Here is a 57,671-nt window from a genome sequence, read left to right as displayed (position 1 = left end):
GATAGTCCAGATACATACTATGATCCCCAGTATGCAGCGCATAATTACGGATAATCAATCTTTGCGGGTCGAATGAAAAATCATAAACTTCCGGATTGGCTACAAATTGATAATATTGATTATAGATGTGAAGCCGTTGGTTCAGTCTTAAATAATGATCATCCTCAATAAATACCTCCCCATCAAGCTGCTCATCTTCCGCATTTAACAAAGCATCTTCAATAACAAGGACAGCCGGTTCCTGAAAACTCAATACATTTGTTTTACTATCTAGCTGTAGCAGATAATCCCATACATTGGGCACACTGATCGGATACCAGGTAGGGTTCTCATCATCAATCCTATTCTTAGAGGTTAATATATTATATCCTTTTGACTGCAGGTCTAACAGGATGGATCTGGTCAGAGTAGCAAACTGCATAACGTGATCTTTAGGTTGTTCAACTTAATTTATTAAAAAAAACAAAACACGAACCATTGCAGATCAGATGTTTAAGATTAAACACATAACTGATAAAGTTGTTTTAGTAAAGTAGGTTGGTTAGATAATGAGATCAGAATAAATCTAGAAACCAGATATTTCAGGCATCAATTTTTTTAATAGTTTTTAAGAGATTAAAAAACAATACAAATATCAACTTATAATTTTCTGTTTTTAATATTGTTCAATGTAAAATTTCCATGGCTGAAGAAGCTAGCAGTAATTATATGTAAACATTTAAAATGATACCATAGCTATTACAGAAAATAAAAATTACCATCATATCGCTAAATAATACAATTAATTTATAAATTTGTAATATTGAAGAATTTGAAGACTCATATTGGTATTATCTTGTTAATCTGTCTTGGCTTTTTATTGTTGCCAAGTACGGGCTATTCCTGTGAAAAGGATAGTACTAAAAAGCAACATACTTCAACTGCGCACGAACAGCACACTACCCATTCAAAAACAAATAATACCTGTTCAGATAATACTTCTAAAAAAGCTGATCACGGAGACTGCAACCATAGCAAGTGCGATCATGTAACATGTAGATGCCTCTCTTCTTCTTGTTCCGTTTTCTTAACCATTCCATTTGATATAAATCTGAAAGAATTTTCTTTTGTTGCCAAACAAAAATTCGGATTTCAGCAAAATAATTATTATTCGGAATTTTCAAACATCTGGTTACCTCCCAAAATAGGTTAAAAAGGGCCCTTAATGCCCAAAGTACGTCTTATCAAAAGCTATAATCAGCTTTTGAAAATCCTTAATTTATATTATTTTAATTATTAAAATCATGAAATCTATATCAAAAATATTGGTAGTAATCACTGTATTATTATCATCTATAAATACATATGCCCAAATTAATAATACAAAAACTGAAACCGTCAATATCTATGGAGAATGTGACATGTGTAAAAAAACCATTGAAAAAGCAGGAAATAGCAAAAATGTCGCTCAGGTAGAATGGAATGTTGATACAAAAAAAGCTATAATCAGTTATGATACTCAAAAAACGAGTAGAGAAGAAATCTTAAAGCGTATTGCCTTAGCAGGTTATGACAGCGAAGATTTTCTAGCTCCTGCGGATGTATATATAAAGCTTCCTGAATGTTGCCAATATACAAGAGAATTAAAGACTGGCACCAAAACTGATGCCATGCTGCTGAAAGATCATAATGAGATGTCCAATCATGCAACGCATGATGCTACCACAAAAAGCAAAAATCCATTGCAGGCAGTTGTTGATAGCTATTTTTCGGTCAAAGATGCTTTAATAAAGACTGACGCGGCAGCTACCTCCACCCAAGCAACTGTCTTACTTTCGACTGTTAAAGCAGTAGATATGAATACACTATCTTCTAAAGAACATGATGTATGGATGAAAGGAATCAGTGACTTAACTGCTCATGTAGAAAGTATTTCCAAATCTAAATCCGTTCCAAAACAACGTGAATTATTTGCAAATGTTTCCAAAACAATTTATGATCTAGCAAAAGTATCTAAATTGGAGAGTCCTATTTACTACCAGCACTGTCCGATGTTTAACGCAGGAAAAGGTGCACATTGGTTGAGTAAAGATAGTGACATCAAAAACCCATACTTTGGTTCTAAAATGTTGACTTGTGGTAGCACAGTGGAAACGTTGAATTAATAAATACAGTTCTAAAATAAGATAGACAACGTATATCCTATTCCTATACGCTATATGTAACTATTAAATACAGAAAAAACAAAAATACTTATTCACTGGTTAAAACATCAGGAATAACTTCCACTAAAAAATAAATAAACAATGTATATAGCTAAGCATGTATCTATAAAAGCGTTACAGACATTGATTATGCTCATTTGTGCAACAACTGCGTTTGCACAAAAAGTTGTCAAATATGACCTGTATGTTCGAGATACCATTGTCAATTTTACAGGGAAAGAAAAACGGGCAATTTCGGTTAACGGACAAATTCCTATGCCCACTCTTACATTTACAGAAGGTGATACTGCCGAAATTGTGGTGCATAACCAACTAAAAGAAAATACATCTTTACACTGGCACGGCATATTTTTGCCTAATAAAGAGGATGGAGTACCCCATCTTACCCAAGAACCGATAAAACCCAATACAACATATACCTATCGCTTTCCTATTATCCAACATGGTACACATTGGTATCACTCCCATTCGGGTTTACAGGAACAGATCGGTATGTACGGCAGTCTCATCCTGAAAAAAAGAAGTGATGATAAAACTTTCAGAAAAGGAATTGACGATTTACCTACTATACCAATTATATTATGTGAATGGACAGACCTAAATCCGGATAACATACATAGAATGCTGCATAATGCGAATGATTGGGCCGCCATCAAAAAAGGTGCTACCCAATCTTATGCCGAGGCTATTAAAGAAGGTCACTTTAAAACTAAAGTCAAAAATGAATGGAAACGTATGATGGCTATGGATGTAAGTGATGTGTACTACGATAAGGTTTTAATGAACGGGAACGAGTTCTCCAATCTAGAAAAAATAGATAATAAGACTTTGAAAGCAGGAGACAAAGTTCGTCTTCGCATATCAAATGGTGGTGCATCATCCTATTTTTGGCTTCGTTATGCAGGAGGTAAAATAACCGTTGTCGCAAATGATGGTAACGATGTAGAACCTGTAGAAGTAGATCGATTAATGATTGCAGTATCTGAAACTTATGATATTGTACTCACAATCCCTAATGAAGGCACTTCGTATGAATTCATGGCCACTACAGAAGATAGAACAAAATCAACAAGTTACTTTGTAGGAAACGGGAAAAAACAGCTTATATCTCCATTACCTCGCCTTAAATATTTTGAAGGCATGAAGATGATGAATGACATGATGAAAATGAACGGGGATCTGGATGATATGGGCATGAAGATGAGCCTGAACCAAATGGATATGAACGTAGTTATGTATCCTGAAATATCTGGTGATAAGACAAAAAAAGAATCTGGTGACAAAACAAAGAAAGAGGATCATAGTCAACATGGCTCCCATAAAATGACCGATGATAAAGATCGGTATAATGCCAATGCTTTAGCAGATATTGTAACGCTAAATTATGCCATGCTCAAATCTCCTTATAATACCACCCTGCCAAAAGAGGCGCCGGTAAGAGATATTAAATTTACCTTAACCGGAAATATGAACAGATATGTCTGGAGTATGGACAATAAAGTGTTGGCTGAAAGTGATAAAATTCCGGTAAAGAAAGGTGAAATATTACGCATCACCCTCTACAATAACTCCATGATGAGACACCCAATACATCTGCATGGGTTTGATTTTAGAGTAATCAACGGTAAAAAAGAAAATGCACCGCTGAAAAATGTTATTGATGTCATGCCCATGGAAGTCGATACTATTGAGTTTTTAGCTAACGAAGAGGGGGACTGGTTTTTCCATTGCCATATTTTATACCACATGATGGCGGGCATGAATAGAGTGTTTGAAGTTGGCGATTATAAAAATCCGTTACTCCCAGACAAAGAAAAGGCCTATAAAGCGTTACAGAAAGAAAGTAATATGGCCCACTTCATGGTGCAAAATGATTTCGCGACTAACGGTAATGACGGTGGTGCAATGATACAAAATGCCAGATGGTCATTAGGAACAGAATGGCGATTGGGCTATAATGATATGCATGGATATGAAGTAGAGACCCATTTAGGCCGATACATCGGAAAAATGCAATGGTTTATGCCATTTGTAGGTTTTGATTGGAGATATAGAAGAATGGGTGAAGACGAGCATGAAAAAAACATCTTTGGACAGGTTAATAAGAAAGATGTCAGAAGGGCTGTCAGTGCCGGATTTATGTATACGCTCCCTATGCTCGTAAATTTTCAAGCTGAAGTATATCATGACGGAATAGTACGCTTACAATTAATGCGCGAAGACATTCCTATTTCACCCAGATTAAGAGGTGGTTTTATGGTCAACACAGATCTAGAATATATGGGTGACCTGACATATGTAATCAATAAAAATATGGGTATACGTACGCATTACGATAGTGATATGGGCTGGGGATTCGGTTTATCATTAAACTATTAAAACTGATTTATTTCACATAATATGCTGTATCGTTAATGAGGAAACAAAAAATACGGTACAGCTGAACGTATAGATAAAGGGTCTAATTTTCATTAGACCCTTTTCGTTAAAGATTTATAGTTACTTTATCAGTAATCCCCCGGCTTAACGCATCTTGACAAATACTCTGTATCTTTTATTTTTGTTTTAGAAAAATATCAGCAAATAAGAGCATTAAACTCAACGAAAAACTTTTTAAGGGATCAGTTTGTTCCTCTAATAGTTGTATTTCTAAAAAGTAAATTATGTATACAGATACTGTAACCGCAGGAATTTTAATAGATTTGATTCAGATTAACAACGACAGAATCGAAGGCTATACCTTAGCATTAGAAAACCTAAAAACAAATCGTGATAATGACTTACGTTCACTATTCGAAGATTATATCCAAGAAACCATCCTGTTCAACTCCGAGCTTGCTCCATTTACCGTTGTCGATGGCGAAGCTCCAACAATTCCCCCGCGCATCTCCGGTAAATTGCATCGCTTCTGGTTAGATCTGAAAGCAACATTAAGTGGTCATGATCGTAAACAGATTCTCGAAGAATGTGAACGTGGTGAAGACGCAAGTAAAAAAGAGTATGAAAAGGCTTTAAAAGAAGCCCCAGATCTTCCTATAGCTATTGTCACTATGATTCGAAATCATGCAGAAAAGCAAAAAAAGGCACACGATCAGATTCGCACCCTCAGAGATGAAGCAGATTAAGCGTTGCATTAGATAAAACGAACAAAGCTTCTTTAAGTCTATTAATGACCTACGGTATCTGTAGGATTCTCCCGATCAAGATTATTGAGGGGAAGACCTGATTTACCATCCTTAACATCAACAGTTGAGTCCCCCACTCTACTGCGATGCAGATTATCAAGAGGAAGCCCTTTTAATTGCTGATGAACTGTATCTAGCGTATTATTTAGATCGGAATTATTTTTCATATTCTCGCCACAAGACGAAAAGAAAACGGCATTCATAATCAGTATTAAAGCAATATTTAAATTTCTCATTTTCATTTATATATTTAATGTACATCAGCATTTAAATAAATAGCGCGATTGATAATAATATTACCTATTTTTCTCCAAGCCTTTTCAAAAGCGTTGCTTCATCCGTCAAATCTAATCGCAATGGCGTAATAGATACCATATCATGCTCCACAGCCCATCTGTCTGTACCTTCATCAGCTGGCTCTAGTGGAGATACCGTAAACCAATAGTGCTTTCGTCCCAATGGGTCCGTTCCGGGTATAATTGTACCATCATATAATCGCACAGACTGTCTCGTCCAGATGATTTCTGTTGGCTTTTCAGGAAAATTAACGTTATAAAGAGCCAATTCCTTATCCGCCAACAGAAGCGCCAATGTTTTCTCTACAAAGGGTTCTAGCGCTTCAAAGTCAGGTTCTGTTTTTCCCACGGGTGTACTCAGTGCGATACCTTTAATACCAAACAAGACGGCCTGTTTGGCGGCCGCCAAAGTTCCCGAATGCCACATCGAATTACCTAGATTAGGTCCCATATTAATTCCTGATAAAACCACATCAACATCATTCCATAAATGTATGCCCATGGCAACGCAGTCTGCTGGAGTTCCGTTTACGCGATAAGCCTCCACATCTTCAAATACAATCGGAGATTTTTTATAACTCAATGGTCTAGAATGTGTGACTGCATGTCCCATCGAAGACTGCTCAACATCTGGTGCCACTAATTTTACCTGTCCAAATTTCCGAGCCACTTTTGCTAGAGATGCAATACCTGGACTATAAATACCGTCGTCATTTGTTATTAAAATTCTCATAGTTTCTATCGTTTCTGCAAATAAATATTTTATATAAATAACAACAAATGGATAAGCTAAATGTTGTTATATAAATTAAATCTATGGAACAAGCAATCTTATTACACAATCCGGGCGCAGGCGATGAGGATCATTTAAAATCTGATTTAATAACATTAATTGAACAGGAAGGTTATGCTTGTGTATACTTTTCGGTAAAAAATGGAGATCAATGGATTCATCAAATAGATCAAGCAGATTTTGCTGTAATAGCCGGTGGCGATGGAACCGTAAGAGGAGTCGTTAAGGAATTGGTGAAAAGAAATTCACTTGAAAAGAAAATCCCTATCACCATATTACCGATGGGGACTGCTAATAATCTGTCCATAGCATTGGGGATTGACAGTACCAAAAAAAATCTAGATCATATCAAAAACTGGAAAAACAGTAAGCGACAGCGTTTTGATGTAGGGGTGATTAAAAATGCTGATACGACAGATTTCTTCTTAGAGGGCGCTGGATATGGTGTTTTTCCACACCTAATCCAGAAAATGGAATCCGTTGATAAAAGTAAAGTTGACACCGCAAAAGATGAACTAAAATTAGCTTTAGAAGTCCTTCATGAAATTATTATGACTGCTAAAGCTGAAAAATTTTGGATAAAAGCCGATGATAAAATCTACGAAGGCAAATGCTTGTTACTTGAAATTATGAACATTCAATCCGTGGGTCCTAATCTAATATTATCACCAGAAGCGGTGACAGATGATGGTCTTTTCAATGTCGTATATGTAGATGAGGCACAAAGATCAGATTTCGCTGCTTTTATTAAGAAAAGATTAAACGGAGAAGAAGTTACATTTGACTATAAAAAATTTGAAGCTAAACAGCTTACCATTGATTGTGAGAGTACCTACATGCATATAGATGACGAACTGGTACTGCCGCTCAAGAATGTTGCAATATTGGAAGTAAGAGAAAACGTCCTTGAGTTTCTTGTTCCGCAATCATAGATAAACATTTATTTTAGAATCCTTTACAACTCGCAGGAGATAAAAATTAATGAATGATAAATAAATGTTTTAAAAAATATAGAGTTGAACTAAAAAAGGATCCTGAACAAGCAGGATCCTTTTTTAATTCATATTGAATAAGCCATTCATTTAAACATTTAAATCTGATTTCGCTAAGTTCAACATAGATTTAACGGCATTTTCAAGATCGTCCAAATTAAACGGTTTCTCGAGATAACTGTCAGCACCCGCTTCTTCTGCTAATAGCTGAATATCATTATTCGCAGAAACATATATAACAGGAATATGATTAAAATCCGGATGCTGTTTTACAAGTTGAGTAGCCTTGATTCCGCCAATTTCAGGAATCCAGTTATCCATTAAAATAACATCAGGTTTAACAGCCGTTACTTTTTCAATAATATCATGTGATGTCTCAGATGTAGCCACCTGATATCCATAATTTTCCAAAATAATGGTGCAAACCTCCAGTATATTCACATCATCATCAAAGAGCAATATAGTCTTATCTTTCATCGTAAATCAAAGTATAGGAAAACGTTAATAAGGTGCTAATATAATAAAAAACTAACGCAAGGCTAGTTGCGTTAAATACGCAATTGATTGATATAAGACGCAATTTCGGATGGTTTTAATACCAGATCTACCGCCATAGACAATAGGGCTTGCTTAGGCATATAATCTATTTCTGCTGTCTCTGGATCCTGCACTAAGATAGTTCCTCCATATTTCTTTATCTCTTTCAATCCATTCGTCCCATCAGCGTTTGCTCCTGATAACAGCAACGCAACAACATTCTCCTTAAAGGTCTCTGCGGCTGATCGAAATGTAATATCAATTGATGGACGTGAAAAATTTAATTTTTCTGAAAAGTCTAAGGATACCAGGGTTTGATTTTCAAAAAGCATATGATAGTCAGGCGGAACGATATAAATGCTCCCGGGAAAAATAGTCATCTTATCCTCTACTTCCATAACCGGCAATTTACTGCTATTAGCTAATAATCTATTGAGTACAGATCCCGGATAGGATTTACGATGCACAATAATAACAATAGGAAACAATATATCCGTATCAAGTTGAGGTAATACCTCCAACAGCACCTTGAGACTTCCTGCTGAACCTCCAATTACGAATATTGAATCACTCATTTGAAAAGAGAATTATGATGAACGGGTTTTTCTCCATATTCGTTCATCATTAATTTGTTTATATTTTTTCTCCAAATTAGAAAAACGAATAGTTTCCTTAGACCCCAATGCTAGATATCCCAGCGTATCTAAGCTTTCATCAAATAAATCAAAAACATTATTCTGCAAATCCTTGTCAAAATAAATCAGCACATTCCGACAAAGAATTAGCTGAAATGCATTGAAAGAGGTATCCGATACTAAATTGTGTGTTGAAAAGATCATTTTATCTTTTAAATCACCGTTAAACTTTACAGAATCGTAATTAGCGGTATAATATTTAGAAAAATCCTCTATCCCTCCAGACTGAATATAATTCTCTGAATACTGTTGCATTTGACTGATGGGAAACATCCCACTACTTGCCCGCTCTAAGACTCCAGGATTTATATCAGTGGCATAAATCAATGATTTATGATATAAATTGGCCTCCTTAAGCAAAATTGCAATCGAATAGGCCTCCTCTCCAGTAGAACAGCCCGCTATCCAGATCCTTATAAAGGGATAAGTACCTAACCGTGGAAAAACATCCTCGCGTAAAGCCTTATAAAAATTTGGATCCCGAAACATTTCCGTGACGTTGACGGTAATTTCCTCAACAAAACGTTGCAGATATTCGGGATCACTTATTACCCGATATCGCAGTTCTGCAAAGCTTGTAAATTTATCGATCAGACACAGTCGATTCAATCGCCTTTTCAATGAAGCTTTACTATATTGCGTAAAATCATAACCATACCGTTCTGCCACATCTGTCAAAAGCAGCTCGATATCCTCATTTTTTATAATACTCGGTTCCCACATCTAACTATTCTGTTCAATTATACCTATTAATAGATCTAAATCTATTGGTTTTGGCACATAAGCACGAGCACCAGCATCCAAACACTTCTCACGATCTCCCTGCATAGCTTGAGCTGTTACTGCAATCACGGGAACATGACCATAAGTTTCAGATGCCCCAATCACCTGAATAGCTTCATAACCATCCATATCGGGCATCATCATATCCATTAAAACAATCTCAATATCGCTATTATTAGCCAATAATTCAAAGCCTTCTTGGGCACTATTACAGGAAAGTGACTGATATCCTCGCGACTTTAAAGCCAATCGCAATGCGAAGATATTGCGATTATCATCATCAATAATCAATACTAACTTAGCTTTCTTCATCACCTATTTTATGCTCTTAATTATCATATAACCATACGCGGAGTAAAGATAACAGTTGGTCAGTATCAACCGGCTTAGATATATAATCAGAAGCACCTGCTACAATACACTTTTCCCGATCACCAGTCATTGCTTTTGCAGTAACAGCCATGATTGGTAATTTTGAATATTTCGGATTTTTTCGCATTAGCCTGATCGTCTCATAACCATCCATTTCTGGCATCATCATGTCCATCAGAACGATAGATACATCCGGATTATTTTCTAGCTGTACCAAAGCTTCCTTCCCATTTGTAGCTGATATAACATTCATCTGGTACTTTTCTAATGCTTTTGACAATGAAAATATGTTCCTTACATCATCATCTGCGATCAAAACCTTCTTTCCTGTTAACACTTCACTCAGAGAACCTAGCTTATTCACTTTTCTTTTCTGTGCGTCAGCAGAATTTTCTTCAACTAAGTGAAGAAAAAGTCCTACCTCATCTAAAATTCGCTGGTAAGAATGGGCCGTTTTAATAACAATAGAATCTGCGTATTGTTTAATTTTGACCTCCTCTGCATGTGACAGATTTTTTCCTGTAAAAATAATAATAGGAAGATTTTCCAAACCCTTATTATTTTTGATTGCTTCTAAAGTTTCATAACCAATCTTATCAGGCACCCCCATATCCAAAATCACACAATTGGCGCCATCCGAACTTAATGCTTGAACACTTTCATCAACATTTGTCTTAATTTCGGCAGTAATATTAAAATTGCTCAAAAAATAAGAAAGTGCTGAAGCATGTTTAGGATTCTCTTCAACAATCAGAACCTTTCTTGGGTAACGCGTTAGCGCATCCTCTATTTTTTTAAACATGATCCCGATCTGCTCAACGGCAACAGGTTTATTAATAAAATCTATAGCACCTTTGAGTAGACTTTCTTTTTTGACCTGAAGTGAAGACATGATATGAACAGGTATGTGTCTAGTAAGTGGATTGCTTTTTATTTCATCCATAACCTGCCAGCCATCTTTTATAGGCAACTGAATATCCAACAAAATAGCTAAGGGCAAATAGCGAGCAGCAAATTCTGCAGCAATATCTCCTCTTACCACAACTACCCCTTTATAATTCTGTTTACGTGTATATTTGAGCAAAGCCTTCGCAAATGCAGTATCATCCTCCACAATAAGAATAACTTTATCTCCTTTTACAATATGATCGCGATCATCTTCGACTTCTTCAGGAATAGTATAAACTATATTAGGAGAAACTGCTTCACCAACGATACTCTTCATTTCATCTATATCAGAAGCAATGATATCGATCAATCGCTCAGACGATGGTTTTATTACGTCAGAAGTTTTGCTTTTCGGAATAAATAGTTTGAAGACACTACCCTCTCCTTCTTTACTAGTCAATAAAATCTTACCACCAAGGAGGCGCGCTATTTCCCGGCTGATAGAAAGTCCTAGTCCAGTACCGCCAAATTTTCTCCGTGTTGACCCATCTGCTTGCTGAAAGGCTTCAAAGATAATTTTCTGCTTGTCTTCAGCGATACCAATTCCAGTATCCCTAACCTCAAAAATTAAATTCTCGGGATGATCTTTATCTTCAGAAATTGATAAACTTATCTTACCCTCCGACGTAAATTTAACAGCATTTGATAACAGATTTCTTAAAACCTGATCTAATCTTAAACGATCGGTCTCTATCGTATCAGAAATATTCGAATCAATAGACACATCAAAAGAAAGTGATTTTTCCTTGATTAATGGTAAAAACAGATTCTGCAAATCATGCGTTATATCTTGTAATTTCACATCTTGATAGTCAAGTTCCATTTTACCAGATTCGATCTTAGAAAGATCTAAGATTTCATCTATTAAACTTAATAAACTTGTTCCTGAACTCTGAATAACTTTTGCTGATTCAATTTGATCTTCATTCAAATTACCGTCCGTATCCTCTGACATCAATCGTGATAAGAGAAGGATAGAATTAAGCGGAGTTCTAAGTTCATGTGACATATTCGCCAAAAATTCCGATTTATATTTTGTGCTCAGCGCTAGCTCTTCAGCTTTCCGCTGTATCTCTAGATTACGCTCGGCGATAAGATGGTTTTTTTCTTCAAGAGATTTGGAACGTTCCTCCAATTCGTGATTGGACTGTACAAGTTCTTCCTGCTGGACTCTCAATTCTTCTTCAGATGATTGTAATTTTTGAGTCTGCGCCTCGAGCTCCGTGTTTAAATTTTCCAATTCAGCATGTTGTGCCTGCAGTTCTTCCGTTTGCGTTTGCGTTTCTTCCAGAAGTTGCTGTACCTGATCACGGCTTTTCGCTGCAGCTATCGCAATCCCTATATTTCGGGTTGCTTCAATGAAATAAGGTAGTTTTACATTTTCTACAGCATTGATCGATCCCAATTCAATAACACCTATACAATGATAATCCGCAAAAACAGGCAATAAAAGCACATTATCGATACGAAATTGACCGCTGGCAAAACTCACGACATAATCACTGTTCGATAGATTTTCAAATCGTTTAACTTTTCCTTCCTTAAAAACCTGACCAATCATACCTTCTCCTGGCGATAGGGACTTTACCATACGGTCTTCTAAACCATATGCATTTTTAAGCACAATACGATCTTGATCCCAAAGGTAAAAAGCACCATTGGTACAATTTCCATAGCTAATTAGCTGGTTTAAAGCATCGGCTATTAAGATTTGTTCTGTTTTATTTCCAACAAGAGTTTCATTTAGCTGAGCCAGACCTGTTTGTCTCCATTCATTATTATTTAAGTCATCAAATGATCGTTTTAAAGCATCAGCCATTTGATTCAAAGAGCCTCCCAAACTTCCTAAATCATCTTGTTCCGTATCATTCACATTGACCGTATAATCACCGCTAGCTATTTGATTTGCTATACGTTGCGTAACTTTTAATCTCCTGCTGATTTCTTCATCTTTATTTGTCAAAGACTTTTGTAACTCTTCTCGCTTAATAAAATCTTCTCGAATACGTAAATAAAAAACTATAGTGATCAACAACGAAACAATAGCCGCAATAACGACAAAAATAGAGGTATAAAAAGAGGATTTATTGAGCTCATCAGACCTTTTATTCAGGAGAACCTCTTCAACATCAATAAACCGGGCAATGATAGCACGGCAACTATCCATATATTGTTTACCCTCTTCCAATTGTGATAAAGAGACCTCTCCCCCTTGTCGTTTTATTGTAATGAGATTAGCTAAAATCCCAAGTCTTGAAGTCACTAATGAAGATAGACTGTCCGCTACTTGACTTTGTTCGGGATTATCAGTCACAAGTTCTTTTGTCAAGATTAGCGCTTGAGGTAAAGATTTTTGACTATTAATATACGGCTCTAAAAAAGCTTCCTTACCGGTGAGATGAAACCCCCGTTGACCAGTTTCTGCATTTTGCAGATCATTTAATATTTTATTTGCTGATGCGATGACGCGCCGACTATGATCAACTTTTGTACGGTTATTGATCTGCTCTTTAATACTTATATAAGATGCAGTAGAACTTGCCAATAACAGAACCAAGGAAAAACCAAAGCCAATCTGTAAATTTCTTAAAAATGGTTTAGACATTTTCTTACTAATTTAAAGGTAGAGTAAAATAAAAAGTAGATCCCTGGCCCAATTCACTTTGGATACCTACCGTACCATTATGTTGTTTTATGATCTCCGAACAGATATAAAGGCCTATACCAAGTCCCTGAAATCGCACCGAAGATTCTTCTACCCGATAAAATTTACCAAATATATTCTTTTGCTTATGTTCAGGAATACCGATACCATAGTCCTTTACACTAACGATTAATTGATCATCCTCCTTTTCTGTACGTACAATGATTCGATCTGTATTAGGCGCATATTTAATGGCATTTGTCAAGTAATTGATCAAGACCTGTTCAATCCGAACTTCATCACCTAAAAAGAGCTCTTCTATTCGATCACCTTCCCTCTCAATAGTAACGGAATTATTTTCATGGGTTTGATAAATAATATCAATAGCATTGGTTAGTAAGTTTTCAAAATCAAAATTCTTTTTTGTAATCTTCAATTTCCCGTTTTCAATTTTTGAGATGTCCAACAAGTCTGTAATAAGTCCGCTAAGTTTGGTTACTTGGCTTTGTACCCTATTGATGTACTTGACTGCGGTGACGTCTTTAGCAGTATTAATTGTTCGTTCCAATAACTGGGCATATGCCTTAATGCTGGTTAATGGGGTCTTTAATTCATGACTGGCTATACTCAAAAACTCATCCTTTTTCTTTTCCATCTGTTTTTGATCGTCAATATCTGTAAAGGTACCGACCCACTTAACCTGATTATTCTTTTCTTTAATCGGAATAATCCGCAACAAATGAAATCTGAAAAGCTCGTCTTTTAATTCTTTTATACGAACCTCGAGTTCGATTGGTGTTTCAGCAATTAATGCTTCTGCCCAAGATACATGTATATCCGGATCATCAGCATGCGTTGTAGGAAATTTATTTGATGTTGCATAGGATAGCCATTTACTGTTCACAAATTCTATTTCACCATCTCCATTTGCCGTAAATGCCAACTGTGGTAGCGACTCTAATGTCGAATGCAAATTTTCTACTTGTTCCTTTAACTCCTGCTGCGCTTTTTTCCGTTCTTCAATTTCCAATCGAAGCACCTGTTGCATATCATTTAAAGCTACCGTCTGTTCATATAAACGAGAGAAAGTCTTCACTTTCAGCATTAAAATATCTGGATCAATAGGCTTCGTAACATAATCTATTCCACCTGATGCATAACCTTTAGTAATAAACTTTTTATCTTTATTGACTGCCGACAAAAAAATAATCGGAACATCTTTAGTTTTATTAAAACCGGATAACGTTTCTGCAACTTCAAAACCATCAATTCCAGGCATCTGAACATCCAAGATAATCAATGCATAATTATTCTTTAAAACCTTTTTTAGTGCCTCTTCTCCAGATAGCGCAGTATCAACTGAAAAATTTTGAGATTCGAGTAATTTCTTAAGTGAATAAATATTCGCTTCTTGATCGTCAACAATTAAAATCATAGCAGTTTAGTTCAATTCGTCTGTAAACAACAATCGTGTAAACACAGGTATTCGAATGATAAAGTCTAAAAATAGGATTTTATTTTTTAATAATGACACCTAGACACAAAGCAAACTATATTGGTCCAAAAATATTACTTTGCAAAAAGCGATATTTTCCAATTATGAACAATAAAAAGGAATTATTTAAACGATAATTCTATGAGTTACTGACAAATAAAGAGACAACCTTGGTGATAACAGTAATTTATACCTGTTTATAAGAATAAATGCCTGTTTACATCATCGGATTCGATTCGAATTGAACTTAACAGCGTTTACCCTGTTCTTAATACAAGAAGAATGTACAGAAATATTCCATATCATTCAATAATTCTTGTGGATTTAATTTATACTAAAAAATGAAAATAGCTATTATTGGAACTTACCCACCTAGGCAGTGCGGAATTGCAACGTTTTCACATGATCTATATCACTCCCTGCCACGATCTTTAGCGAATGATCATCACATATTTGCGGTATCTGATGGTTCGGAATATGTGTTTCCTGAAGAAGTAACTTATATCGTAGAGAAAGAAAATTTAGATAGTTATATTCAGGCTGCCGATGTCATCAACAATGCATTTGATGCCTGTATCATCCAACACGAGTACGGAATATTTGGCGGAGAAACAGGGAGCTACATTATTGACTTACTTCAACACTTAAATGTACCCATTCTTACCAACTTACATACCGTGCTGGAACATCCGCATCATAATGAATACCGTATTCTCCGTGAACTAGCGCAGTATAGCAGTAAAATCACGGTTATGACGAGTCGTGCCATCAATATGCTAGAGACAATATATCAAATTGATCGTAGTCAGGTAAGTCTAATACCACACGGTGTTCCAAACTTCGATTGCGACCAAGAGATGGCGAAGAGAAAATTAGGATTTCAAAATAAAAAAGTCATGCTCAGTTTCGGCTTTTTAGGTAAAAGCAAAGGTTTTGAAACAGCGATTCAGGCAGTTTCTGAAATTGAGAATGACGACTTCGTTTATATTATATTAGGTTCAACACATCCAAATGTTTTAAAGCATGAAGGTGACGCGTACAGACATGATTTGATGGATATGGTGATGGCCCGTAATATTGGTCATAAAGTGCAATTTGTCAATCAATTTGCATCCGAAAAACTATTAAAGGAATATTTGAGCGCTTGCGATATTTATGTCACTCCTTACCCAAATGAAAACCAAATCAGCAGTGGAACACTGTCATTTGCACTGGGCGCTGGAGCGGCCTGTATTTCAACTCCATATTGGTATGCTAAAGACCTCTTAGCAGATGACCGTGGGTTATTCTTTCCTTTTAATGACGCACATGCACTTTCGTCAGTTGTCAATGATCTTTTAGATCAACCTGAGAAAATGCACTATTACAGAAACAATGCTTTAGAATATGGAAAACAAATGTCTTGGGCAAATGTAGGAAAGAAACAATTTCAGTTACTGAATGAGCTATGCACAGCATCGAAAACTTCAACAATTTGTTTCAATGACACTGTTCAGCAAAACAACATTACGAACATATTTCACAGCAATAAAAGACTATCTTCATAATGAAACTACCACAATGATTTGTTTATATGAAAAATAAAGCTCTAAAAACAATAGCAAAAATTCCCAAAGAGAAATCTAATGATTTATCTCAGAACAAAGTGAAAAGCAATACCGGTACACCACCAAAAAAAGACACGAATCCGCTTCCGCCAAATCCAAATGAAGTGGACAATCACGACACGTAGTGCCATGACTATCATGGCACTACATTCCAATTATTGAGCTCAAAAATTTATTCTTTACCTTCAAACTTTTTGTACAGATCATAATCAAATGGAATACGCATCGTCAGATCTTTAGCTTCCCAAATATCGCCTTTTGACGGCTGATAAAAATCATACGCGGGCTTAAGAAAATTATCTCCATCAGGTGCTTCCTGCCAATCTTTCTTATCTCTATTATATAACAAAATCATACAGCTTACACAATTGTAATTGCCATCTGTATTTGGGTTATCGTAACACTTACCAACTTTTATATTGATCTTTTGATTAATAATGACGTCCGTTAATCGGCCATCAGTATGGCGGATCAACGCAGCCTGTGCATCTTCATGATCAGGTCTAATTTTAGCTTCAACAAGACGATCAAAATTTGCTTTTTTAATCTTTTCAAGTTCACTTGCAACAACTTCAGGTGCCACACGGCTCGTATCTAACGAGTAAATATCATCAGGAGAAACTACCGCAGCTACCTCAGTTTGAATATTACCGTCTGTTGGATTATTTGCTAATATTCTTTTATTTTCTTCATAATTTTCCCAATCAGATTTTGAATAGGTTATATATTGTTGTGCCTTATAGAGCAATGTTTCATTTGGCGCGATATATATAAAATTACTAGCAATAAGCAATACGATTAATACAGCTACTGTTCCTAAAAGAATCATTTTGGTTTTCTCACTTTTCATTAAAATTTATTTTATGTTTTAATTGTTTATTTCGCAGAGGTTTTTACACCTGCAATCGTAGTCTTATCCAATTGATTACAAACAGACCAATAAAACAGATCAGGATATAAAGCTGAATTTTATTTACTTTTCTTGTTCCAAATTTCCAAACACAGATTCTGTCAATCACAATGATGAGCAAAACAGGAATCAGTCCAAAAAAAATGTACATCGCGGCTAACTTATCTGGAGCAGAAACCCCCGTAGCTAATATAATCGCAATTAAAATTCCGATCAAAATCGATAATGCACTTAACGTAAAAAAGATCGTTATTTTATTTTTAAAAAAATCTTTCATTTTTCAATAGCTTTAATAAGCAGATTTTCGCAACGTTATTATGATACATAATAAGGCTTAAAAAAAAGTGTTCATTATTTTTTTTTAATTATTCCATTTTCATTTACATCATATTCTATACCTTCTGATACAAGTGTTACGCTACCATTTTCAAAACGACTTGGATAAGAAAAACGAGGTGGGCTAATTATTTTTTGATCAAAATCCATAATTCCCCATTTAGCGGTATTGTTACCATTACCTATAGGAATCAAAACTTGAAACATGATCAAGCCATTCTTGCCCATCATAAATAAATCATCATATTTTACCGGAACAATAACTCGACCAGTGGCATTGATGTAGCCCTTCTTATCATTTTTACTGACTTTTATCAATCCAAATTTTGTATCCATCGAATCGGCCGCATTATTCCCAAAATAGATATCATCAAATTGAGGGTTTACAATTTCAACACCCTCGCTATTGACTATACCATAATTATTAAGGGAATCACTAACGACGAAAAAATCATTTTCCGTCCTAATGCGCATCGTTACACTGCTGTAAATAGGCTGTATAATAACTTTCCCACTCTTATCAATAAGACCCAGACCCAAACTATTTCCATCTTTATCCAACTTACTGAATGTGGCATAAAGATCTTCTCCAAATGAAGAATAAGCATCATAATTGGGATCGCTGTTTTCCCATGTATTATCCTGCACATTATAATGTCCTGGCAATTGCACTATTTTAGATTTTCGCATGTCCTGCTTTTGTATCGTATTATTGGTACAGGCAGATAAAATCGTAAAGAAAAATAATAATAAATAGTTCATTTATATAATTTGAAAATGACACCATTAGCAATCTCGATGATGTTCAATTGTTACTATTACAAAAATACCTTAAACATCGACAATATTGTGATGGGTTTACAATTCGCTTAATAGATCTTACAATCCGTGTTCGATTATTTTAAATGAAAAAACTAGTATATGATTTAGCTATGAAAATATTAATACTGAAAAGTACACTTCATACTCTTGCTAAAAATTTACTAATGACAACTGGCAGAATAACCATTAGTATTAAACAGCAAAGCGTTAGGATATGATCTTTACCATTATTTCCGAAAAAATAGATAACAAGTGACAAAACGAGGATAGGACTAAAAATATAAATCTTATGAATGTAATATTGATTTTCTTTACTTAGATTTTGTTGAATAAACTCGTCTCTATTTAAAAGATTTGGATAATTAATTTTTACAAAATCGTAAATCTGTTCTAGATCAATTGTTGTTAGCGCTCTAGGTCGTATCAATAGATCATCTATTGCAATGGTCATATCTTTTCTTTCGAAAGAGATAGCGCTAATTTTTTCTGCAGCATACTTCTTTAAATAACTTCTAGGATCTAGTGCATAGCCTTTATAATCTGCATCATTCTCCGTTGATAAACAATGTAGCTCTCTGCTATCCAAATAGAAAATTTCAAAACTATCAAGTGCCTTATAATCTTTATAACACGATTTTATGAAAAATAAAAAAGTTAGAAAAATCGAAGAAAGGACGATCTGTAAAAATTCAATATCCTGCCATTCACTCAACAGATATATAGCAACAAAGGACAAGCCAATAAAGTAGAGAAAATAGTTGAACTTGACGAAGCTATGAACAAGATATAGTACAGTTACTAAAGCAAGTCCGAAAAGTCCACTTTTCCAATCTATTAAAATGCCAATTATTCCTAAAAGAGAAAACATAATGACAAAAATTAATGCCATGGCACTATTATTCTTTCCAAACTTTTTTTTCGAAATACTGATAGAATTATTTTTTTTACTCATTATCAATTGACTTCAAAATATCATCAATGTATGGTATCAAAGTATATAAGCAACAACCTGAATTTTTAGCGCATAGCCTCAATTAAAAAGAAATGATTCCATGTCACATTGATCTATCTAGGACAAAGAGAAAGATTACATCGTCTATGAAGGTTTATATTATTTATGAATCTTTTTACTATTTTTCTCATTCCCCGTATTAGTTTGTTCGACCGGCAATGTCATTATAAGAGGTGCCACAACCTCCTTAGGCTCTTCATCATCGACCTTCTTCAATACTTTTCCTTTATAACGATATGACTTTTCGATCTCAGTACAGCTACTGAAGAAGATAGTTGAATCGGAAAATACTAATTCTTCTCGTCCCTTCATAACCCTATCCACAAGATTCTGTTTAAGAAACTGACTCAAGATACGATCATCCTGATACACATTATCTTCATAATAGGCATCATTATCCGGGTCATCCTGCCGCATATACTGGTTAGTAAATTTGTCCAGACGATAGGTAGAAAGATCCCTTTCAAAAGTACCATAATGCTTATTAACAAGCATAAAATCACGTGATTTAAACGATGTAAGATATTCATTTTTCATCATCATGATATCATTCCATTCATGATCACTTTTCTGTTTCTTATACCCATCTTCCCCTCCATAATTAGAAAGCTGGATCACCAATTGATTATCATCATCCTGATATAGCGCTCCGGAAAAATCCTCATATTCCCGTCGGGCTTTATTGTATACAAGCACAAAATCATTAAAGCCTATATCGTTCTGATAATTCCATGAAGCTAAGGAATCGTCCTCACTATTTTCTGTGGCATATAAACTAATACTTCTCGGAAAAGTATTTTTTTCAAACACAAAAGGGCCACTAAAGCAGTTTGCATCATCATTAAACACTGGCTGTACGCTGTCTTTATCAAACTTCACATAGGTATTTCCATCTTCAAAACCCACAAAAGCCATTTTCGTTCCCGCTCCTAGAGATGGATCTTGGTGGGCATAGATTTCAAATAGATCTTGTTTATCTGTATAAAAAAGTAAGTAGTCCTTTTCAAAACCATAATGCCCAAAAACTGCTGTGGCATAGCCATAAAGCATAAAAGTACCATCTTCAAAAAGACAGATACCGTCATTGCCCCCATATCGCCCACTGATTTCTTTATATCTTTCTTGATTTTCTCCCTTCGGAAGATAACCCTTCCGCTGTGCCGATACAGAAATTCCCATCATCATAACACATACCATTAAAGATGCCTTTATCATCATTTATATTTAATAATTGAAAAGTAATTCAACTGCCAGATATCTTTACCGCAGATCGAAAAGAAAATAGCATTGATAACAACAAACTTATCATTAATATTAACCTTTTCGAAATAGTATTATCAAAAAATACATACACCTCCTATTCATGAAAATCAAAATAACAGCATAAAACCCTGATAATCATCTAACAACATTATATTAAGACACCCCTTGATCAGCGGGTTTGGCCGGAATTTCTTCCACCACACGCTCACGCTCCTTTTCTTCTACATAAACCGCATAGTCAGCAGGTTTAATCGGTATACCGTTTGCAATGGCATTTTCACGTGTGTAGACCGCACCAAAATACAAGATAGCAGCAGTATAGTATACCCATAATAATACTAATACAAGTGCACCTGCAGCACCATAGGTTGACTCAGTTCCGGAAGATTCTAAATATAATCCAATGGCATACCTACCGATAATAAATAATAAGGCTGTAAAAAGAGCTCCCGTGCGTACAGTCTTCCACTCGATCTTAACATCAGGCAATGTTCTGAATATGATTCCGAATAAAATAAATATAATTCCAAAGCTTAATGCAAAATTAACTGCATTCATAAAGAAAACTGTTATATCAGGGAAATAGACCTGCAATCGATCTGTAAAAGCTAGAATGATACCATTGACAACCAATGTGACCATTAATAAAAATCCAAGTCCAACAACTAGAGAGGAAGATAGCAATCGATCCGTAATCAACTTGAGCCAGCCTCGTTTTGGTTTTGCCCGAACATGCCATATCCTATTAATGGAATTTTGAATATCTCCAAATACAGTCGTAGCTCCAATTACCAAGGTGATAATACTAGCAATCAATGCAAAATTTGATTTACCTGATAGTTTCAGATTGCTGATCACTTCCTGAATTTGTCTGGCGGCGCTTGGACCAACCAAACCTCTCATTTCTGAAAACACTTTCCCTTGAATCGCATCCTCTCCAAAAAAGATCCCTGCAAGGGAAATCATAAGCACGAGAATCGGACCGATTGAAAATATAGTGTAATACGAAAGTGAGGCACTATATTTAAGACAATCTTCATTCATAAATCCCGATACTGTCGATTTAAATATGTTTATGTATTTGCTTATAAATCCTTGTTTTTTATTTTCCATAGTCCTGATCACTTTGTTAAACGCCTAGAAATCATTTTTTATCATTTATCTATAACACAATGTCTCTGTAACACTAAATTTGTGGCACAGGAGCATTGTTATAAATTAAACCTTCATTTTTTAATTCCTCCCAAAGTTGAGGGGGAATTACGGTATTCAAAGCCTCGACATTGGATCGTACTTGATCTGTAGTACTTGCACCAGGTATGATTGAAACGAAATCCTCACTTGCAAGCACAAATTGAAGGGCAATAGGGATAATTCCGACACCATGAGAAGCTCCTATTTGTGCAATACGCTCACGTTTTTCAATCATGCCCTTTGGTATAAAAGATTTGTAATTATATCGGTTTCTCCCAGCAATAAATCCTGAATTATATCCAGCACCAGAAACGAGCTTTACTCCACTTTTTTGCACAGCGGGTAGAAGGCGGTCGACAGCATCTTCATGTTCTAATATTGAATATTGAGTGGCAGACAGACAGATATCAGGGTCCGCTACTGCAAGACAGTCCAAAATAGGTTCAATTTTATTGACACCAAGTCCCCAGCCTTTTATTATACCTTGGTCACGGTAGTCGGATAATACTTTAAATGCGCCATCTGCTGCTTGTTTGAAGTAATAGTCATAGCGGTCACCAACCTGATCTTCAGACAGATCATGTACAAATACAATATCCAGATGATCAACGCCCATCCGCAGTAAGCTATCATCAATCGAACGCTTAGTTCCATCTGCAGTATAGTCATGTTCGAAATCAAATGGAAAGGGTGCCTTCCACATGGTAGGCGGAACAGCTTCGGGTATCACTGGATCAAATAATCGACCAATTTTTGAAGAGAGGATATAGTCAGACCGATCTTGATCTTTTAAAAATTCTCCAAATCGCGCTTCACTTTTTGTTAGACCATACCAGGGAGACGTATCATAGTATCGAATACCCAGATCCCATGCCTTTTGCAGTATATCATATGACTGCTTATCTGATAATACTTCAAAACCAGTTCCTATAGCCACGCCACCTAAGCCCAAGCGATGTTTTTCATTAAATAAATTCTTCATATACAATTTTTATATCCTGCTTCCTATATAATAACCCAAAATCCATAAAAATGTTCCCTTTATGGAATCGGAAAATACCATTCCAAAAAACACAAACAGGAAAGTTGAAAACAAAAAAAGAAAGGCTTCCTAAGGCCTAAACCCAAGGAATGCCCTTCTTTTCACAAAATGGAAATTAATCCTGTTTAATTTTTATATGTTGATAAAGTTCCCTTTAGTCTTTTTCTCGCAATATGGATACGAGTTTTTACTGTTCCAATAGGAAGGTTAAGATGTTCAGCAATTTCATTATATTTATATCCTTCGTACAACATAGTAAAAGGTATATAGAACCCTTCATCCAATTCTCCCAATGCTTTCTGAATATCTTCCATCACAAATTTATCTTCTCCACCATTTCTTACCGAAGAATATTGCAAATGCGAAGTACTGATCTCTTCTTCTGTTGTAATAAAAGAACGACTTTTAGTTGTACGTCGATAATTATTAATAAAAGTATTGCGCATGATGGTATAAAGCCATGCTTTTAAATTAGATCCTTCTTGAAAATTACGGAAATAGCTTACCGCTTTTAACATGGTATCTTGCAAAAGATCATTGACCTCGTCATAATCATTTGTAAAACGCTTTGCAAAAACTTTGAGCTCATTTGTTTGCTCGATCACTTGGGTGTTAAATTCTGTCTTTGTCATAAAGGATAGTTTTTTATTGCTGTACTTGCGTACATCTTTGTTAACACTTAATCTAATTTTATCTAGCATGGATCATTTTAATATTCATGCATTGTTGATAACATTAAAGCAATCGCTGTGCTATATCCTTTAATATTTTTTCAAAAAAAAGAGTATTAATACCCCCTAAACCACCAGTTAAATCATCAACACTATTTTCAAACAATTAGAAATGTGTATTCAACCATTGAATTTATACGCAAGAGCGGGTATTTAACCCCAATGAAAGATCATAATTTTTCACATAAATGGTTAAATTTCTTTATGGTATTGCTATTCAACAAATAAACCGTCTACTTCTCTATACAATTTACTAAAAGTAAGACAAAAATTGGTTTTATAAATCTGAAAATATTCAAATATCAATTAAGTGTTCACGCTTTGACAATAGTTATAAGTTCGCTAAAGCTTCTTTAATATTACTAGGTGTGTCGAAAAAGGTTTTCCATGGATCCTCCACTTTCTTCAATCGCTCCGTTATAGTCTTTAAATTAAATTGTCTGATGTCCAAACCTTTCTTTACTTCCTCCCAATGTAAAGGCGTGCTGATAGTAGCACCAGGTTTAGGACGTATAGAATATGGAGCTGCGATGGTCTGTCCTCTTCTATTTTGTAAAAAATCAAGATAGATTAAACCCTTTCTTTTCTTAGGATCACGGATAAGGCTTGTTGTATCAGGATGCTCCTCATGAATCATTTCTCCGATGAGCTGGATAAAATCGCGTACAACCTCATAAGTATACCGTTGTTTGACATACAAGTAGATATGTAATCCTGTCGAACCAGATGTTTTAATATAATCTGCAACTCCAACTTGTTGAAAAATTCGATGAGCAGTCTGCCCTATTTCAATTACCGAATCAAAATCTGCTCCATTTGGATCAATATCCAGAACTGCAAAATCCGGATTTTCAATCTTTTTAAACGTCGATAGCCATGGATTTATCTCAATAGAGCCGAGATTTGCAATAAACAAGAGGGTTGCTTTATTATTGCACACCATATAATCGATATTTTTATCCGTACTTTCAGCATATATGGGCACGGTCTTTACCCAATCTGGAATTTGTTTTAAATCGACATCCTTTTGAAAAAAACTATCAGCTCCTATTCCATTAGGAAAACGATGAAGTGAAATTGGCTTATCTTTTAAGTAAGGCAATAGTAAATCACCATATTGTTCATAATATTCAAGCATTTCACCTTTCACATATCCTTCATCTGGCCAATATATTTTATCAAGATTAGTGAGTTTTACACGATGGCGGTTTATAGAAATTATCTTCTCTTTTACCCTTTCATTTCTGACCTCTTCCATGACGATCTCCTTAGCTTTTTTATCTGTACGTAATCCCTTGAAAACCGGGTGACGTAAATGATGGTCCATTGTCCACTCCGAATAATAAACTTCGCAGACGAGATCCGGCTTCACCCAAGTCACTTCCTTTTCCTTCGCAACAGATACATCTTGAGGAAACGGCTTCTTGCCTATTATAAGCCCTTTCAATTTATCCATTAATATTTCCAACAACTCATCATTAAATCCAGTACCACAGTTACCTAGATAGGTTAACTCCGAATTGTCATAGCAACCCAAAACGAGAGCTCCAAAAGAAGAACGGTTTCCCTGCGGTTTTGTAAAACCGCAAATAACAGCTTCCTGGCTTTGTCGAATTTTAATCTTAAGCCATTGATTGCTTCGTTTTCCAGCATGATAAAAACTGGTAAGATCTTTGGCAATTACTCCTTCCCATCCCTTTCGTTCCGCTTGACGATAAATGGACATAGGCGTCCCTTTTAGTAAGTTAACCAACTCAATCATTTGACCTTTGAATCCTTTAAAAAACAAAGTCAATAGTTCTTTTCGCTCAGATAAAGGGTATTGACTTAAGTCATTTTCATCCAAATTCAAAATATCAAAGATATAATAATGCAGTTGATAGGAACTACCCAATGGTTCGCCGGTTGCCAACATCTGAAAATACGATTTACCTGTACCATCTTCGATCACTACTTCCCCATCTAACCAAACATTCCTTTTTACAGCCGTTAACTCCTTCACAATGGAGGGAAATAGTTTGTTCATATTTTTCCCATTTCGGGAATAAAGAAAAATATGTTCATCCTCTTTTACAGCAATAATGCGAAAACCATCAAATTTCTTTTCAAATAACCAATCATTCCCTTCGGGCATAGCATCGGTTAGCTTCGCCAACATTGGCGACAGCTCAGTCAGCTCTGGTTCACTATTATTCGATGGCTTAGCTATTCGTTTTGACTTCTTCTTTGCTCCTACTTTTTTATATTCTAATCCTTCTTTTTTTATTTTTTCAGGAACTGCATCTTCAGCATTATAGGATACTTCGGTTGCATATTCATCTTTATGTTTAATGAGTAACCACGACTTACCTTCTTGATCGCCTTTTATTCTGACAAGAGCAAATTCTCCTTTGAGCTTATCTCCATGTAGGACAAACTTAATAGACCCATCCGCTAAATTACTTAAAAAACTATCTTCATCTTGTCCATTTAAAGACTCATAATACCCTTTATCAAAAACACTTACGGTACCAGCACCATAATTACCTTCCGGAATTGTCCCTTCAAAATTTGCGTAATCGACGGGATGATCTTCAACTTGAACAGCCAATCGCTTATCGGCAGGAAACAATGATGGTCCCTTTGGTACAGCCCAACTTTTTAGTACACCGGCAACTTCCAATCTAAAATCATAATGCAATCTGCTGGCATGATGTCTTTGTACAACAAAGCGCAATTTTTTATCACGTTTAATCTTTAACTTACCTTTAGGCTCTTCTGTACTTTTAAAATTACGTTTTTCGTGATATTGCTTTAGTGTATCCATGTTTTTAGTTATTGATGTACATGAAACCCTCGAAGGGCTCTATCATGACTGAATGAAAAACTAGGTGACGATAAAGTGTTTCCTTTTATAATTATAACGCTTAAATGCATCATTTTGTTAGTTTTGGGGGACAACCTTTTGTCCCGACTTTAAAACATGAGTTATACCCTCTTTTTCGATGATCATTTTCAATCACTCTGAACTTCAATCACAATAGTCTTACATAAAAGCATGTCAGATTTTAACATTGAATACTTATATTTACGTGAAATCAATCTATTACAAAATGAACAAAATTTATATATCTTGCTGTGTCCTCAGCATGAGCCTAATTGGTTCTTTAAGTTATGCCCAAACGAAATTTCAACCGCAGGATACCGAGTTTTATACTCCAGTACTGCGTACGGTGACAACTACTGAGAACAAAGCTCCTTCTGATGCGATCGTTCTTTTTGACGGCTCCAATCTTAATCAATGGGTAAGTTCCAATAACGTAAAAGAGCAGGCACCCTGGAAAGTACAAAATAACGTTTTAACGTCCACCCCAAAAACAGGGAATATCCAGACAAAAGAAAACTTTGAAGATTTCCAGCTTCATGTCGAATGGAAAAGTCCGGAAGTCATCAAAGGTGAAGGACAAGGAAGAGGAAACAGCGGTATCTTTTTGCAGGGTCAATATGAATTACAGGTCTTAGACAACAATAATAACCCAACCTATGTCAATGGACAAGCAGGATCGATCTATAAACAACAGCCACCCTTGGTCACAGCAACCAAACCAGCTGGACAATGGCATACTTACGACGTCTTGTATACCGCTCCACGATTTAATGCCGATGGTGTATTAATCAAAAAAGGCATCGTAACCGTTTTACACAATGGTGTTGTGGTACAATACAATACGCAGATCGAAGGAACTACGGAGTACATCGGATTACCAAAAACATTAGTTCACGGTCCAGGACCAATCGTATTGCAAGACCATGGCGATCTTGTTGACTTCCGCAATATCTGGATAAGACGTCTTTAATCAGTAAAAAAATAAAAATGGCCGAGTGAATTACACTCGGCCATTTTATATTCATATTTATAGCTTGTACCTGTAAAACTTTTTTTGCAGGATACAGACTACTTAGTTTGTTCCAGAATAAGGATTTTGATCGGCCTCTGAGAGTGCCGTATTATTGGCAATTTCCAATTGTGGAATTTGACAGAGCATACGGTAGTCATTCGAAGGAAAAGTTCCAGTTGGTGCTGGACTGCTTGCAACATAACCGTTCAAGTTCGTCACTCCCCAAGTGTAGTGCCCCTCTACATAAGTTGCTGTTTCCTGAATACGGATAAGTGGTTTTTGCAAACGCAATAAATCATAAATTCCAGTAACTCCCTCACATAACAGTTCCTTGCGTCTTTCCACATAAATAGCCTCTAGCAAAGGAGTTCCAGAAGCGGCAACTGTCAAGCCTTTAACTCCACGAGCCGTTTGCAATCTATTTAAATAACCCAAACCCTCACCATTACTTAATTGAGCTGAAGCCTCAGCCATAATCAATAACATCTCAGATCCACGCATTAAAGAAACCTCAGGTCTCGTATTTCCCTGTTTAGCACCATTTGCATCACCATAATGTTTGTACTTATTATACGCCCATTTTGTCGACCATTCTTTAGAAGCATTTTTAGTACGTTTCCAAAATTGGTAACGATCTTCCGTTTTTTCAAACAGTTTTTCATATTGACCATCAGCAAAGAAATCCAAAAATGAGTAAATAGGCCCATCCGTATAACCCTCGCCATAGCTTTCATCCTGGTTATACCAGAAGTTAAATTGTGTTCCTCCACCTAGGTTATTAGTCGTTGTAAATGGAACTGCCCACATCACCTCAGCATAGTTGTTTGTAATCACATCATCAAATCCAGACTGATACTGTGTCTTGGTCATCAATTGACTATAATTTGTATAAGCAGTTTTCGCCTCTTGATAAGCACCTTGCCAATTGTTCATCACCGAATACACACGTGCCAACTGACCAGAAACCACATACTTATCAATGGTCCATTTATTAGGCTGTGTATAATTAGCTAATAACGATTTTGCATCCGTCAAATCTTTGACGATTTGCGCATAAGTCTGTTCTACAGTAGCTCGAGGTAAATTTTCACTTTCCTTAGGACTCAAACGCAAAATAACACCTGGTTTCTGCTTAGCCAACATATAAGTTTGCTGATAATTTTGAATCAGATGGAAATAGCAAAGACCACGAATCGCTTTTGCCTGACCCATAATCTGGTTTTTTAATGTCTCTTCCCCCTGCGCGGCAGGCAACGCTTCAATAATGATATTTGTTTGATTGATGATTTTATACATCATCGTCCAAATTCCATTAGATAAACCTGTCGTCTGTGTTTTTTGCGGTTCATAAGTATATGCTGTTACCTGATTGCCTCCCATATTGGTGTGACTCACAATATCAGCACCCCCTAAATCAACATACATCTGCAAACCGGGTAAACCAGCATATACCCGATCCATTCCTTGATCATTGAAATACAATTGTCTATAAGTAGCAGTCAATACACGCTCCAATTGAGAAGCACTTGATAAAACAACATTCTCTGAAGTCGCTGTTGAAGAATTAGCATCAAGGAAATCCTTACAGCTTGTTTGCATTAAAACAACAGTTCCTAATGCAATATATTGTAAACTTTTAACGATATTTTTCATTTTCTATTCTTTCTTAAAATGACACTTGTAAACCAGCCATATACACTCTTCTTGAACCTTGGATTCCGTTATCTTTATCTGCAGAACCATTATAATTATTACCAGATAAAGCCGTCTCCGGATCAGAATAGCGATTCTTAGCCGACCCAAACGTTAATAAGTTGTCTCCAGAAACATACAGACGCACTTTAGACAGCCCCAGTCTCGCCATTGTAGCTGTCGGCAGCGTATAACCTAGAGAAACATTTCGAAGTCTTAAGTAATCGTTATCAAACACATAGAAATCAGAATTTTTACGGGTACTCGCATAGTCATCATTCGAAAATTTAGGTAATAAAGCCTGATCACCAGGTTTGCGCCAATGGTCTTCTATTAGATCCTGGATTACACCAACACCACCACGTACTGCTGTACGCTCCACATAAGCATAATCAAACATTTTAGAACCTAGCGAATAGTACAACATGAAGGACATATCCAACCCTTTATAATTAAACGCATTGGTCAAAGAACCATACACTTTAGGAAGAGCAGACCCTATACGTTGATAATCATTCGAAGTGACATCCTTATCATAGTTTTCCGTCATTTTCCAGTTTTCACCATCACGTATCCAGTAACGCATGTTTCCTGTTTCAGGATTAACACCTGCATTTTTCACCATATAAAATTCATACAAGGAATATCCCTCCGAAAGTTTATAACCAGCACCACGGTTGTTGTACGTAAATTCACCTCCTGGCAAATAAGTGATCTCATTCTTCAACGTCGAAAGATTCGCATCAATTTTCCATCTAAAGTTTTCATTACGGATCGCATCAGCACCCAATGAGAATTCAAAACCCGAATTTTTCAGATCACCTAAGTTTGTATTCAAACCATTCGCATTACCGACCTGTGCAGAAAGTGGAAACTCTTTGTAGTAAAGCAAATCGGAAGCAGTACGGGAGTAATACTCAATGGTACCGTAGATGTTTTTGAGAATACCAAAATCAAATGCCGCATTAAATTGCTTGTTCTTCTCCCAGATCAAAGCAGGCGTAGGAAATGCTGATGGTTTTAAACCAGCTTGACCATAAAGATCACTTGCTTCATATACACCCTGGTAAGCATAGTAAATATCACCACCTCCAACGCCATTATCACCTCTACGGCTTAACTTATCATTACCGGTAGTACCATAACTAGATCGGAAGGATAAGTTATCCAACCAGCTCACATCCTTTAAGAAATCTTCTTTAGCGATCTGCCAGGAAAGGCCTGCGGAAAAGAAATTCCCCCAGCGGTTATCCGGATGAAAACGGGAAGATCCATCACGACGGAATGAACCCGATAAATAGTATTTACTATTATAATTGTAATCTAACTTTCCGAAGTAAGATAGTAGAGCAAAACGATCTTTGTTGGATTTAACCTGCCAATTCTTTGTTGTCGAACTTAATTCATATTGCCCCAATTGCATAATGCCTTCACCATAACCATAGTCGTAAAGACTGTTGTTGGTATACGATTCCTGACCGGCCAATGCCGAAAAATTATGATTACCAAAATCCTGATTCCAGCTTAAGATATTGTTAAACGTCACTGATTTTGTGTTCGTATTCGAGCGAGTCGCATTTCCACCATTAGTAAGCACCGTGACACCATACGGAGCTAGTTGCCCTGCTCCATGAACTGCAGATCCGTACAAAAAGTTTTTAGAACTGTTATCGTCAATACTGAGGCTCGTTTTGAAACTCAAGTTATAAGGCAAGGTAACCTGAGCAAAGAAACGGGATGCCATCATCGTACGCATAAAATTATTGAAATCTTCATCATTGTCATTATTCCAATAATCGCCATTATTCTGTAACACATTGGCTCCAAAGAAATTATTAACATAATCACCATAATCGTACATGCGTTTACCTGTTTTTTCGGAGTAAACCCAATCTGTATTATCGCGATTACGTAAATAAGGCGAATACATCGATGTCGTAAACACTAAAGCACGTGCGGCACCAGAAACATTCTGTCTAGACCCACTGTAAGAAACATTTCCACCCACCTGTAACCATTTATTGATTTGTGTCGTCACATTCGCACGGAAGCCATAACGTTTAAAGTATTGATTGGAAGCATATCCTTTATCATCTAGGTACGAAGAAGAAAGAAAATAATTTGTCTTTCCATCACCAGCAGTTCCCGACACATCCATGCCATAATCCTGTCTTAGTTTTCTAGAAAAAACAGCCTTATACACATCATAATCTTCTCATTCCAGACCATTTTCAAGTTTGGATTGATATAGGGATTACCCTTACCATCATGCAACACATAGTCTTCATTGATATGCTGAAAAGGAGAAACATAAGTGGCCTCCCCCTTCGAATTGGTCACCTGCTTAAGCAGTTTGCTCAGAACATTGTCCGAAGCCCAATCTCCAGCTTTGTCCGATGTTAAGTTATATTTATAGAACTGATCATTGTACATCGCCTCCCAGGTATTCAGTAACTGTTCCTGCGGAGAAGCTTTTGTCGGATTTTTGACTGCATTGTCCGAAGTACCCCATGCCGATCTAAAATTCAATTGCGGTTTAGCTGTTTTTCCCTTTTTAGTTGTCACCACGACCACACCATTTGCTGCGCGCGAACCGTACAATGATGATGCTGCAGCATCTTTCAATACTGTAACCGACTCAATATCCGAAGGCGATATTGAATTCAGTTGTCCATCATAAGGCATGCCATCAACCACATATAGCGGATTAGAATTACCCGACATAGAACTGATACCTCGAATTTGAATACGGGTATCACCACCCGGGTTACCTTCATTATTCACCACATTAACACCTGGGCTCATCCCCTGCAATGCCTCTGCAAATCCCGATCCTGATATTTTCTCCAGCTGATCCGATTTCACCACCGAGGCAGATCCTGTAAAGGTTGATTTTTTAGCGGTACCGTAAGCAACCACAACAACTTCATCCAGATCATTTGATGTAGACTCCAGTTGCACATTCAAGGTACTTTCCCCTTTCCATTCAATTTCTTTAGATGCATAGCCGACATAGCTGATCACAATTTTTGATCCTGCAGGAATAGTCGCTAAAGTAAATCGACCAGAAGCATCCGTAAAAGTGGCGATAGATGTGCCCTTTACAGCAATAGATGCTCCTGAGATCGGACCAGTCGCATCTTTAACAACTCCAGAAATCTTAACTTGGTTGCTTTGATATTCAGACAGCGTACTGGCGATCGATTGGTTGAGACCACCAAATCCAAATACCATAGAAAAGGCTAAAACATGAAATAGTTTAGAATTTTTCATTTAATTTAGTTCGTTAATATATGTTAGTGTGCATGATTCCAAATGAATACGCAAAAACAAATAAATAAAATATTTTTAACATACACCACTAAATACACAAACAATTTAAAAAAATTAGCATTTAAATTATTAAAATAACAATAAATAAGGTATATTCATTATAAATATAGCAATAAAAGACTTGCGCACAAATGAGCTAAACAATAGAATATGAACTTATTATATGATTATGAATCTGCATGCATATACTAGCAAAATGAAAAAATTGGTAGGCTTAAAGAGAGTCATATGCTACCCATAAAAAATCAAAATGGATCAGCTATTGTAACATAAAGTTTATAAATACTCTACTTTTATTCCTTTGCCTATCCTGTAAAACAATATACTATTGTATCAACATCAACCTTATTTGGTTGCTAGAACCGTACCACCTACAACGTGGTAGCTGCCCAATGGAATAAACCTCTTCTGGAGTATTCCACATCATTTGCAAATAGCTGTAGAAAAATCTGTAACTTCGCAGGATTATGGGTTACGCAAAAGAAAGAAAAAAGCTTGAGAAGCTTTCTGAAAAAACAAATGAACTTCAACATTTTGATAGTGCAAATTTAGCTGTCATCACGGATATATTTGAACAATATTCACACACGATAAGAATACTAAAAAATAAAGATACCGCAACATTTAACGATCTTTATTTAAATGAGCTACAAGCTGTAAAGACAGCTAAGACAGCTTTAAAAGTATCTGAAGAAGTAGATCGTCAGATCCATTTCATGGCATATAAAGAAGTATTATTGGATGCGATCACAAAGACAATTCAAACAACACTAGAGGTCGCTTAAAATATGTCAGTCTATTTTTTAATAGACAAAAACATTAAAAAATAAGGGTTGTTCAATTATTGAACAACCCTTATTTTTTAAATCAATACGCTCATTATTTCACAGTAGCAAAAGCATCAATAATCTGCATTAACGTTACCGCTTCTTCAATGGAACTTGGATTAGCTCCCATATCCTTAAAGAAATTAACAGTACTTGCAATCATAGGTAGCTGTATATTTTCGGGATGATCTAATGAAAATTCCTCCTCTCCACTTTCATTTTTCAAAACAACTTTATTACTAAAAATTGAAAATGTTAAGCTCCCCGTTTCTCCAACTATTTCGCAGCAATCCACGTTATCCGACGATGCTAAATTAAAAGACCAGCTTCCATTAAAAACGATCGTGTTATCAAAAACAATTGTGCCTCTTGTTTGATCAGCAACAACACTATCCGTAGATTGAATTAGGCTAAAACCATGATAAGACAAAGGCGTGCCAAATAAATAGATCATCAGATCCAATTGATGTGGTGCAAGATCAAAGAAATAACCACCACCAGATATCGCCGGATCTGTCCGCCAATCAGCAGCTCCCTTAGTGACTAAAGCCGGAGAACGGCTCTGCCAAAGACGCAACTCCACCATCCGGACATTACCAATAAGACCATTATTGATCATTTCTTTAATTTTTAAAAATAGCGGAAGCTGTCTGCGATAATGAGCAACAACCAATTTACCTTGATATTTCTGAACAGCATTTGCCAAAATCGACACTTCACTGGCGTTAAGTGCCACAGGCTTTTCAACATAAACATACTTTCCGTGCTTCAATGCTAAAAGTGCGTATTCCAGATGCGAAGATGGAGGAGTTGCAATATAAATGGCATTAATTTCGGGATTGTTTAGTATTCCGTCAACATCAGCATACCAAAAAGGAACTCCATGCCTATGCGCATAATCAGCAGCTTTCTCAGCATCTCTACGCATAACAGCAAGCAGCTCACTACCCGGTACTTTATTAAATGCAGGTCCGCTCTTTTTTTCCGTTACATCACCACAGCCTATTATTCCCCATTTTATCTTAGTAGTTTCCATAAAATACGCTTAAAATTATCGGGCCATTACTTTTCTAAACAATGTTTTAATATGATCAATTTCTTCCTGATGGAGTGTCTTTTTTCGACAACCAAAATATAACGTATTTTTGAGTTTTTTATCTCCTTCCCACACCAGTTGGATCTGCCCGTTATCAATCTCAGTATTACATAAAAAATCAGGCACAACAGCCAGACCTCCACCTGCACTTAAACAGCGTACGATAGAATTCAGATTGGGGACAATATAATTAGGTCTAAAATCTGGTTTTTTACCAAAATTTAAGTTCCAAAAATTAAAAAGATGTTCCATATCGCCAGTTGTACCGTACCACTTCTGCTGTTTCAGCCAATCTTCAATAAAACCCTTATTTTTTGTTTTCAGGACTTCTTTAAAAGCGTCAATATCGACCTCTTTACCCCCTACAAGTACTATTTTTTCATACGAAAACGGTTCATGCTCAATATTGGCAGATACGCCCTTTTTAGGTGTGATGATCAAATCTAAGATACCTTTATCCAGCTGATCAAGCATTTCGGGATACTCGCCAAAACTGATGATCAGATTAAAAGGAAGTGTCGAGACATACTGCTCCAAAGTAATCTGAAAAGTTTCAAAACACATACCCACACTGATGGTCGGGATGTGTTTCTCTGTTGACCGCTGAAAGTTTTTCTCCACCTCCTCAAGTTTTGTTAAAGGCTCGACCAACGCATTAAACAACACCTTGCCATGTTCTGTAGGGATCATTTTTCGACCTGTACGGTCAAACAACTTATTTCCAATATAGGTTTCCAGTGAACTTAAATGCAAACTAACACCAGGTTGCGAAATAAATAAGATTTCTGCAGCACCTGTTAATGTCCCTGTCTTATAGATCGCTTTAAAAGTGCGGTACCATTCTAAATTAACCATAGTATCAAAAATATGATGTAAAAATACTAAAAGTATCATAAAAATGATAAATCGCTACCGATATAAAAAATCGTATATACGAAAAACACGCATTCTTCCACCAATATAATTCACTCTTTTAAAGAATATTTAAAAAACACCACGCTAGGTAATAAACCTTTATTGCTCACAATCGCCCCTATTGAACACGACAACTTTTGCCAAGTAGCAACTGAAAACACAAGTATCATAAATATGATAGTTAACTATAATTTATCCTATTTCTATAATAACACAAAGCCCAATACCTTTGTAACAGAAATTTAAAATAAAACAAAATGAAATATCCACGATAGCCAAACAGCAATGAAAGTAATCTGGATATTCCATATGCACATTAAAATACAATTCATTTACATATGAAACATATATTAATTATCAACGCCGGACAATCATTTGCACATTCAAGCGGACGGTTTAATAAAACAGTAACCGAAAATACAATTGCTTTTTTTGAGAAATTTGATTCCGTTGAAATCAAAGTAACCCATATTGCAGACGGTTATGATAATGACGAAGAAGTTCAGAAATTTGTTTGGGCAGATTACATTATCTACCACACCCCGATGTGGTGGTTCCAGGTTCCAAATGCTTTTAAAAAGTATATCGACGAAGTGTTTACCGCAGGGCACCGCACAGGGATATACCACAGTGACGGACGCCGTTCTGAAAATCCGGATATCAACTACGGAACTGGCGGTATGCTTCAGGGACGCAAATATATGGTGACCAGCAGCTGGAATGCGCCAAAAACTGCCTTTACGCTACCGGGAGAGTTTTTTAATCAAACCAGTGTTGACGACGGACCACTATTTGGTTTCCACCGTATGAATGCATTTGCATCCCTAGAAAAATTAGAAAGCTTTCATTTCCATGATGTGGAAAAAAATGCAGACATATTACGTGATATGGAAGCCTACCAAAAACATCTTGACAACGTATTTACGCCACAACTAACAGCGCAATTAGTATCATGAAAATACATTTAACAGCCATCATTAAAACGAAAGATGAACATAGAGCAGCAGTTCTTTCGGTATTGCGTCATATGGTAGAGCAGACCCGAAAAGAGGATGCCTGCGAGCTATATAGCCTGCATCAAGGAATCGATGACAGCAACCTGTTCACCTTTTATGAAATCTGGAAGAGCCAGGAAGGTTTAGATGCGCACAATCAGCAACCCTACATCCAGGCGTTTGGTCAACTTGCAGCAGATAAGCTTCAGGAAGAACCGATCGTACTAAAAACAACATTAATATAAAAATAACCACACAATGGAATATAGAAAATTAGGAAATACAGCATTAGAATTATCAGCCATTACGTATGGATCATTTGCCATTGGAGGCAATATGTGGGGCGGAAATGAAAAAAAAGACTCCATTGCTTCCGTACACGCATCACTTGATCACGGTGTGACCAGTATCGATACTGCGCCATTCTATGGATTTGGTCTCAGCGAAGAAATGATCGGCGAAGCCATCAAAGGAAAAGAACGATCAAAAATACAGTTACTGACCAAATTTGGTTTGGTCTGGGATGGTAGCAACCAGGGAAAAGGTGAATTTTTCTTTGATGCATCTGATAACGGAAAAACAATACCGGTGTACAAATTTGCATCCAAAGCCAATATCATCAAAGAACTGGAAGAAAGTTTAAAACGTTTGGGCACCGACTACATCGATCTATTGCAGATCCACTGGCCAGACTCAACTACTGCTATCAGTGAAACGATGGAAGCTTTAGAAATACTTATTCAGCAAGGAAAAATCCGTGCTGCAGGTGTCTGCAACTACAGTGTTGATCAATTAAAAGAAGCATCAGCAACACTTACCCTGGCCAGCAATCAGGTTTCATACAGCATGCTCAACCGGAGTATTGAACATGACCTGGTACCTTATGCATTGGAAAACCAAACAGGCATTATCGCTTACAGCCCGATGGAAAGAGGCCTGCTGACTGGAAAATACTTAACAGAAAACACTTTAAAACAAGATGACCACCGCAACGGTTATTTCTCACAGTTCGATCTCGAAAAAGTAAAAAGTCTAATCGCAACACTTCAACCGATTGCTCAAAACAAGGGCGTTACGGTAGCGCAATTGGTGCTACGCTGGACGACCCTGCAGCCTGCAATTACCGTGGTATTAGCAGGTGCTAGAAATGCAGCACAATCCATAGCCAATGCACAAGCAATGGATATCAATTTTACGGCGGAAGAACGCACTTTGATTGATAACGAACTATCAAAACTATAAGTTTACGAACTATACCCAATGGGTAGCAAACAAACAAGACCAGCGGTTCTGAGCGCTGGTCTTGTTTTATATTTTCAAAATATAAGCCATTATACAGCGAATAATAAATCACAATTATTGGCCATAAAATCATATTTTTACAATCATCAAAATGGGAACTGCTTTACCATTTCTAAGGCAAGATTTTTAAACAGATCGACATATTTTAATATGAATTTTAAACAAAAAATACTTCATTTCTTATACCCATTGATCAAAAAACTTTCGAGATCCGGAAAGATGGGAACCATCCTATACAATACTTCGGGCAAAGAAGCACCACAGTCCTTTTACCAGCTAACAGCAGTAAAAAGCAATGGTACGTCTATAGATTTCTCAGACTTTAAGGGAAAGAAAGTAGTCCTTGTCAATACCGCTTCTGATTGTGGATATACACGCCAGTATGAGGAACTCCAACAGCTCTATGATAAAATGGGCGACCGTATTGCTATCATTGCCTTTCCAGCCAATGATTTTGGAGAGCAGGAAAAAGGAAGTGACAAAGATATCGAGCAGTTCTGTCAAGTAAACTTTGGCGTCACATTTCCCGTTGCAAAAAAAGCCATAGTCATCAAGTCCAGCGAACAGCACCCTGTATTCGTATGGCTTAGCCATTCCATGCAAAACGGATGGAATGACCATGCACCCGATTGGAATTTTAGTAAATACATAGTCAATGAAAACGGCAACTTAAGCCATTATTTTGCGTCGAGCATATCTCCTTTGGACCCCGCATTTTTACAAGCATTAGAAGACTAGAAAATTCTGCATGAGCAACAATGCTTGGACCGACCTACTTCCATATGTAACAAAATTTAAAATAACCACGACATCCTTTTAGATTTTGTTACATATCCATCCACTCCTTCCCCAATTACTTATTTCTTGAAAAAATTGATTTAAACTTCAATACATCTACTTTTCAGATTACGGTAAGACTAATTTTTTCCCTTTTGTGGGAAAAAAAATTGAAAACATACCTTTTCTTGTTTAGTTTTAGTAAACATTTACAAATTTCCTATTTAATTACTGATTATGATTAGTGTTTTAACGAACCTAAGGGAGCTCATAGCAGCCTATGGTATCCCGCATTTGAACAAAGAAGAAGATGAACAGATCGATCAAGATCTTTTAGCATCTCTAAAGGATATTGAGATCGATTCGCATACAAGATACCTCAGTCATGGTAACCGTGAGCTCGTTCAACAATCCTTCCGTATTTTCTACAGTCAATTGCGACGTATGTTCAATATTATTTACCGTAAAAAAAATCAGCACGTTGATTTAATCATATTGAAATTTCATGAGCTCTTTAAGACATATGAAGATATATACAGTCAAGATATGAATCTTGAAGAACCATTGACCGATTATCAATATCAGCTTTTAAAAATAGAATTGCAGGAGAAATTTCCTACGTTAAAAGAAGCTCTATTACAAAAGAAAATCTGGATACATCTGCTGGGAGAAATCCAATCAGCAATTGATCATCATTTCAACAGCGCTGTTTGCCAGGTCTGTTATTATCATTATCTGTTTTTCAGCAAGTTATTAAAGTCGTTAACCCATATTGCTGGTGACAACCGCAATAAAGATTGGGAACGTCGCTTTATCGAGACCATGATCAATATCAACTTCAATCATATGGGATTTTTTAATCGATGTACCGAGCTGATTAACTTTAGGCTCAGTGAACTTTCCGATGAAAATAAAATCATGTGTATTGATGAGAATGAACTACGTATAAGCCAAGCTTCCCGAGATCCTAAATTATACTTTGATCCTACCCGAGCTCATCTCGCTGATCTGCTTATCCAATATGCAGAGCAAAAAAAGTCCATCAAACCAAAACTTATAGAAACACCCGAAACCAAACCAGAAGAAGTTAATAAACCCGAAGAAGTTGAGAAACCGGAAGGAATACCGACGCAATTGTTTGCGAGCCATATCAATCTATTTACGCATTACATGCATCTTGCTGAGGTATACCCCGAAGATATGACCAAACGTGAAGTCTGTTCCTATGTTTCCACTTGTGTCCGGACCAAACGTGGGCATTTGGTATCCAAAGATAGTCTGGAAAAATTCGATAGACAAAAACTGGAAAGTGGAGCTACTCATGTCCACGGCATTTTAGAAAAAATGCTGCAGGCTATAGAGCGTGATTTTGACCATTTGGGCGGAAAAAATCGCAGATAATTTAATAAATTTTTAGAAATCAGGGACTCCCCTCATGATTTCTAATAGTCAAATCAAATAAAGGTCAATATTCAAGCGTAGTACGCTTGAATGACCTTTTATAGCAAGAAATTCTTCTGTACCTATTTTACCTCATTTCTCCCCTTTGCTAAAAGGGAGAGCATTTTAAAGTCCTTTAAAACAGGTTCCATCCCAAAAAAGTCTCCCCTCCAAAATGTTCGTTTTCGTATTAGTTTTGAATTGAAGCGTACGATAGAAGTAGTACAAGCGCTTTCCAAAGGTGACTATATCGAACCAAAAGAACGCTATAGTCCCCTTTGTTAAAGTAAAATGAATGCGATACTCTTTAAGTAAGAGATTGAGTATAAAAATATTAATCGTCGGTGATGTTGGATGCCGCCTGTTAATGTGAAACCAGCCATGACTCCCTAGCTCCAAAAGAGCTAGGGTTTCAATGACTTAAATTTAAAAAGAATATTATGAAAACAGATAAGACAAGAAAAAGTAAAATACTACCGCCATACCCGATTTGAGATTTGAATTTGTCCTTTATTTTGAAATAGACAAATGGAAATAAGATCTGAAAACAATAGCTATGAAAACAGATAAGACAAGTATCAAGCGATACAGACAAAAATTTGCAGTCTTCCCCACAGGCGGGTAAGAGCAATAAAAGCCCTGCTGTTTATCTTTATGATAGATACACCCTTCGGGGTAACTCAGCAGGCCGAACCGTAGAATTGACAACTCTGCGAATCGCAACCAAGGATAAATCAATTTTTTCAGTTTATTATTAAAACGGGCAGTCCAAAACTTTTAAACAACTGTCTTCGATAATGAACATTCATTACTACTAAAGAATACCAAAATGGCACTATTCCAATTGAATAATCCAAATCAACCGACAGATCCGTCGAGTTATACGATTCCTACAGGAACACCAACTTGTAGTGGCAGTCAACAAATATGTACTATTGACGCTCCAGATAACGGTTCTGGCCAACCTGTTATAGATAGCAACTTACTGAAACAAATGGTGAGAGCTCTAAATAGGCATACTGATGAACCTCTTGTAAAATTAAAGGCTTAGTTTTTGTAAGTGAGTTCCAAAAAAAAATGCCGAGTGACGTTGTCACTCGGCATTTTTGCTATTTATAATTACTAATCACTAAAGTTTGAATTTTACGGCTTCCTTTTACAAGGTCCAATCCATTCTGAAGAAATTGATCCCTTAAGAATTCAAAATTATCTGATTCTGTGATATTAACAAGCATTTCAGGATCAATCTGATCCCAGATTAGCGGCGGTATGGTAGGATACATAATCTCCAGTAAACCTAATTTCAATACCAATGGCTGACTAGTTTGTTTTTGATTTAGCTTGACATTGTTTTTAGCATTAATTTTTTGGACAATCCAAACCTTTGCTAATCGCTCCTCGAGTCGCGCACATAACCCCAATTTATTATTAAGATCTACAACAATACGCTTCATACGTTCCTTTTCAGTTAAATCAATCGGTAGGATAGATTCATAACTAATAGCATTTCGTTGTTCCCAGATCGACTGGACGAGTGAATCGGGTTTAACAAACGAGTATGGGTCATCAACTTCCAAAATAATCCGTTCTTTTTTCATAAGGGGAAGATCGCTCATCATAGACAAAGCATAAACATAAGCAGTCACAACAGGAACATTAACCATTCGATCTCGAATGAACTCTGCGGAAAGTGTATCAATTAAATAAGAAAGCTTAGCGCCATTAACATAGGGCAATATGGCAGAAGATATCGTGTATTTTTCTATTGATTCCGGCAATGATCCATCGGTGTTAAAATAGTCATTTTTTTGAGGCCAATTCAGTACATCATGATCATTTAAGATCTCATTGATATAACGTTCCGTCACCATATCTGCTCCCGTAATTGCTTTGACCTTTCCCTGATAAATCCAAACCACGTGAGGTACACCTTGATAAGGAAAAAGTTGCTTTAGCTCAATATCTTCATATCCAATAGGCAGTTGATTATCCTTGACAATATCATTCTTCGTAAAAAAGTTTTTCACACGACTACCCTCTTCTACTGTAACAGGCAATATTTGAATTCGAGAACCAAATTGCTGTTGCAGTTTATTGTTCTTGGGCATAGCTTCAATACATGAACTACATGAAGTTGTAAAGAAATCCAATATCAATAAACGATCTTCATACTTCTTTAAAGGTAATTCACCCTCACCATTCGTTATTTTTAATTTTTCTTTATAAACATATTGATCACCAATTTTCAAAGGCTTTGTCTGCCCAATAACCAATGCAGTCACCAACAATAAGTAAAAGCATATTCCATTTTTTATAATATTAATAGTACTTTTCATAAATTATAATTTTTATAGTTACCTACGATTTTGTTCTAAATTTGCATGTCCCATAACCTCTAATGGAATTAAAAATGCGTATCGATTATCATCAGGCTCCAATATGTACTCCTTACCTTCGATAACACGATTCAGCACTTTCTTATAGCTATTTTCTTGGTTCAATCGTTTTAAATCCATCCAGCGAATATTCCGCATAATTAATTCTTTACGACGCTCTTCAAGAATAGTCTGAAGAGCCTGTTCCTTACTACTTGCCACAAAGGGAACAAAATCCCCCCTTTGCCAACGTGTTATCATCAATTCATTTAACTTCTGCATTGCTAGATCTACCTTATTATTACGTGCATATGCCTCTGCTAAGCTCAAATAAACTTCATCTGTCGCTATCCCAGAGAAAGAAGAAGCATATACTTCACCATTATACTGACCTTTAAATGCAAATGTTCCATCATCATTTTCATTAAAAAACAATACTTTACGCAGGTCATTATCGCTATATTTTAGATAAAGAATTGAGTCTATTTTAGAAATTGAGGGATTGATTACTCCGTTAGTTAATGTGCTTGCATCAAAAATGATTTCTTTGTTAAACCTTTCAAAAGATGCATTTAAACCTTTATTAACTACGTTATAATCCATCAATTCATTATTAATATCAAGTGCTGCATTTGCGACATTTTCTACAAGATTAAAATCTCCCATTATTAAACCAACTCGGGCTAAAGTTGCATATGCCGCCGATTTTATAGGTCTACTTTTATGGAGGCTTATCACAGGAAGTAATAAAATACTTTCATTCAAGTCAGATAAAATTTGTTTATAAGTATCCTTCAGAGAAGCCCGGGTAGAAGGATAATCAGCATCTGGAGATAACCGTAAAGGTAAACCTAGGATCTGGTCTGCATTTTTCTCATTATATGGCAGTGTAAATATATTGGCCAATTGAAGTAATGCATAGGCTCGAAAAAACAAAGCTGAACCTTTTATTCGATTATAACGTTCCGTTTCCAACTTTGGATCGATTTCTTTCAAGACCTCCAGTACTTGGTTAGCCATCAATATCACTTTATATGAGCCTTGCCATTCATCAGCAGAAACATCCACCTGTCCATCCCATATGTATGTACCGCGTTGAGAAGCAAAATATAATGCCGCCCAACTTTGATCAGAAAGAAATAAATCATCTGTTGCTGCTTCACCAGAAGAAGGAAACATACTATTCATCTCACTATAATTATCTAATAAAGCATCACAGTCAGCCAAATTATTTGGTATGGTCATCTTTTGGTCGGGTTTGGCGTCCAAAAATTTATCACAGGACATAAAAAGCAATAGCCCCATCCATATTGCAATATGATATATTATTTTTTTCATAATACGTTTATTTATAAATTGATCTCAACTATATTCCAATATTTACTCCCAATGAAATAGACAAGGGTAATGGGATAGCATCCCGATACTCAGGGTCAATTCCTTTTTTATTTGCACGCCAAATGATCACATTTAAGTTTTTCGCAAAAGCGTACATTGAAAAACTCTTAAAGTACTTGCTTTTTCCAAATTGATAGGACAAATGAATATCCTGTAAGCGGATATGATCTCCTTTTTCAACCAATGCTTCAGAACGATCAAAAAAATCACCTCGATATGAATCCAACGGATACCTTATAGAAGGTACCTCCGTGAATAATTCATCTCCTGGTTTCTGCCAACGGCGACTATAATCTTCATGTCCCAATCGATTTTCGGCAGCCTTTACATCAGAAAAACTTTTTCTAAAAAAATAGTAACCCAATCTCGCCTGTAAATTCACTTTCAAGGATAGATTTCCATAATTGAATTCATTACCCAATGAACCATAAATTACTGGGATACCTGGTCCAACAGCATGAATATTATCCATCGAACCGTACGTTATTTTGAAATAATCCATACTCTCCACTCCGTCTTCATAACCAATTGGATCACCTGTCTCATGATCTAAACCTGCAGTTCGAAAGGCAAATAAAGTACCGCGGTCGTAACCTTCTCTCATTATCGGATTTGAGGATCCAGAACTTTGGCTATAGTTAATAGGATAAGGATATTTGTAATAATATTTAGCAACCTTGGTTCGATTGCGACTTAATAAAAGATTGCTCATCCATGAAAATTTTCCTATTTTCAGATTAGTACTATTCAAGGTTAATTCGAATCCCTTAGCATCCAACTCGCCCCCGTTGGTCATTATAGCATCATATCCAGTTGTAGGATCTATCGGTACTGAAGTCAAAAGATCCATAGATCTACGTTGGTACCATTCTACTGATCCATTAATCCGATTGTCAAATGCACCAAAATCTAATGCTAAATTCAAAGTACTGATACGCTCCCATCGTAAAGAAGGATTAGAGGGACTGGATATTGTAGCAAATGGTAATCCAGTAGTATAGTCAGTACCTCGATAGTATAAAATAGGAAAACCGCTGCTACTGGCGTTAGCTCTACCTGTAAAACCAAAGGTTGCTCTTAATTTAAGCTGTGATAACCAGTTTATATCATAAAACGGCTCTTCCTGAATTAACCATGCCCCTCCCGCAGACCACAAAGGTTGCCATTTATTGTTGGACTTGACACCAAATAGATTGGAAGCATCTTGTCTCACACTTCCTGATAAAACGTAGCGTTTTCGAAAAGCATAATTGATATTCCCATAAAATGAAACATACCTATTTACCTGAAGTTCTGGCAGAATCAGATCCTCAATTGCTTTACCACCATATTTTTGATTAAGAATAGGGTTAATACTAACATGATCCACTGGAATATGGCTCAGATTCTCTTTGTTATAACCATACATTACAAATGAATTGCGAGTATACCGTCTTTGCCTTACCTCAGCTCCTACCATCAAATCAATTTTATGAAGCTCATTTTTGGATAAAAATGAATAATCTCCCTGAAAACGACCTGTTTGACTGTTTGTTCTATCCATGATATTATACAACCGATCTCCCACAGGTATAGGTCTATTTATTATCTGCTCGTCATCCCATTGACTATAGAGATTAATCATATTCCTCATTGCATAAGAACCTGTACCCATCCAATCCGAAATATCATTTTGAATAGACTGATGTGCATACAGGATCTCCAAATTTATTTTTGAGAACAATTTATAGCGAAGTGAGAGATTTATAGCTAAATCTTTTGCATCACCTATACTCGAATTATCATATTGCTCTTTGATAGGATTATAGCTCCAATCGAGCAGCTTACCATTACCTGCAGTATCTCTATAGATATTTTTATACGTCGCTAATTCAATAGCTCTCGGGTTTCCATCATTGTCCACCAATCTCAGATATGGCCATGTTCCTCCTCCACCACCAGCATCTAAAGTTTGATATGCTATCGGTTGATTTAAGCTATAGTCATTTGATTTTATATCGGAGTAATTAATATCAGCAGTTACTTCTACATTTTTAATAGGTTTTACTTTAAGAGAAGATCGAAGTGTATTTCGCTTAAATGATGAAACTTCAAAACGGCCCTTGTTATTGTCATGTCCAAATGATAAAGAATAAGCTACCGCTTTATCACCACCCGATAAGTTTAGGGCGTATTGTTGACTAAACTCTTTCCGATATACATATTTATGATAATCATCTCTTACATCATAACCTCTATATTTACTGATCTGTTGATCTGCTTCCTGTTGTGTTATTTGCTTTTTTCGTACAGCATCCAACAATTCAACTACTGGACTCAGCGTAGGATAACTATAGATATCTGCCAATTTATAATCATAAAATCCTTTGTCAAAAAGAAAGGTCTCATAATCGATAAAGTCACTGCTATTCAAAAAGGGTAAAGCATAAATATCGGGTTTATCGACGATTGTAAAGTTAGAATTAACGGTGAGTGAGAATGGCGCATTATATTTACCTTTCTTACTAGTAAGTACAATAACACCCTCTCCGGCGCTAGTACCCCATATCGATGCAGCAACCGCGTCTTTCAAAATGGTAACACTTTCAATGTCGTTAGGATTTATATTGCGTGGATCACCCTCATAAACGATATTGTCTAAAACAATTGTCATTCCTGCTTTACCAGACATTTTGGTATTTCCACGAATATTGAATTGATACTGCGGAACATCAACGTACCTGAAGCGATCCGTGAATTGTCCATCCTTCGAAAACATAGTACTGACACTAGCATTCTCCAATCTGTCAATAATGTTTGGTCCTACCCGTTTATTCAGTAATTTATTATCCACAAATTCAAAGCTCCCAGTTGCCCGCTCTTTCGGGATTTTCTGAAACCCCGTACTCACAACTTCTACTTCGTCAAGCTGATTTTCACTAGCATATAGTTGCACATGCAATGATACGCCTGAAGTATAATCCAACTCTAGGGGTTTATAGCCGACAGAGGTGAACTTCACTTTGCCCGTACGCTGGGATATAGCGATGCTAAAAGAGCCATCTTTCTTGGTCGATGTCTTCATATTATTCGCTTCAATACGCACGGATACAGCCTGTAATGGCTTCTTATCTACAGCAGAAATAACTGTCCCCTGCAACACATAACTTTGCTTACTCTGAGCTTGTGCGGATACCGATCCGAACCCCATCATCAACATTAAGATCAATACTGCTGAAAACACTGATTTTCCAAATCGACTCATAAAACTCTCATTCACATCATCTCTAACACCTCCTTGCTTTTGATTTGAAAAGCATTTTAAGCGATTAGACAGATTATTAATACGAAACCACTCAGATGCCTGACGAAAGAAATTGAATCGCTTAAAACCTCTTATTTTAGATAATGCACTTTCCGTGTAGGGATCAAGTATGGATGAAGCATAGATAAAGCGTTGATAGTGCGTTAGTAGTGCGTAAACGGGTACCGTTTTACGCACTATCCATGCATTACTAGTACTTAGCATACGCATTACGGACGCTTGGGCAACACATGGAAAACTAAATTGCCATACTTGCCTAGCACAAGCCAGTCGTAGCACTGCTAAGCTACTATTACCAGTGGCTCTTTGGTAGCTCTCCAGTACATTCCCAGTACCTTTTTGGTGCCTTTTCAGTAGGGCATTGGTGAATAAACCGTACACTGACCGTACATCAAGAACCATTTTAGCAAGTACATTCTTCATGAAAATCATAAAAAAAGCAAAGCCACTGATTCGGATCTTATTTGGACTTTCTTTTAACCTTCTTTTAACCTTGTAGTAGTTTTCTCCGTAACTGCACCACACTTGCACCGCAGTTGTACCGCCCTTTTCCTGGTGCAGGGACGGGAGAGTTACGGTGCACATACGGTGCAACGACGACCGGAGGTAAAACAAGGCCCGAAGCGGGTTAAAAGCAGGTATATAGCGGGTACCTTTCAGAAAATACCTCAATTTACTGTTTGCCACATCCAGTAAACTTTTACTAACTTTCTCCTTCCTTTTTTCACCTCTTTTTCTACTTCCACTCAGGTTTTGCTTGACTATCCTTCGACTTTTCATGCACTGTAGCCGATGAAATCCCGATGCCAAGTCGAAGCCCAGTGGCAGAAACTTAGAAGTTGGTGTTAAGTTGGTCAGGAAAAAATCAGAAATTTCTAGCTTGAGTTCCTTTTGTTTGACACCTGTTCGAGTGTTGTTCGACTCCGCTTCGAGACGTGTTCGACACTCCTTCGAGTCTTGTTCGGGTGCTGTTCGACTGCGCTTCGACTGGCCTTCGGGAAATTGCCGAACAGCAGTCGAAGAACTGCCGAAGGATTTCCGAATCAGTCTCGAACCAGTCCCAAGGTTATCCCAAACGTTTGTCGAACCTTCATCGAAGGAATATTGACTGATTAAATCAACATTAGTTGTATGTGCAATATTATTTTTAAACACATTTTTAGCGACAGAAAGTTCAGGTAATATCCTGTGCCCTCTGCTCAATAGCACACCTTCCCTTTCAGGCTTAAATAGTTTCCGGAGATAATCCCAGAACTTGACTATATATTGTATGTTTATGTTCATTATTTTAATTTTTTGGACATAAAGCTTCCCTGCTCCTTTTATTGCCGAGGGAGGCTTCATCATGAAGCTTTTTCCCTCGGCAGCATCCGGAGATCACAGGTAGTGAAACTTTACTAATACTTTTCTAAGATTAATTCTTGGTTTTCTTTTACCGTTCTTTTGGCTTTAATGATCATCATAAGCTGTTCCTCCCAGATCAACTCGACAAACTCTCCTGCTATGCTCAATACCTTGCGACTATCTTTTACAATGGTCAATCTTTCTAAGGTCACTTCTATTCCAAAGTGCTTATTGAGATCGTTCATTATCCGTTGCCGGTACTCTTCCCTTTCTGTCCGTGCTGGTACCGCCAGTTCATAGCAATATGAAGAGATACACTCTCCTTTCTTTATTGGTATAAACCGCTCCTTATGCTCTCCTAACACCAGTATTTGGTTAGTCGGAAAATTAGCAGGCAGTCCCAGAGCAAAGAGATAAATCTCAAAGACAGTCATATTGATCAGTGAGATCCGCAGTACATCGGTATTGTCATTACGAACAACCATACTGAAAGAATCGGAAGGCTCTAACAGGCGGATCATGAGCGAGTAATAACGCTGTGCTGGCCGTTCCTTCTTGACATACTTTATCGCCGATTGCGTCGAGCTTTCGGAAATTGGTAACAACACATTTTTAAAGAATCGTTCGGGTAAAAGAGTGATCATAGTTCGTTTTTTAATAACTGGAACACGATTTTCACGCAGATAAGAAGACATTTCCTCTCTTAGGGTTAGCGCATAGCTCTCCCAATAGCAAGTATTTTGCATTGTTTTTAGTTTAAATTGGCTCCCTTAAAACTTTACTTTTTGGACATGGCTCGCGCCGTAAGGAAACCAGTTAAAAAAATATTAAATCAAGAAAATGCAATTTTACGTCTGCGTCAATTGGTTATATAATGGTCTTCATTATTGCATTATTTGGGTAAAAGAACAAGAACCGACTTTCACTTATTGATGTAATTCAATAAAACTTGATGACAATAATTTGCTTTATGACTAGAAAAGTGTAATTTTAGGTTACGAAGTCTAAAATCCGATCCAATTTAGCATATACAAGCAATTGTATATCAAAATGAAAGTCGGTAACATAAGCCATCATAGTATGGGAACAAGCTAGTTTTAACCTTATTAGTACGTTATTTTTAATATTAAGTATGGTCAGCAAACCACGCTTTTACTAAAATGCGCCTTTTAGATTTGGAACAAACTTCCCCTATCCTATTTATAGTTATGTTTTACTAAACGCCCTATTCTGGCGCACAGGATATGTTCTTTATTAAACTGAAATGTGCGAACCGATGACTCTGATCCTTGATCAGGTTTGTGTTGGTTCTGTGAGTGGTTTTGAATCGTTTCATAATTTTTAGAGTTATGCAAACAATGTCAATCTCGAGCAAATTTGTCCCTCTTTGGAAAAAGCAAGGGACGGCATCACACTTTAGACCCGAAGGCGAGCTAAGCCCTTGTCACTTCTAAATCTTCGCGAGATTCCTGAAGGACCCATCTAAAGCATTGACGTGAGCCGCCCCAATGCTATATGGTAAAAGTACAAAACTTTTTCATTAAAGCACGGAGCGATCTACACGGTGCTCTCGGTGGTATTTTAGCTCTTTACGGGCCGAGAAAACATCGTTCAATTAGGGCTATGCCCTATTGTATAATCGCTTAGACAAATATATAAAATAGTTTCTGTAAAAACAAATATAATTTATGGAAACCAATGGTTAGAAATTATGGATGCTATTGAATTACTTAAACAAGATTTAAAAAACTTTAAGGCATATTTGCTTTCAAGAATATCTCTATTAGGATTAACTCACGAAAATTTTGCAAAAAAGGTTAATATTTCAAAAGGAGAAATCAGCAAGATTCTAAATAATAATCGTCAAGGTGTTTCTCTGACATCATTCTATCTTATTGCTGTGAACTCTGGCGATACTATAGAAAATGCAAGAGACTATATTTATCCCCACAGAAAATTTAATCTGAAAAAAGTTAAAATCGATACAAAGGAAAAGAAAAGTATAAATAAGTTCGGATTATATATGAAGGAAAACTTCGATTCGGACACCATTGAATATGTCGGTGGTAAAAACTCCTTTGACATCATCCAGCAAAAGACTGGGATCGAAGAAAAGCGATTAAAAGACATCTATTACAAAACTGGTGCACCAGAACCTTTCGAGTTCTTACTTATCGAAAAAGCAGTCGGAAAGAAACCAGGTGAAATGATGAAGGATTATGTTGAAAATCGAGTCATTAAGATTGGCTAAAGGGTAGTTAAATCATTAATCCAAAATAGAAAAATTAATTGATAGAAAAATTTTCATTACAAGACTTGGTTAAAAGTTCATAAACTTATGAAATCAGGAGGTCGTTCAATTATTTCCGCAGGAGAAATAACGTAATTAAAAAAGCATTTAGGTTGATTAATTATTTTAAAATTAGAATTTCAAAATATCCCAAAAATGATAAAAAAGTGGAAATTAGCCAATTTTAAATCTGTGAATAAAAAAACAGTTTTAGAATTTGAGCCCTTAACAATCTTTGCTGGAGCAAATAGCTCAGGCAAGAGCACCGTAATACAAAGTATTTTATTAACGGCCCAAACCATACAAAGTCCTGTCATGTCTAGATCGGTCATACTTAATGGGCACATCTCAAAATTTGGCAGCTATAAAGATATTAATTCCCATAATAGCAAAAAAAAAGAAATAGAAATAGGTTTTACTTTAGAACCTAATTATAAAGACATGTCTGATTATGATTCTTTAATAAGCTATAGATATTTTCACTTCGATAGAAATATTAAAAACGTCGAACTTTCCTACAAATTTCTTTCAGAACAAACACCGATAGAACAACTTAATCCAAGTTTAGAAAGTGTAACTATAAAATCTGTTTATGTAGACAATAAGAAGACAAACATTTCTATAAAAAAGTCACAAAAGAGATCAGAAGAGAGAATTACAGATTATGAAATCAAGACTATCTCTCCTTCCGACACTAAAAACTTGGAGTACGAGATTGAAATTAGCCCTTTTCATACTACTTCTTATTTTTATCAAATTCCCAAGACATCGAAAATAATAGGGGTTAACATGTTACATTTCATACCTAATAATATTACAATATTATATAATGAGTTAGATAATCAAATTAACACTTTAAAGTTAGCTTTACAAGGCAAATCTAATCGATTTAATGACGGTGATCAAAGATCTTATGATGAAATAATCTATACAACAGAGCTCAAAAAAATTATAAATGATTTTTTTGAGGACTCCATGACTGAGACTAATATTAATTCTTCCTCTATGCTTGAAAAAAGATGGATTAATGATTTAAAGCAAAAAGTAAGCACTTTAAGAAAAAACTTTAATTCAGATAATTTATCAAAATGCCTTAATTCAAGATTTACACTACGTTATCTTATGCCACAGTTAATATTAAAGAAAAGCGAATTTGATGAAATTTTAGATAAAATCGATAAGAAACCTTACAATTCTGCAAACTCAATCCCCTTACATTTAGCAGAGCTTGATTACATTGAAAATCAATTCAAGAAAAATGTAAAGTACTTAGGACCATTACGAGATGAGCCTAAATCAATATATCCGCTAGAGGGATATATAGACTCTATGAATCTTGGATTTAAAGGAGAAAATACAGCCGCAGTGCTTGATCTTCACAAAAATAGAGAAATAAAATATGTTCCTTCTTCAGAATTTACTTCAAGTAACGAAATTAAATCTATAGCTACAACAACTCTAAAAGAAGCTGTGCTTGACTGGTTAGTTTATTTAGGGGTAGCAAGTCATTTCGACACAAAGGATATGGGCAAGTTGGGGCATGAACTAGTTGTTTCAATAGACAAAAGTCAGAATCTTCATGACTTGACTCATGTTGGTGTTGGTGTAAGCCAAGTGCTCCCGATATTGGTTCTTTCATTTCTTGCAGGTGAGGACTCTACTCTTATATTCGAACAACCAGAATTACATTTACACCCTAAAGTTCAAACGCGTTTAGCGGATTTTTTTATATCTCAGAATATATTAAAAAAACAATGTATTGTAGAAACCCATAGCGAATATTTAATAAATCGTCTAAGGTATTTAATTGCAATCTCAAAAGGAGATTCTTTAAGTAAGGATGCTATACTATATTTTGTAGAAAAAGAAGGTGCTGATTCTATTTATAAAGAAATTAGAATTAATAAATATGGAGTTATTCCGGAATGGCCAAAAGGTTTCTTTGATGAAAGCGAAAAGCTAGCATCACAACTATTAGAGGCTGGTTTAAAAAAAAGAAACAAAGAAAGATAACATGAACTTTTATCTAGACCCTGCTGTGTTAACTTTGGACAAAGAAAACACTACGAAAGATCAGTTAGAAGAATTTATATATTCTTTAATCGACTACAAAAAAACCATGGATTTAAATTGGGGAGCATTCTATATACCAGATTCAACATCTACTCTTCTTTTTGAAAATAATCTTTACCCTCTAGTGGATAACATTAAACATCTGACAAAAACATATAACATAGATTATATCCAACCAGAAGAGATAGATAAAATTATTTGTTCAATCCTTAATAAAACTATGTCATATGAAAACCATTTAACTATATATGACGTTCTGTACGAAGATGTTCACAATGAAGAAAGCAAGACCGATAATGGGATTTCCGACTTTACTCAAGTTTTAAAAACTATGACACTATGTATCATATTGAGTGCAGAAGCTAATAAGAAAGAACTTGACAATAACATCATACTAAGCAATGTTAACTTGATATGTTTAGATGTTAACATATCATTATGTGAAAGTATAATAGATTATGAACCACCATCTTCATTAAAAACGAATGTACAAACGTATTTAAATTTTAATAATTTTGTAACTACCTACAATCCTGCTGCTCTTTGGACCAATATAACTAATGAGAAATGTTTTAGAATTGCATTAGCAATGCAATTGAAGCAAACAGATACAAATATAGATTTTTACGAGTATACTAATTCTACTGAAATGCTAATTATGAAATCTTTCCTTGATTCTCAGAAAGCTCTAAACTTTCAAAATGAAAAGAGCAAAGCTCAAATGTTACTTCGTTCTTTAACTGAAGAAATACTTAAAACGCACATGGCTCATACCCACGAAATAAGAGAAAGTAAAGGTGGCAATAGTAAACAACTTAAGTGGAAGGAATATTACGCATGGAGAAGAGATATTGATCATGAGTTCCATTTACATTATTGGAAAAAAGGTCAAACTAAGATATTTACAGATGTTGTTCATCATAATAATTTTAATATTAGTAAATTCAAAGACAACTAGAAAACTTTTCTCCCATTTATTGCAATACAATTGATGGGAGAAATTCATACGCAATTGAAATCACTCTTTAGTAAATCAAAAATCCGATATTAATACTATTCATCTGCAGGAATTATAAAGTAGGTCATACAGCACTTTATCCAAATACTTTAATTAATCACGCATCTTCTTATTATGTAAACTGGACATAGAATGCTTGTAACTTTCACATATTAAAAATCAACGTTTGACTTTTTTTGAACTTGATTGTGGCAAATAAATAGTATCTCTTATTATAATAGGTGATTTCGATCTAGTTTCATTTATTATTTGCTTTATGGAGGTAGAATCGATCTCCAATACCGAATTTTCTTTAGCTTTCGTACTAATGTGATAATTCACAATTCCTAATACTAATGTAATAGCGACACTTCCAACCGCTGCTATCATAGAACCAAAGCTTATTTTTCGAGTCATTTCATTATAAATATCTTGCTTTGTCCTAAAGTTGTAAATAGCAAATTTACTTTCATCAATTTTTAGCAAAAGTATTTCACCACTTTTCTTCAAAAAAATACATTTACTTTTCCGGTGTATTTTCTTGTTTTTTTTCAGGGAAGATCGTCTGTCTGTTATCCATCCGATAACTTGTTCCTTTCAATTTAACAACCTCACATCGATACAATAATCTATCCAATAGTGCTGTTGCCAGCACTTCATCCTCAAGCGTTTCTGCCCACTGTTTTGGAGACTTATTGGTTGTGATAATGATGGATGCCTGTTCATGGAGGTGGTTGATCATATTGAAGAAAGCCACAGCCTGAACTTTGTTGATCGGGAAAAGCATGATATCATCAATAGCCAGTACATGTGCTTTTAATAGCCGGTTATATGCATTCATTGCCGATACAGTGATATCCTTCATCTTGAGGATATTGGTTAGTTCCTCCATACTCAGGAAATATGCACGGTAGCCGGCGATCAGAGCGTCATGGATCAGCCCCGCAGCCAGATATGTTTTTCCTGTTCCGCTGGGTCCCATCAGTATCAGGTTATAATTCTGTTCGAGCCACAACAACTCTCTGAGCTGAGCCAGTTCAGCCTTTAATAATCCGTTGGACACATTAAAGTCATAGCTGTCCAGATCATTATGCTTGGGTAATTTGGCCAGCCGGATTCTTCTTTCCAGATCTGCCGATTTTCGGTAGCTCACTTCACTTGCCAATATCTCCATGATAAAATCCATATAGGACGGTTTATCGATCTGTGCCCGATGGATCAGTTCTTCCGGAGCTTTTTTGAGATTGGTCAGACGCAATGTCTCTGCATGTTCTTTGATTTGTTTGATCTGTTCCATGATTAGTTGAGTATAGATTCATAATAATTGATATTACTGGTTTCAGGATCTAGGCCCTGCTGTAAATGCGTAGTGTCAGCACTGGATCCGACTGTTAGATATTCTGTGCCTGCAGGATGCAGTTTCTTCTGCAGATTGAGAACCTGGGAGAATTCATAGGCATTGAAGATTTTGTTTTCCAGACATATGCCCAATGTCTGATCTATAGATTCCTGCGATGCACTCCTGAGATTTTTAAGGATCACTTTTAGGCTGTCATGGTAATACCTCGGTCTGTTTTCTTTTAAAAGCGTAAGATAAATGACCCCATTATTATTGTTAAAAAGAGCGGTCACTTCTGCTGTTGTTTGTTCAACACGGTCTGAACCGGTTCTTTTATGTCCTTCAAGACGTACGATATAGCCTTTCTGCTGTGAGATGATATGCCGTGCCACTATCTGATTCGCTTCGCTATAGATGCACATACTGCTCCCCTTGATTTCAAGCAGTACTTTGGTTCCCTGACCTTTATAACTTCCAGATGGAAGACTATAGTAATTGCCCCGATAGGTAATACAGTTATCTTTTCTTACAAAGTATTCAGGTAACATTGTCTTAGGTAAAGTTGGAACAGCAGTGATAGACTGCAGATACTTTTGCTCCATCAGCCACTCCTTATGGGGTATCTTACCGGTGCTGCCATGTACTTTTCCGTTGCCACGTCTTTTAAGCCAGTCCAGAGCCTCTTTCTGCAGGACAGGAACTGTTTTATATAAGCGTCCACGAAGAAAGTTATGCTTTACATATTTGACCACATTTTCTATTTTTCCCTTTGATTCAGGGTCAGCCTTTCTGCAGAACACTGGTTCAAATGGGTTAATGTCACAAAAAGAACGGAAACCGTCAGTCAACAGGATATCGCCAAGGTTTTCTTCCTGGATGAATACCCGGTCCTGGTCATAGATGATCTGCTGAGGGATACCCTGAAAAAACTCAAAAGCAAGTTCATGTGCATAAACAGCTGTTGTTGTGGTAAACGGATGGTTCTGGAAGTAAACAAACTTTTGCCGTGAGCGGCTCAGTACCATTGCAAAGAAGTAAACTTTCATCTGGTAAGTGGTGTCGGTCTGCATAAAGGCCTGTCCAAAGTCAACCTGTGCCTGCTGGCCATAAGGTGTATCCGGCAATTTTTCATAATCACGCGCCTGTTTATCCCTGTATTTTACCAGACCATGTTCAAGACGGATGTTCCTGACAAAATTATAGATGGTTTTGCTATGTACCGTAGGGAGGTCGGAATATCGCTCCATAAGGCGATCCTCAACCTGTGCTGCGGATAGATAGGGCTGAAGTTCCAGGGTTTCTTTAACATAACTGTAATAGACCGAAAGTTTCTTGGGGAGATTTCTGGGCCGTGAGATCCAGTCATGGAACCCTTTTTCTGAAAGTGACAGATACTTGCGTACTGTAGCCCGGTCTAAACCGGTTTCAACATGAATCTGACTTATGTTTAGTCCCGATCCAATTAATTCTTTAACTTTGTACCACATAAAAACTCTGTTTTTATTAAGAGGCCGACATTGATTTTGTTTCACACCAAAAGATGCGGCCTTTTTTTAATTTTAGCTAATGTAATGGCGAATTACTTTTGCTAAAATCTGTTGATACAAAGTTGCTACTTACAAAAGTCATTTTTAACTAACTCATTCAAAGCTTCTGTAGGATAAATATTGTATTCAAGTATCCCTAAGAGATATTTAAAATCTTCATATAGAAAAACTTCCTCGGTCGCTCTTTCGGAATCATACGCCTTCGTGTTATCCCCTAAGATAATACCTAAAAAGCGGCCAGATTTACGTTGAATACAATAATCATTATCCAACAGATATGTCATAATTTCTTTGATCTGCCTCGATCTCTTTAAAAATGTTAGATACTCGTCTGGATTAGTATTTGTAAATGTTGGTCCTAAAATTCTGTAGTATTGAATTTCAGCATTTTTGAGAATATAATCATACGCTCTACCCTCCACGTAATATGGTTCATTAAAACCCCATAAACCAGACATAATACTTCCCAATCGAGGAAGAGGATCCGTATCACCAATTTCTATAATCTTATTTATAAAATCTTTTTCAAATTTTGTAAAAGCCCGTGTGTTATACTTTTTATCCATTTAATATATATACTACAAAATTTAATCAAACCAGAATCTAGGAATTAGCGCGTTATAACCTTTTGGATCGTCAAAAGAGCCTCTCCACTCTTCAACTAAGTGAATATTTGGATCATTTCCCCATGTTGATTTTGATGCATGTTCCAGAATAATTATTTGAGTTTGATAGCTGTTACTCGCCAGAAACTTACTACAAGCCTCAAAAATTAGTTTTGTATTCTGGATATCTTCAGATATTTTTTTCTTTTTTGTTTTATCCGCTTTATTATTCTCTAAATCTTTAAAATCTTCAGGAAAGTATACTTGGCTAGGTTGATCAAGT

At 36.2% G+C, this 57,671-nt stretch carries 50 protein-coding genes (2 of these 50 only partly in view); 18 read left to right on the top strand and 32 right to left on the bottom strand.

All coding sequences use genetic code 11. From position 1 onward, the window contains the following. Positions 1 to 421 carry the 5' portion of a hypothetical protein gene (locus tag M2265_RS25625; protein WP_021188104.1) on the bottom strand. Its footprint begins 305 nt before the window's first position, so 421 of the gene's 726 nt are visible here — the first part of the coding sequence; its start codon is at positions 419 to 421; the stop codon falls past the left edge of the window. Positions 422 to 802: 381 nt separating this feature from the next. Here M2265_RS25625 and M2265_RS25620 point away from each other — a divergent pair, with 381 nt between their 5' ends. From M2265_RS25620 to M2265_RS25605, 4 genes are all read left to right on the top strand, one after another. After that, the gene (locus M2265_RS25620; RefSeq protein WP_021188103.1) at positions 803 to 1,192 is read left to right on the top strand and encodes a hypothetical protein; all 390 of its coding nucleotides are present in this window, start codon (positions 803 to 805) and stop codon (positions 1,190 to 1,192) included. A gap of 91 nt (positions 1,193 to 1,283) precedes the next feature. Beyond that, entirely contained in the window at positions 1,284 to 2,144 is an 861-nt protein-coding gene (locus M2265_RS25615) for a DUF3347 domain-containing protein (protein ID WP_132773839.1), read from the top strand. Positions 2,145 to 2,285: 141 nt separating this feature from the next. After that, positions 2,286 to 4,583: a multicopper oxidase family protein gene (locus M2265_RS25610; protein WP_132773837.1), complete on the top strand. Its 2,298-nt coding sequence runs from the start codon at positions 2,286 to 2,288 to the stop codon at positions 4,581 to 4,583. Positions 4,584 to 4,867: 284 nt separating this feature from the next. Further along, a complete protein-coding gene (locus tag M2265_RS25605) occupies positions 4,868 to 5,329 on the top strand; it encodes a ferritin-like domain-containing protein (protein WP_132773835.1) in 462 nt (153 codons plus the stop codon). A gap of 41 nt (positions 5,330 to 5,370) precedes the next feature. On the opposite strand, the gene M2265_RS25600 is transcribed toward M2265_RS25605, so the two are convergent. Together M2265_RS25600 and surE are read right to left on the bottom strand one after the other, a co-directional pair. Further along, positions 5,371 to 5,625: a hypothetical protein gene (locus tag M2265_RS25600; RefSeq protein WP_132773833.1), complete on the bottom strand. Its 255-nt coding sequence runs from the start codon at positions 5,623 to 5,625 to the stop codon at positions 5,371 to 5,373. Between the two features lie 64 nt (positions 5,626 to 5,689). Continuing rightward, the gene (surE, locus tag M2265_RS25595) at positions 5,690 to 6,418 is read right to left on the bottom strand and encodes a 5'/3'-nucleotidase SurE (RefSeq protein WP_132773831.1); all 729 of its coding nucleotides are present in this window, start codon (positions 6,416 to 6,418) and stop codon (positions 5,690 to 5,692) included. Positions 6,419 to 6,501: 83 nt separating this feature from the next. Between surE and M2265_RS25590 the strand changes: the two genes are divergently transcribed. Beyond that, positions 6,502 to 7,410 carry a diacylglycerol/lipid kinase family protein gene (locus M2265_RS25590; RefSeq protein WP_132773829.1) on the top strand — a complete coding sequence of 303 codons (909 nt, stop codon included), beginning with the start codon at positions 6,502 to 6,504 and terminating at the stop codon, positions 7,408 to 7,410. Positions 7,411 to 7,560: 150 nt separating this feature from the next. Here the strand turns inward: M2265_RS25590 and M2265_RS25585 are convergent, their stop codons facing one another. The 6 genes from M2265_RS25585 to M2265_RS25560 all read right to left on the bottom strand — a co-directional run bounded on the left by M2265_RS25585 (position 7,561) and on the right by M2265_RS25560 (position 14,884). Then, positions 7,561 to 7,947, bottom strand: coding sequence for a response regulator (locus M2265_RS25585; RefSeq protein WP_021188098.1), 387 nt, complete (start codon positions 7,945 to 7,947; stop codon positions 7,561 to 7,563). A 71-nt stretch (positions 7,948 to 8,018) separates the two neighbouring features. Beyond that, entirely contained in the window at positions 8,019 to 8,582 is a 564-nt protein-coding gene (locus tag M2265_RS25580) for a chemotaxis protein CheB (protein ID WP_132773827.1), read from the bottom strand. A 12-nt stretch (positions 8,583 to 8,594) separates the two neighbouring features. After that, a complete protein-coding gene (locus M2265_RS25575; RefSeq protein ID WP_132773826.1) occupies positions 8,595 to 9,425 on the bottom strand; it encodes a CheR family methyltransferase in 831 nt (276 codons plus the stop codon). Continuing rightward, positions 9,426 to 9,797, bottom strand: coding sequence for a response regulator (locus tag M2265_RS25570; protein WP_021188095.1), 372 nt, complete (start codon positions 9,795 to 9,797; stop codon positions 9,426 to 9,428). Positions 9,798 to 9,813: 16 nt separating this feature from the next. Then, complete coding sequence (locus tag M2265_RS25565; RefSeq protein WP_132773824.1) at positions 9,814 to 13,410, bottom strand: response regulator; 3,597 nt, start codon at positions 13,408 to 13,410, stop codon at positions 9,814 to 9,816. A gap of 7 nt (positions 13,411 to 13,417) precedes the next feature. After that, positions 13,418 to 14,884 (bottom strand): ATP-binding protein, encoded by a 1,467-nt coding sequence (locus M2265_RS25560; protein ID WP_132773823.1) that lies wholly within the window; start codon positions 14,882 to 14,884, stop codon positions 13,418 to 13,420. A 401-nt stretch (positions 14,885 to 15,285) separates the two neighbouring features. Here M2265_RS25560 and M2265_RS25555 point away from each other — a divergent pair, with 401 nt between their 5' ends. Then, complete coding sequence (locus M2265_RS25555) at positions 15,286 to 16,491, top strand: glycosyltransferase family 4 protein (protein ID WP_132773821.1); 1,206 nt, start codon at positions 15,286 to 15,288, stop codon at positions 16,489 to 16,491. 26 nt (positions 16,492 to 16,517) lie between these two features. Continuing rightward, the gene (locus M2265_RS25550) at positions 16,518 to 16,676 is read left to right on the top strand and encodes a hypothetical protein (RefSeq protein ID WP_165902415.1); all 159 of its coding nucleotides are present in this window, start codon (positions 16,518 to 16,520) and stop codon (positions 16,674 to 16,676) included. A gap of 47 nt (positions 16,677 to 16,723) precedes the next feature. Here M2265_RS25550 and M2265_RS25545 read toward each other — a convergent pair whose 3' ends face one another. The 9 genes from M2265_RS25545 to ligD form a co-directional block, all read right to left on the bottom strand. Further along, a complete protein-coding gene (locus M2265_RS25545) occupies positions 16,724 to 17,401 on the bottom strand; it encodes a hypothetical protein (RefSeq protein WP_132773820.1) in 678 nt (225 codons plus the stop codon). 43 nt (positions 17,402 to 17,444) lie between these two features. Further along, positions 17,445 to 17,738 carry a hypothetical protein gene (locus tag M2265_RS25540; RefSeq protein ID WP_132773818.1) on the bottom strand — a complete coding sequence of 98 codons (294 nt, stop codon included), beginning with the start codon at positions 17,736 to 17,738 and terminating at the stop codon, positions 17,445 to 17,447. A 74-nt stretch (positions 17,739 to 17,812) separates the two neighbouring features. Next, on the bottom strand, positions 17,813 to 18,559 hold the full coding sequence (locus M2265_RS25535; RefSeq protein ID WP_132773816.1) for a WG repeat-containing protein: 747 nt from the start codon (positions 18,557 to 18,559) through the stop codon (positions 17,813 to 17,815). A gap of 199 nt (positions 18,560 to 18,758) precedes the next feature. Continuing rightward, complete coding sequence (locus M2265_RS25530) at positions 18,759 to 19,571, bottom strand: hypothetical protein (protein WP_132773814.1); 813 nt, start codon at positions 19,569 to 19,571, stop codon at positions 18,759 to 18,761. Between the two features lie 159 nt (positions 19,572 to 19,730). Next, positions 19,731 to 20,849: a hypothetical protein gene (locus M2265_RS25525; protein ID WP_132773812.1), complete on the bottom strand. Its 1,119-nt coding sequence runs from the start codon at positions 20,847 to 20,849 to the stop codon at positions 19,731 to 19,733. A 198-nt stretch (positions 20,850 to 21,047) separates the two neighbouring features. Next, on the bottom strand, positions 21,048 to 22,007 hold the full coding sequence (locus tag M2265_RS25520; protein WP_132773810.1) for a YihY/virulence factor BrkB family protein: 960 nt from the start codon (positions 22,005 to 22,007) through the stop codon (positions 21,048 to 21,050). Positions 22,008 to 22,080: 73 nt separating this feature from the next. Further along, complete coding sequence (locus M2265_RS25515) at positions 22,081 to 23,070, bottom strand: aldo/keto reductase (protein ID WP_132773808.1); 990 nt, start codon at positions 23,068 to 23,070, stop codon at positions 22,081 to 22,083. Positions 23,071 to 23,255: 185 nt separating this feature from the next. Next, on the bottom strand, positions 23,256 to 23,762 hold the full coding sequence (locus M2265_RS25510; RefSeq protein WP_168126926.1) for an RNA polymerase sigma factor: 507 nt from the start codon (positions 23,760 to 23,762) through the stop codon (positions 23,256 to 23,258). A 430-nt stretch (positions 23,763 to 24,192) separates the two neighbouring features. Further along, positions 24,193 to 26,667 (bottom strand): DNA ligase D, encoded by a 2,475-nt coding sequence (gene ligD, locus M2265_RS25505; RefSeq protein ID WP_132773804.1) that lies wholly within the window; start codon positions 26,665 to 26,667, stop codon positions 24,193 to 24,195. 286 nt (positions 26,668 to 26,953) lie between these two features. On the opposite strand from ligD, the gene M2265_RS25500 reads away from it, so the two are divergent. Beyond that, entirely contained in the window at positions 26,954 to 27,697 is a 744-nt protein-coding gene (locus tag M2265_RS25500) for a DUF1080 domain-containing protein (protein WP_132773803.1), read from the top strand. 102 nt (positions 27,698 to 27,799) lie between these two features. On the opposite strand, the gene M2265_RS25495 is transcribed toward M2265_RS25500, so the two are convergent. Genes M2265_RS25495 through M2265_RS25485 form a run of 3 tightly spaced genes read right to left on the bottom strand, consistent with a single transcriptional unit; the run spans position 27,800 to position 32,704 of the window. Then, positions 27,800 to 29,392, bottom strand: coding sequence for a RagB/SusD family nutrient uptake outer membrane protein (locus M2265_RS25495; protein ID WP_132773801.1), 1,593 nt, complete (start codon positions 29,390 to 29,392; stop codon positions 27,800 to 27,802). A gap of 13 nt (positions 29,393 to 29,405) precedes the next feature. After that, positions 29,406 to 31,634 (bottom strand): SusC/RagA family TonB-linked outer membrane protein, encoded by a 2,229-nt coding sequence (locus tag M2265_RS25490; RefSeq protein ID WP_207902516.1) that lies wholly within the window; start codon positions 31,632 to 31,634, stop codon positions 29,406 to 29,408. Then, positions 31,604 to 32,704, bottom strand: a complete 1,101-nt coding sequence (locus M2265_RS25485) for a TonB-dependent receptor plug domain-containing protein (protein WP_207902515.1) — start codon at positions 32,702 to 32,704, stop codon at positions 31,604 to 31,606. The genes M2265_RS25490 and M2265_RS25485 overlap by 31 nt, the downstream gene beginning before the upstream one ends. 527 nt (positions 32,705 to 33,231) lie before the next feature. On the opposite strand from M2265_RS25485, the gene M2265_RS25480 reads away from it, so the two are divergent. After that, positions 33,232 to 33,549 carry a hypothetical protein gene (locus M2265_RS25480; protein ID WP_132773799.1) on the top strand — a complete coding sequence of 106 codons (318 nt, stop codon included), beginning with the start codon at positions 33,232 to 33,234 and terminating at the stop codon, positions 33,547 to 33,549. Positions 33,550 to 33,643: 94 nt separating this feature from the next. Here the strand turns inward: M2265_RS25480 and M2265_RS25475 are convergent, their stop codons facing one another. Both M2265_RS25475 and M2265_RS25470 read right to left on the bottom strand, forming a co-directional pair. Continuing rightward, positions 33,644 to 34,627 (bottom strand): Gfo/Idh/MocA family protein, encoded by a 984-nt coding sequence (locus M2265_RS25475; protein ID WP_132773797.1) that lies wholly within the window; start codon positions 34,625 to 34,627, stop codon positions 33,644 to 33,646. Between the two features lie 15 nt (positions 34,628 to 34,642). After that, on the bottom strand, positions 34,643 to 35,542 hold the full coding sequence (locus M2265_RS25470) for a LysR family transcriptional regulator (protein ID WP_132773795.1): 900 nt from the start codon (positions 35,540 to 35,542) through the stop codon (positions 34,643 to 34,645). Positions 35,543 to 35,940: 398 nt separating this feature from the next. On the opposite strand from M2265_RS25470, the gene M2265_RS25465 reads away from it, so the two are divergent. From M2265_RS25465 to M2265_RS25440, 6 genes are all read left to right on the top strand, one after another. Beyond that, a complete protein-coding gene (locus tag M2265_RS25465) occupies positions 35,941 to 36,558 on the top strand; it encodes an NAD(P)H-dependent oxidoreductase (RefSeq protein WP_132773793.1) in 618 nt (205 codons plus the stop codon). Further along, positions 36,555 to 36,842, top strand: a complete 288-nt coding sequence (locus tag M2265_RS25460) for a putative quinol monooxygenase (protein WP_132773791.1) — start codon at positions 36,555 to 36,557, stop codon at positions 36,840 to 36,842. Before M2265_RS25465 ends, M2265_RS25460 begins: the two co-directional genes overlap by 4 nt. 13 nt (positions 36,843 to 36,855) lie before the next feature. After that, entirely contained in the window at positions 36,856 to 37,839 is a 984-nt protein-coding gene (locus M2265_RS25455; RefSeq protein WP_132773789.1) for an aldo/keto reductase, read from the top strand. A gap of 210 nt (positions 37,840 to 38,049) precedes the next feature. Next, positions 38,050 to 38,637 (top strand): glutathione peroxidase, encoded by a 588-nt coding sequence (locus M2265_RS25450; RefSeq protein ID WP_132773788.1) that lies wholly within the window; start codon positions 38,050 to 38,052, stop codon positions 38,635 to 38,637. A 276-nt stretch (positions 38,638 to 38,913) separates the two neighbouring features. Then, the gene (locus tag M2265_RS25445; RefSeq protein ID WP_132773786.1) at positions 38,914 to 40,077 is read left to right on the top strand and encodes a hypothetical protein; all 1,164 of its coding nucleotides are present in this window, start codon (positions 38,914 to 38,916) and stop codon (positions 40,075 to 40,077) included. Between the two features lie 868 nt (positions 40,078 to 40,945). Then, positions 40,946 to 41,167 carry a hypothetical protein gene (locus M2265_RS25440; RefSeq protein WP_132773784.1) on the top strand — a complete coding sequence of 74 codons (222 nt, stop codon included), beginning with the start codon at positions 40,946 to 40,948 and terminating at the stop codon, positions 41,165 to 41,167. A gap of 58 nt (positions 41,168 to 41,225) precedes the next feature. Here M2265_RS25440 and M2265_RS25435 read toward each other — a convergent pair whose 3' ends face one another. The 4 genes from M2265_RS25435 to M2265_RS25420 all read right to left on the bottom strand — a co-directional run bounded on the left by M2265_RS25435 (position 41,226) and on the right by M2265_RS25420 (position 49,283). Beyond that, positions 41,226 to 42,452, bottom strand: coding sequence for a TlpA family protein disulfide reductase (locus M2265_RS25435; RefSeq protein ID WP_132773782.1), 1,227 nt, complete (start codon positions 42,450 to 42,452; stop codon positions 41,226 to 41,228). A gap of 18 nt (positions 42,453 to 42,470) precedes the next feature. Further along, positions 42,471 to 43,829, bottom strand: coding sequence for a RagB/SusD family nutrient uptake outer membrane protein (locus M2265_RS25430; protein WP_132773780.1), 1,359 nt, complete (start codon positions 43,827 to 43,829; stop codon positions 42,471 to 42,473). A 28-nt stretch (positions 43,830 to 43,857) separates the two neighbouring features. Beyond that, the gene (locus M2265_RS25425; protein WP_165905989.1) at positions 43,858 to 48,477 is read right to left on the bottom strand and encodes a SusC/RagA family TonB-linked outer membrane protein; all 4,620 of its coding nucleotides are present in this window, start codon (positions 48,475 to 48,477) and stop codon (positions 43,858 to 43,860) included. A gap of 113 nt (positions 48,478 to 48,590) precedes the next feature. Continuing rightward, positions 48,591 to 49,283, bottom strand: coding sequence for a hypothetical protein (locus tag M2265_RS25420; protein ID WP_132773776.1), 693 nt, complete (start codon positions 49,281 to 49,283; stop codon positions 48,591 to 48,593). A gap of 965 nt (positions 49,284 to 50,248) precedes the next feature. Between M2265_RS25420 and M2265_RS25415 the strand changes: the two genes are divergently transcribed. From M2265_RS25415 to M2265_RS25405, 3 genes are all read left to right on the top strand, one after another. Next, a complete protein-coding gene (locus M2265_RS25415) occupies positions 50,249 to 50,788 on the top strand; it encodes a hypothetical protein (RefSeq protein ID WP_132773774.1) in 540 nt (179 codons plus the stop codon). A 195-nt stretch (positions 50,789 to 50,983) separates the two neighbouring features. Further along, positions 50,984 to 52,840, top strand: a complete 1,857-nt coding sequence (locus M2265_RS25410) for a DUF3696 domain-containing protein (RefSeq protein WP_132773773.1) — start codon at positions 50,984 to 50,986, stop codon at positions 52,838 to 52,840. A 1-nt stretch (position 52,841) separates the two neighbouring features. Beyond that, positions 52,842 to 53,858 (top strand): hypothetical protein, encoded by a 1,017-nt coding sequence (locus M2265_RS25405; protein WP_132773771.1) that lies wholly within the window; start codon positions 52,842 to 52,844, stop codon positions 53,856 to 53,858. A gap of 219 nt (positions 53,859 to 54,077) precedes the next feature. On the opposite strand, the gene M2265_RS25400 is transcribed toward M2265_RS25405, so the two are convergent. The 5 genes from M2265_RS25400 to M2265_RS25380 form a co-directional block, all read right to left on the bottom strand. Beyond that, entirely contained in the window at positions 54,078 to 54,407 is a 330-nt protein-coding gene (locus tag M2265_RS25400; RefSeq protein ID WP_132773770.1) for a hypothetical protein, read from the bottom strand. Positions 54,408 to 54,417: 10 nt separating this feature from the next. Further along, complete coding sequence (istB, locus tag M2265_RS25395) at positions 54,418 to 55,194, bottom strand: IS21-like element helper ATPase IstB (RefSeq protein WP_264599342.1); 777 nt, start codon at positions 55,192 to 55,194, stop codon at positions 54,418 to 54,420. Between the two features lie 2 nt (positions 55,195 to 55,196). Further along, positions 55,197 to 56,723 carry an IS21 family transposase gene (gene istA / locus M2265_RS25390; RefSeq protein ID WP_264599371.1) on the bottom strand — a complete coding sequence of 509 codons (1,527 nt, stop codon included), beginning with the start codon at positions 56,721 to 56,723 and terminating at the stop codon, positions 55,197 to 55,199. 125 nt (positions 56,724 to 56,848) lie between these two features. Next, entirely contained in the window at positions 56,849 to 57,349 is a 501-nt protein-coding gene (locus M2265_RS25385) for a hypothetical protein (RefSeq protein WP_132772958.1), read from the bottom strand. Between the two features lie 21 nt (positions 57,350 to 57,370). Further along, a protein-coding gene (locus M2265_RS25380; RefSeq protein ID WP_132772960.1) for a DUF3732 domain-containing protein crosses the window boundary here: on the bottom strand, positions 57,371 to 57,671 show its 3' end. Its footprint extends 1,742 nt past the window's final position; only the last 301 of its 2,043 coding nucleotides appear in the window; its start codon lies beyond the right edge, outside the window — the gene reads right to left on this strand; its stop codon occupies positions 57,371 to 57,373.

This window comes from Sphingobacterium kitahiroshimense, assembly GCF_025961315.1.
Taxonomy (GTDB): domain Bacteria; phylum Bacteroidota; class Bacteroidia; order Sphingobacteriales; family Sphingobacteriaceae; genus Sphingobacterium; species Sphingobacterium anhuiense.
Note: the sequence above shows the minus strand (reverse complement) of the source record. Positions and strands in the feature narration are given on the sequence as shown.

What these genes read in the sequence shown, in the direction of transcription:
- M2265_RS25615 (WP_132773839.1), top strand. Translation starts at nt 1,284, where the DNA reads ATGAAATCTATATCAAAAATATTGGTAGTAATCACTGTATTATTATCA.
- M2265_RS25610 (WP_132773837.1), top strand. Translation starts at nt 2,286, where the DNA reads ATGTATATAGCTAAGCATGTATCTATAAAAGCGTTACAGACATTGATT.
- M2265_RS25605 (WP_132773835.1), top strand. Translation starts at nt 4,868, where the DNA reads ATGTATACAGATACTGTAACCGCAGGAATTTTAATAGATTTGATTCAG.
- M2265_RS25600 (WP_132773833.1), bottom strand. Translation starts at nt 5,625, where the DNA reads ATGAGAAATTTAAATATTGCTTTAATACTGATTATGAATGCCGTTTTC.
- surE (WP_132773831.1), bottom strand. Translation starts at nt 6,418, where the DNA reads ATGAGAATTTTAATAACAAATGACGACGGTATTTATAGTCCAGGTATT.
- M2265_RS25590 (WP_132773829.1), top strand. Translation starts at nt 6,502, where the DNA reads ATGGAACAAGCAATCTTATTACACAATCCGGGCGCAGGCGATGAGGAT.
- M2265_RS25585 (WP_021188098.1), bottom strand. Translation starts at nt 7,947, where the DNA reads ATGAAAGATAAGACTATATTGCTCTTTGATGATGATGTGAATATACTG.
- M2265_RS25580 (WP_132773827.1), bottom strand. Translation starts at nt 8,582, where the DNA reads ATGAGTGATTCAATATTCGTAATTGGAGGTTCAGCAGGAAGTCTCAAG.
- M2265_RS25575 (WP_132773826.1), bottom strand. Translation starts at nt 9,425, where the DNA reads ATGTGGGAACCGAGTATTATAAAAAATGAGGATATCGAGCTGCTTTTG.
- M2265_RS25570 (WP_021188095.1), bottom strand. Translation starts at nt 9,797, where the DNA reads ATGAAGAAAGCTAAGTTAGTATTGATTATTGATGATGATAATCGCAAT.
- M2265_RS25565 (WP_132773824.1), bottom strand. Translation starts at nt 13,410, where the DNA reads ATGTCTAAACCATTTTTAAGAAATTTACAGATTGGCTTTGGTTTTTCC.
- M2265_RS25560 (WP_132773823.1), bottom strand. Translation starts at nt 14,884, where the DNA reads ATGATTTTAATTGTTGACGATCAAGAAGCGAATATTTATTCACTTAAG.
- M2265_RS25555 (WP_132773821.1), top strand. Translation starts at nt 15,286, where the DNA reads ATGAAAATAGCTATTATTGGAACTTACCCACCTAGGCAGTGCGGAATT.
- M2265_RS25550 (WP_165902415.1), top strand. Translation starts at nt 16,518, where the DNA reads ATGAAAAATAAAGCTCTAAAAACAATAGCAAAAATTCCCAAAGAGAAA.
- M2265_RS25545 (WP_132773820.1), bottom strand. Translation starts at nt 17,401, where the DNA reads ATGAAAAGTGAGAAAACCAAAATGATTCTTTTAGGAACAGTAGCTGTA.
- M2265_RS25540 (WP_132773818.1), bottom strand. Translation starts at nt 17,738, where the DNA reads ATGAAAGATTTTTTTAAAAATAAAATAACGATCTTTTTTACGTTAAGT.
- M2265_RS25535 (WP_132773816.1), bottom strand. Translation starts at nt 18,559, where the DNA reads ATGAACTATTTATTATTATTTTTCTTTACGATTTTATCTGCCTGTACC.
- M2265_RS25530 (WP_132773814.1), bottom strand. Translation starts at nt 19,571, where the DNA reads ATGAGTAAAAAAAATAATTCTATCAGTATTTCGAAAAAAAAGTTTGGA.
- M2265_RS25525 (WP_132773812.1), bottom strand. Translation starts at nt 20,849, where the DNA reads ATGATGATAAAGGCATCTTTAATGGTATGTGTTATGATGATGGGAATT.
- M2265_RS25520 (WP_132773810.1), bottom strand. Translation starts at nt 22,007, where the DNA reads ATGGAAAATAAAAAACAAGGATTTATAAGCAAATACATAAACATATTT.
- M2265_RS25515 (WP_132773808.1), bottom strand. Translation starts at nt 23,070, where the DNA reads ATGAAGAATTTATTTAATGAAAAACATCGCTTGGGCTTAGGTGGCGTG.
- M2265_RS25510 (WP_168126926.1), bottom strand. Translation starts at nt 23,762, where the DNA reads ATGACAAAGACAGAATTTAACACCCAAGTGATCGAGCAAACAAATGAG.
- ligD (WP_132773804.1), bottom strand. Translation starts at nt 26,667, where the DNA reads ATGGATACACTAAAGCAATATCACGAAAAACGTAATTTTAAAAGTACA.
- M2265_RS25500 (WP_132773803.1), top strand. Translation starts at nt 26,954, where the DNA reads ATGAACAAAATTTATATATCTTGCTGTGTCCTCAGCATGAGCCTAATT.
- M2265_RS25495 (WP_132773801.1), bottom strand. Translation starts at nt 29,392, where the DNA reads ATGAAAAATATCGTTAAAAGTTTACAATATATTGCATTAGGAACTGTT.
- M2265_RS25485 (WP_207902515.1), bottom strand. Translation starts at nt 32,704, where the DNA reads ATGAAAAATTCTAAACTATTTCATGTTTTAGCCTTTTCTATGGTATTT.
- M2265_RS25480 (WP_132773799.1), top strand. Translation starts at nt 33,232, where the DNA reads ATGGGTTACGCAAAAGAAAGAAAAAAGCTTGAGAAGCTTTCTGAAAAA.
- M2265_RS25475 (WP_132773797.1), bottom strand. Translation starts at nt 34,627, where the DNA reads ATGGAAACTACTAAGATAAAATGGGGAATAATAGGCTGTGGTGATGTA.
- M2265_RS25470 (WP_132773795.1), bottom strand. Translation starts at nt 35,542, where the DNA reads ATGGTTAATTTAGAATGGTACCGCACTTTTAAAGCGATCTATAAGACA.
- M2265_RS25465 (WP_132773793.1), top strand. Translation starts at nt 35,941, where the DNA reads ATGAAACATATATTAATTATCAACGCCGGACAATCATTTGCACATTCA.
- M2265_RS25460 (WP_132773791.1), top strand. Translation starts at nt 36,555, where the DNA reads ATGAAAATACATTTAACAGCCATCATTAAAACGAAAGATGAACATAGA.
- M2265_RS25455 (WP_132773789.1), top strand. Translation starts at nt 36,856, where the DNA reads ATGGAATATAGAAAATTAGGAAATACAGCATTAGAATTATCAGCCATT.
- M2265_RS25450 (WP_132773788.1), top strand. Translation starts at nt 38,050, where the DNA reads ATGAATTTTAAACAAAAAATACTTCATTTCTTATACCCATTGATCAAA.
- M2265_RS25445 (WP_132773786.1), top strand. Translation starts at nt 38,914, where the DNA reads ATGATTAGTGTTTTAACGAACCTAAGGGAGCTCATAGCAGCCTATGGT.
- M2265_RS25440 (WP_132773784.1), top strand. Translation starts at nt 40,946, where the DNA reads ATGGCACTATTCCAATTGAATAATCCAAATCAACCGACAGATCCGTCG.
- M2265_RS25435 (WP_132773782.1), bottom strand. Translation starts at nt 42,452, where the DNA reads ATGAAAAGTACTATTAATATTATAAAAAATGGAATATGCTTTTACTTA.
- M2265_RS25430 (WP_132773780.1), bottom strand. Translation starts at nt 43,829, where the DNA reads ATGAAAAAAATAATATATCATATTGCAATATGGATGGGGCTATTGCTT.
- M2265_RS25425 (WP_165905989.1), bottom strand. Translation starts at nt 48,477, where the DNA reads ATGAACATAAACATACAATATATAGTCAAGTTCTGGGATTATCTCCGG.
- M2265_RS25420 (WP_132773776.1), bottom strand. Translation starts at nt 49,283, where the DNA reads ATGCAAAATACTTGCTATTGGGAGAGCTATGCGCTAACCCTAAGAGAG.
- M2265_RS25415 (WP_132773774.1), top strand. Translation starts at nt 50,249, where the DNA reads ATGGATGCTATTGAATTACTTAAACAAGATTTAAAAAACTTTAAGGCA.
- M2265_RS25410 (WP_132773773.1), top strand. Translation starts at nt 50,984, where the DNA reads ATGATAAAAAAGTGGAAATTAGCCAATTTTAAATCTGTGAATAAAAAA.
- M2265_RS25405 (WP_132773771.1), top strand. Translation starts at nt 52,842, where the DNA reads ATGAACTTTTATCTAGACCCTGCTGTGTTAACTTTGGACAAAGAAAAC.
- istB (WP_264599342.1), bottom strand. Translation starts at nt 55,194, where the DNA reads ATGGAACAGATCAAACAAATCAAAGAACATGCAGAGACATTGCGTCTG.
- istA (WP_264599371.1), bottom strand. Translation starts at nt 56,723, where the DNA reads ATGTGGTACAAAGTTAAAGAATTAATTGGATCGGGACTAAACATAAGT.
- M2265_RS25385 (WP_132772958.1), bottom strand. Translation starts at nt 57,349, where the DNA reads ATGGATAAAAAGTATAACACACGGGCTTTTACAAAATTTGAAAAAGAT.